The sequence below is a fragment of the Streptomyces sp. NPDC001902 genome (genome assembly GCF_042891295.1).
Classification (GTDB): domain Bacteria; phylum Actinomycetota; class Actinomycetes; order Streptomycetales; family Streptomycetaceae; genus Actinacidiphila.
The window spans coordinates 1-56058 of sequence record NZ_JBIATA010000015.1 but is presented as its reverse complement, the minus strand read 5'-3'; the positions used below and the strand labels follow the sequence as shown (position 1 = coordinate 56058).

General features: G+C 74.0%; 50 protein-coding genes and 2 pseudogenes (1 of these 52 only partly in view). 20 read left to right on the top strand and 32 right to left on the bottom strand.

The genetic code is table 11. The features are described from left to right. From resB to hemL, 7 genes are all read right to left on the bottom strand, one after another. On the bottom strand, nt 1-675 hold the beginning of the coding sequence (resB, locus tag ACFYYN_RS23870; protein WP_500547456.1) for a cytochrome c biogenesis protein ResB. The gene continues 1098 nt to the left of window position 1, outside the view; only the first 675 of its 1773 coding nucleotides appear in the window; its start codon is at nt 673-675; its stop codon lies off the left edge, out of view. Between the two features lie 3 nt (nt 676-678). Beyond that, nucleotides 679-1437, bottom strand: a complete 759-nt coding sequence (locus ACFYYN_RS23865) for a cytochrome c biogenesis CcdA family protein (protein WP_500547455.1) — start codon at nt 1435-1437, stop codon at nt 679-681. A 1-nt stretch (nt 1438) separates the two neighbouring features. Next, a complete protein-coding gene (locus ACFYYN_RS23860) occupies nt 1439-2056 on the bottom strand; it encodes a TlpA family protein disulfide reductase (protein WP_500547454.1) in 618 nt (205 codons plus the stop codon). An 87-nt stretch (nt 2057-2143) separates the two neighbouring features. Further along, nucleotides 2144-2716: a type 1 glutamine amidotransferase domain-containing protein gene (locus ACFYYN_RS23855; RefSeq protein WP_500547453.1), complete on the bottom strand. Its 573-nt coding sequence runs from the start codon at nt 2714-2716 to the stop codon at nt 2144-2146. A 91-nt stretch (nt 2717-2807) separates the two neighbouring features. Next, a complete protein-coding gene (locus ACFYYN_RS23850; RefSeq protein WP_500547452.1) occupies nt 2808-4121 on the bottom strand; it encodes a polysaccharide deacetylase family protein in 1314 nt (437 codons plus the stop codon). Between the two features lie 197 nt (nt 4122-4318). After that, complete coding sequence (locus ACFYYN_RS23845) at nt 4319-4993, bottom strand: histidine phosphatase family protein (protein ID WP_500329463.1); 675 nt, start codon at nt 4991-4993, stop codon at nt 4319-4321. Next, complete coding sequence (gene hemL / locus ACFYYN_RS23840; protein ID WP_500547451.1) at nt 4990-6303, bottom strand: glutamate-1-semialdehyde 2,1-aminomutase; 1314 nt, start codon at nt 6301-6303, stop codon at nt 4990-4992. The genes ACFYYN_RS23845 and hemL overlap by 4 nt, the downstream gene beginning before the upstream one ends. A 106-nt stretch (nt 6304-6409) precedes the next feature. Between hemL and ACFYYN_RS23835 the strand changes: the two genes are divergently transcribed. Then, complete coding sequence (locus tag ACFYYN_RS23835; RefSeq protein ID WP_499513305.1) at nt 6410-6988, top strand: hypothetical protein; 579 nt, start codon at nt 6410-6412, stop codon at nt 6986-6988. A 32-nt stretch (nt 6989-7020) separates the two neighbouring features. Here the strand turns inward: ACFYYN_RS23835 and ACFYYN_RS23830 are convergent, their stop codons facing one another. Next, nucleotides 7021-7329 (bottom strand): hypothetical protein, encoded by a 309-nt coding sequence (locus ACFYYN_RS23830; RefSeq protein ID WP_500439853.1) that lies wholly within the window; start codon nt 7327-7329, stop codon nt 7021-7023. A 425-nt stretch (nt 7330-7754) separates the two neighbouring features. Between ACFYYN_RS23830 and ACFYYN_RS23825 the strand changes: the two genes are divergently transcribed. After that, nucleotides 7755-8063, top strand: a complete 309-nt coding sequence (locus ACFYYN_RS23825) for a hypothetical protein (RefSeq protein ID WP_500547450.1) — start codon at nt 7755-7757, stop codon at nt 8061-8063. 12 nt (nt 8064-8075) lie between these two features. On the opposite strand, the gene ACFYYN_RS23820 is transcribed toward ACFYYN_RS23825, so the two are convergent. The 4 genes and pseudogenes from ACFYYN_RS23820 to ACFYYN_RS23805 all read right to left on the bottom strand — a co-directional run bounded on the left by ACFYYN_RS23820 (nt 8076) and on the right by ACFYYN_RS23805 (nt 10508). Beyond that, complete coding sequence (locus tag ACFYYN_RS23820; protein WP_500547524.1) at nt 8076-8363, bottom strand: hypothetical protein; 288 nt, start codon at nt 8361-8363, stop codon at nt 8076-8078. Between the two features lie 386 nt (nt 8364-8749). Continuing rightward, nucleotides 8750-8932 (bottom strand): annotated as a pseudogene (locus ACFYYN_RS23815) (DUF4332 domain-containing protein); the annotation flags it as partial. After that, complete coding sequence (locus ACFYYN_RS23810) at nt 8929-9357, bottom strand: hypothetical protein (protein ID WP_500547449.1); 429 nt, start codon at nt 9355-9357, stop codon at nt 8929-8931. The gene ACFYYN_RS23810 and the pseudogene ACFYYN_RS23815, both read right to left, overlap by 4 nt. Before the next feature lie 101 nt (nt 9358-9458). Further along, nucleotides 9459-10508, bottom strand: coding sequence for an AfsR/SARP family transcriptional regulator (locus ACFYYN_RS23805; RefSeq protein WP_500547448.1), 1050 nt, complete (start codon nt 10506-10508; stop codon nt 9459-9461). A gap of 466 nt (nt 10509-10974) precedes the next feature. Between ACFYYN_RS23805 and ACFYYN_RS23800 the strand changes: the two genes are divergently transcribed. The 3 genes from ACFYYN_RS23800 to ACFYYN_RS23790 all read left to right on the top strand — a co-directional run bounded on the left by ACFYYN_RS23800 (nt 10975) and on the right by ACFYYN_RS23790 (nt 12476). Further along, on the top strand, nt 10975-11202 hold the full coding sequence (locus ACFYYN_RS23800) for a hypothetical protein (protein ID WP_499513299.1): 228 nt from the start codon (nt 10975-10977) through the stop codon (nt 11200-11202). Nucleotides 11203-11281: 79 nt separating this feature from the next. After that, complete coding sequence (locus tag ACFYYN_RS23795; protein WP_500547447.1) at nt 11282-12046, top strand: hypothetical protein; 765 nt, start codon at nt 11282-11284, stop codon at nt 12044-12046. After that, nucleotides 12036-12476, top strand: coding sequence for a protein-tyrosine phosphatase family protein (locus ACFYYN_RS23790; protein ID WP_500547446.1), 441 nt, complete (start codon nt 12036-12038; stop codon nt 12474-12476). The genes ACFYYN_RS23795 and ACFYYN_RS23790 overlap by 11 nt, the downstream gene beginning before the upstream one ends. Here ACFYYN_RS23790 and ACFYYN_RS23785 read toward each other — a convergent pair. From ACFYYN_RS23785 to ACFYYN_RS23775, 3 genes are read right to left on the bottom strand one after another with little or no spacing between them, the layout of a single operon-like run. Then, nucleotides 12455-12745 carry a glutaredoxin domain-containing protein gene (locus ACFYYN_RS23785; protein ID WP_500547445.1) on the bottom strand — a complete coding sequence of 97 codons (291 nt, stop codon included), beginning with the start codon at nt 12743-12745 and terminating at the stop codon, nt 12455-12457. The genes ACFYYN_RS23790 and ACFYYN_RS23785 overlap by 22 nt on opposite strands. After that, entirely contained in the window at nt 12742-14106 is a 1365-nt protein-coding gene (locus tag ACFYYN_RS23780; protein ID WP_500547444.1) for a M1 family metallopeptidase, read from the bottom strand. Before ACFYYN_RS23780 ends, ACFYYN_RS23785 begins: the two co-directional genes overlap by 4 nt. Next, nucleotides 14103-18020 (bottom strand): Pls/PosA family non-ribosomal peptide synthetase, encoded by a 3918-nt coding sequence (locus ACFYYN_RS23775; protein WP_500547443.1) that lies wholly within the window; start codon nt 18018-18020, stop codon nt 14103-14105. Before ACFYYN_RS23775 ends, ACFYYN_RS23780 begins: the two co-directional genes overlap by 4 nt. A gap of 861 nt (nt 18021-18881) precedes the next feature. Here ACFYYN_RS23775 and ACFYYN_RS23770 point away from each other — a divergent pair. Then, nucleotides 18882-19787, top strand: coding sequence for an MEDS domain-containing protein (locus tag ACFYYN_RS23770; protein ID WP_500547442.1), 906 nt, complete (start codon nt 18882-18884; stop codon nt 19785-19787). Then, a complete protein-coding gene (locus tag ACFYYN_RS23765; RefSeq protein WP_500547441.1) occupies nt 19787-20215 on the top strand; it encodes an ATP-binding protein in 429 nt (142 codons plus the stop codon). The genes ACFYYN_RS23770 and ACFYYN_RS23765 overlap by 1 nt, the downstream gene beginning before the upstream one ends. Nucleotides 20216-20448: 233 nt before the next feature. Here ACFYYN_RS23765 and ACFYYN_RS23760 read toward each other — a convergent pair whose 3' ends face one another. Next, nucleotides 20449-21180, bottom strand: coding sequence for a DUF429 domain-containing protein (locus ACFYYN_RS23760; RefSeq protein ID WP_500547440.1), 732 nt, complete (start codon nt 21178-21180; stop codon nt 20449-20451). Nucleotides 21181-21283: 103 nt separating this feature from the next. Between ACFYYN_RS23760 and ACFYYN_RS23755 the strand changes: the two genes are divergently transcribed. Next, complete coding sequence (locus tag ACFYYN_RS23755; RefSeq protein WP_500547439.1) at nt 21284-21814, top strand: hypothetical protein; 531 nt, start codon at nt 21284-21286, stop codon at nt 21812-21814. A 53-nt stretch (nt 21815-21867) separates the two neighbouring features. On the opposite strand, the pseudogene ACFYYN_RS23750 reads toward ACFYYN_RS23755, so the two are convergent. Continuing rightward, nucleotides 21868-22859: pseudogene (locus ACFYYN_RS23750) on the bottom strand (helix-turn-helix transcriptional regulator). A gap of 62 nt (nt 22860-22921) precedes the next feature. Between ACFYYN_RS23750 and ACFYYN_RS23745 the strand changes: the two are divergent. Beyond that, complete coding sequence (locus ACFYYN_RS23745; protein WP_500547438.1) at nt 22922-24235, top strand: FAD-binding oxidoreductase; 1314 nt, start codon at nt 22922-22924, stop codon at nt 24233-24235. On the opposite strand, the gene ACFYYN_RS23740 is transcribed toward ACFYYN_RS23745, so the two are convergent. Then, complete coding sequence (locus tag ACFYYN_RS23740) at nt 24232-25689, bottom strand: FG-GAP-like repeat-containing protein (RefSeq protein WP_500547437.1); 1458 nt, start codon at nt 25687-25689, stop codon at nt 24232-24234. The two genes, ACFYYN_RS23745 and ACFYYN_RS23740, sit on opposite strands and share 4 nt — an antisense overlap. 321 nt (nt 25690-26010) lie before the next feature. Next, on the bottom strand, nt 26011-26991 hold the full coding sequence (locus ACFYYN_RS23735) for a phosphotransferase family protein (RefSeq protein ID WP_500547436.1): 981 nt from the start codon (nt 26989-26991) through the stop codon (nt 26011-26013). A 285-nt stretch (nt 26992-27276) separates the two neighbouring features. Here ACFYYN_RS23735 and ACFYYN_RS23730 point away from each other — a divergent pair, with 285 nt between their 5' ends. After that, nucleotides 27277-28011, top strand: a complete 735-nt coding sequence (locus ACFYYN_RS23730) for a hypothetical protein (protein ID WP_500547435.1) — start codon at nt 27277-27279, stop codon at nt 28009-28011. An 11-nt stretch (nt 28012-28022) separates the two neighbouring features. Here the strand turns inward: ACFYYN_RS23730 and ACFYYN_RS23725 are convergent, their stop codons facing one another. Both ACFYYN_RS23725 and ACFYYN_RS23720 read right to left on the bottom strand, forming a co-directional pair. After that, on the bottom strand, nt 28023-29006 hold the full coding sequence (locus ACFYYN_RS23725; RefSeq protein WP_500547434.1) for a 2-hydroxyacid dehydrogenase: 984 nt from the start codon (nt 29004-29006) through the stop codon (nt 28023-28025). Between the two features lie 51 nt (nt 29007-29057). Further along, nucleotides 29058-29636, bottom strand: a complete 579-nt coding sequence (locus ACFYYN_RS23720; protein ID WP_500329438.1) for a TetR/AcrR family transcriptional regulator — start codon at nt 29634-29636, stop codon at nt 29058-29060. A 102-nt stretch (nt 29637-29738) separates the two neighbouring features. Here ACFYYN_RS23720 and ACFYYN_RS23715 point away from each other — a divergent pair, with 102 nt between their 5' ends. Together ACFYYN_RS23715 and ACFYYN_RS23710 are read left to right on the top strand one after the other, a co-directional pair. Next, nucleotides 29739-31280: an FAD-dependent monooxygenase gene (locus ACFYYN_RS23715; RefSeq protein WP_500547433.1), complete on the top strand. Its 1542-nt coding sequence runs from the start codon at nt 29739-29741 to the stop codon at nt 31278-31280. A 189-nt stretch (nt 31281-31469) separates the two neighbouring features. Beyond that, nucleotides 31470-32225 (top strand): SDR family NAD(P)-dependent oxidoreductase, encoded by a 756-nt coding sequence (locus ACFYYN_RS23710; protein WP_500329436.1) that lies wholly within the window; start codon nt 31470-31472, stop codon nt 32223-32225. A 93-nt stretch (nt 32226-32318) separates the two neighbouring features. Here ACFYYN_RS23710 and ACFYYN_RS23705 read toward each other — a convergent pair whose 3' ends face one another. Next, nucleotides 32319-33512, bottom strand: coding sequence for an RtcB family protein (locus ACFYYN_RS23705; RefSeq protein WP_500547432.1), 1194 nt, complete (start codon nt 33510-33512; stop codon nt 32319-32321). Nucleotides 33513-33728: 216 nt separating this feature from the next. Between ACFYYN_RS23705 and ACFYYN_RS23700 the strand changes: the two genes are divergently transcribed. From ACFYYN_RS23700 to ACFYYN_RS23690, 3 genes are all read left to right on the top strand, one after another. Then, nucleotides 33729-34535, top strand: a complete 807-nt coding sequence (locus tag ACFYYN_RS23700; protein WP_500547431.1) for a hypothetical protein — start codon at nt 33729-33731, stop codon at nt 34533-34535. Nucleotides 34536-34600: 65 nt separating this feature from the next. Beyond that, entirely contained in the window at nt 34601-35302 is a 702-nt protein-coding gene (locus ACFYYN_RS23695) for a DUF3558 family protein (protein WP_500547430.1), read from the top strand. Between the two features lie 119 nt (nt 35303-35421). Next, nucleotides 35422-36684 carry a DUF2637 domain-containing protein gene (locus ACFYYN_RS23690; protein ID WP_500547429.1) on the top strand — a complete coding sequence of 421 codons (1263 nt, stop codon included), beginning with the start codon at nt 35422-35424 and terminating at the stop codon, nt 36682-36684. A 4-nt stretch (nt 36685-36688) separates the two neighbouring features. Here ACFYYN_RS23690 and ACFYYN_RS23685 read toward each other — a convergent pair whose 3' ends face one another. Beyond that, the gene (locus ACFYYN_RS23685; RefSeq protein WP_500547428.1) at nt 36689-39316 is read right to left on the bottom strand and encodes an MXAN_6230/SCO0854 family RING domain-containing protein; all 2628 of its coding nucleotides are present in this window, start codon (nt 39314-39316) and stop codon (nt 36689-36691) included. A 346-nt stretch (nt 39317-39662) separates the two neighbouring features. Then, nucleotides 39663-41327, bottom strand: coding sequence for a lysine--tRNA ligase (gene lysS, locus ACFYYN_RS23680; RefSeq protein ID WP_499513276.1), 1665 nt, complete (start codon nt 41325-41327; stop codon nt 39663-39665). 128 nt (nt 41328-41455) lie between these two features. On the opposite strand from lysS, the gene argS reads away from it, so the two are divergent. Continuing rightward, a complete protein-coding gene (gene argS / locus ACFYYN_RS23675) occupies nt 41456-43204 on the top strand; it encodes an arginine--tRNA ligase (protein WP_500547427.1) in 1749 nt (582 codons plus the stop codon). A 92-nt stretch (nt 43205-43296) separates the two neighbouring features. Next, nucleotides 43297-44121: a DUF4253 domain-containing protein gene (locus ACFYYN_RS23670; RefSeq protein WP_500547426.1), complete on the top strand. Its 825-nt coding sequence runs from the start codon at nt 43297-43299 to the stop codon at nt 44119-44121. Nucleotides 44122-44203: 82 nt separating this feature from the next. Here the strand turns inward: ACFYYN_RS23670 and ACFYYN_RS23665 are convergent, their stop codons facing one another. The 8 genes from ACFYYN_RS23665 to ACFYYN_RS23630 form a co-directional block, all read right to left on the bottom strand. After that, the gene (locus ACFYYN_RS23665; protein WP_500329429.1) at nt 44204-44530 is read right to left on the bottom strand and encodes a hypothetical protein; all 327 of its coding nucleotides are present in this window, start codon (nt 44528-44530) and stop codon (nt 44204-44206) included. Nucleotides 44531-45089: 559 nt separating this feature from the next. Continuing rightward, nucleotides 45090-46091: a porphobilinogen synthase gene (gene hemB, locus ACFYYN_RS23660; RefSeq protein WP_500358711.1), complete on the bottom strand. Its 1002-nt coding sequence runs from the start codon at nt 46089-46091 to the stop codon at nt 45090-45092. A 156-nt stretch (nt 46092-46247) separates the two neighbouring features. Next, nucleotides 46248-47984, bottom strand: a complete 1737-nt coding sequence (locus ACFYYN_RS23655) for a bifunctional uroporphyrinogen-III C-methyltransferase/uroporphyrinogen-III synthase (protein WP_500547425.1) — start codon at nt 47982-47984, stop codon at nt 46248-46250. After that, the gene (gene hemC / locus ACFYYN_RS23650; RefSeq protein ID WP_500336370.1) at nt 47981-48949 is read right to left on the bottom strand and encodes a hydroxymethylbilane synthase; all 969 of its coding nucleotides are present in this window, start codon (nt 48947-48949) and stop codon (nt 47981-47983) included. Before hemC ends, ACFYYN_RS23655 begins: the two co-directional genes overlap by 4 nt. Continuing rightward, nucleotides 48946-50364, bottom strand: coding sequence for a glutamyl-tRNA reductase (locus tag ACFYYN_RS23645; protein ID WP_500547424.1), 1419 nt, complete (start codon nt 50362-50364; stop codon nt 48946-48948). Before ACFYYN_RS23645 ends, hemC begins: the two co-directional genes overlap by 4 nt. Continuing rightward, complete coding sequence (locus ACFYYN_RS23640) at nt 50361-51131, bottom strand: redox-sensing transcriptional repressor Rex (protein ID WP_499513268.1); 771 nt, start codon at nt 51129-51131, stop codon at nt 50361-50363. Before ACFYYN_RS23640 ends, ACFYYN_RS23645 begins: the two co-directional genes overlap by 4 nt. Before the next feature lie 131 nt (nt 51132-51262). Then, nucleotides 51263-51964, bottom strand: coding sequence for a 3'-5' exonuclease (locus ACFYYN_RS23635; RefSeq protein WP_500329423.1), 702 nt, complete (start codon nt 51962-51964; stop codon nt 51263-51265). A gap of 114 nt (nt 51965-52078) precedes the next feature. After that, nucleotides 52079-52375 (bottom strand): glutaredoxin family protein, encoded by a 297-nt coding sequence (locus ACFYYN_RS23630; protein WP_500547423.1) that lies wholly within the window; start codon nt 52373-52375, stop codon nt 52079-52081. Nucleotides 52376-52484: 109 nt separating this feature from the next. On the opposite strand from ACFYYN_RS23630, the gene ACFYYN_RS23625 reads away from it, so the two are divergent. The 3 genes from ACFYYN_RS23625 (at nt 52485) to ACFYYN_RS23615 (ending at nt 55913) form a co-directional block, all read left to right on the top strand. Then, nucleotides 52485-53405, top strand: coding sequence for an HAD family hydrolase (locus tag ACFYYN_RS23625; RefSeq protein ID WP_500439920.1), 921 nt, complete (start codon nt 52485-52487; stop codon nt 53403-53405). Between the two features lie 307 nt (nt 53406-53712). Then, a complete protein-coding gene (locus tag ACFYYN_RS23620; RefSeq protein ID WP_499513264.1) occupies nt 53713-54507 on the top strand; it encodes a sigma-70 family RNA polymerase sigma factor in 795 nt (264 codons plus the stop codon). Nucleotides 54508-54722: 215 nt separating this feature from the next. After that, nucleotides 54723-55913: a DUF5667 domain-containing protein gene (locus ACFYYN_RS23615; RefSeq protein ID WP_500547422.1), complete on the top strand. Its 1191-nt coding sequence runs from the start codon at nt 54723-54725 to the stop codon at nt 55911-55913. Nucleotides 55914-56058: the final 145 nt, after the last annotated feature.

Below are 56058 nucleotides of genomic sequence, written 5' to 3'. Positions count from 1 at the left end.
CAGGTTGCCGGCCTCGCGCAGGAAGCCCTTCTCCGACGCGACCGCCGTACCGGTGACCTGGGTGCGGAAGCGGCGGCCGCGGAGCGCGCGCCGGGCGGCGGCGAGCACCGCGTCCGGCTCGGCCTCGGTGCGCCAGGTCGCGTACGCCGGGAGCCGGGTGAGGTGGCGCGGGGCGGCCGGCGGCTTGGCGCGCAGCTGGCCGACGAACTGCCAGCTGCGCGGGACGATGCAGCCGGCGAGCGAGACGAACAGCAGGATGTAGATCGCCGAGAACCACACCGAGCTGTAGACGTTGAACAGCCCGAGCTTCTCGTACAGCGGCGCCAGCGTGGTGTGCGCGTCCTTGAAGGCTTGCGCCTTGATCTCGTCGACGCTGGTCTGCGGCACCAGCGAACCGGGGACGGCGGCGAGCGACAGCAGGAAGAGCAGGATCAGCGCCACCCGCATCGAGGTGAGCTGGCGCCAGATCCAGCGCGTCCAGCCCCACACCTCGCGTCCGGTCCAGGCGAGTCCGCCGGCCGTACCCGGCCCGCGGACGCCGCCGAAGGAGCCGGGCACGACCTGGCCGAGGTCCTCGACGGGCGCGGTCGACAGTTGTGCGCCGGCCGCGCCGAGGTCGGCACCGGCGTCCGCCGCCGCGTCGGGGGGTGCCCCCGCGGTGTCTTTGGAGCTCATGGATCAGATCCCTGGAGTGAAGCCGGACGACCAGATCTGCATCTGGTAGACGATGTGGTCCCACACGCCGGTGACGAGCAGCAGGCCGACAGCGACGAGCATGCCACCGCCGAGGCGCATCACCCACACATAGTGGCGCTTGACCCAGCCGAAGGCGCCGAGCGCACGGCGGAAGGCGACGGCGGCCAGTATGAACGGCAGGCCGAGGCCGAGGCAGTAGACGGCGGTGAGCAGCGCCCCGCGGCCGGCACTGGCCTCGTTGAAGGCGAGGAAGTTGACGGCGCTCAGCGTCGGTCCCAGGCACGGCGTCCAGCCGATGCCGAAGAGCACGCCGAGCAGCGGCGCCCCCGCCAGGCCCATCGCGGGCTTGCGGTGGAAGCGGAGCTCGCGCTGGGTGATGCCGCCGACCACCCCCATGAAGGCGAGCCCAAGGACGATGGTGAGCGCGCCGAGCACCCTGGTGATGACCGTCTTGTGCACCAGCAGCGTCGTGCCGAAGTTGCCGAACAGCGCGCCGCCGGAGACGAAGACCGCGGTGAAGCCGAGGACGAACAGCGACGCGCCCACGAACATCCGGCCGCGCCGGGCCTCGGCCAGGTCGGTGCCGGTGACGCCGGTCACGTACGACAGGTAACCGGGAACGAGGGGAAGCACGCACGGCGAGAAGAACGAGACCAGGCCGCCGAGGAGCGCGACCGGCACGGCGGCGAGCAGGGCGCCGTTCACCACGGTCTGGTTGGCACCGGCGGCGAGTACGCTCACGTCACTTCTCCGCGATCACCGGGTCGAGGACCTCGTGCAGTTCGTCGGCGCTGAGCTCCTTCAGCGCGCGCACCGCGATCTTCCCCTGACGGTCGATGATCAGCGTGGAGGGAATGGCCTGCGGGTTGACGCTGCCCTTGGGGAAGCGCAGCACCAGGTCCCCGGACGGGTCGTAGAAGCTCGGGAAGGGGATGGCGAATTCCTTCTCGAAGGCCTTGGCCTGTGCGGTCTGCAGGTCCCGGGTGTTGATGCCGATGAACTGCACGCCCTGCGACTCGGTCTCCTTGGCCACCTTGGCCAGGTGCGGCGCCTCGGCCCGGCAGGGCGGGCACCACGAGCCCCAGATGTTGAGGACGACGACCTTGCCCTTGTGGTCGGCGAGGCTGAGCGGGGCTCCTTCGACGGACTTCCCGCTCAGCTCCGGCGCTGCCACCCGGTGGCCCGGCTTGACCGTGGAGATCTCACCGGTGCCGCCGACGTAGTTCGTTCCGGGGCCGGTGCCGTCGGAGGACGCGGTGGAGGTCGAGCAGGCCGTGACGGCCAGCGCGAACGCGGCTGCTCCGGCCAGTGCCGCGGCACCGCGGAGCGGACGGCGTCGGAGGGCGCGCGTAGGACTCATGTGAAAAGTTTCGCATGAGGCCGGGAGCGATCTCGCGCACCCCCGACAGCTTTGCCGAAAGCGGCAAATGCCCCAAGTAAGCGACGGTTAATCGCGGCTCCGGGTCTGGTGCGCGAACTCGTCCACCAGGGCGTCCTGGAAGGCCTTGAGGTCGCCGGGCCTGCGGCTGGTGACCAGGACGTTGGGGCCGTCGCAGTCGACCACGACCTCCTGGTCGATCCAGGTGCCGCCGGCGTTGGTGACGTCGGTGCACACGCTGGGCCAGGACGTGAGGGTACGTCCGTGCACGACACCGGCCTCCACCAGCAGCCACGGCGCGTGGCAGATCGCCGCGACGGGGCGGCCCTCGGTGAAGAAGTCCCTGGTGAAGCCGACGGCGTCCGGGTCGAGTCGCAGGAGGTCGGGGCCCGCGACGCCGCCGGGGAGCACCAGCGCGTCGAAGTCCGCGGCGACCACCTCCCCGAGCGTGTCGTCGACGGGGAAGGTGCCGGCCCGGTCGAGGTGCTCGAAGGCCTGCACGCGGCCGTGGCGGGTGGAGACCAGCCGGGGCGTCCCGCCCGCCTCGCGGACGGCCTCCCAGGGGCCGGTGAGTTCGGTCTGCTCGACGCCCTCCGGCGCCACCAGGAACGCGATCTTCCTCCCCTGCAGGGACGCGCGCATGGCCTCCGACCTCCTCGGCTCGGTCCTCCAGGACGTTCCCGTTCACCGGCTCGCCTGCCCGCCGCCCCCAGGACGAAACGGACGGAACCGTCTAGGAGGGGGAGGAAGAGGAGGAGGGCGTGGTGGACGGCGTGGTGGAGGGGGGCACGGAGGAACGTTCCTGCGCGAGGAACCGGCGCCAGCCGCCCGCGGGGCGCTGCCCCGGGCCGAGGGTGCGCAGCTTCGCCAGCACCGCCGGGTCCTGCGCGTCCAGCCAGTCCACGAACTGGCGGAACGACACCAGGCGCACGTCCCGGTGGTCGGCCATCCGCCGCAGCGCGTCCTCGACGGCGTCCATGTATATCCCGCCGTTCCACTGTTCGAAGTGGTTGCCGATGAACAGCGGGGCGCGGTTGGTCTCGTACGCCCGGCGGAAGCCCCCGAGGTAGGCGTCGCGGGCCTGCCGCCGCCAGGCCGGGTAGTGGGCGGGGTTGCCGCGCGTGGAGTTCACCGACTGGTTGGCCAGCATGTTGTAGTCCATCGACAGCACCTCGAAGGAGCGGCCGGGGAAGGGCACCGCCTGCAGCGGCAGGTCCCACAGCCCGTGGCTCTTGCCCGGCCACACCTGCAGGCCGCCCGGCCCGCTGGCGTCGTACCGCCAGCCCAGGCGGGCGGCGGTGGGCAGCAGGGAGCGCTGGCCCAGCAGGCAGGGCGTACGGCCGCCGATCAGCTCCTTGCGGTAGTCGAAGGGCAGCGGGGGCAGGTCGGTGAAACCGGTGTGGGTGCGCCAGTTCTCCACGAAGCCGACGGCCTGTTCGATCTCGCTGCGCCAGTCGGCCGGGCTCCAGCGGCCCACCGAGCCCGCTCCCGCGCAGAAGTGGCCGTTGAAGTGCGTGCCGATCTCATGGCCCTCCAGCCAGGCCAGCCGCAACTGCTCGAGGGTGGCGCGGACGTGGGCGTCGGTGAGGTAGCCGATGTCGGAGGCGCCGACGGGATTGCGCGGCGGCTTGTAGAGCCTCTTCTTCGACTCGGGGAGCAGGTAGACGCCGGAGAGGAAGAAGGTCATCGCCGCCCCGTGCTCGCCCGCGAGCTTGCGGAACCGTTCGAAGAGCCCGTTGTCCAGCTCGCCCGCCCCGTCCCAGGAGAAGATCACGAACTGCGGTGGCGTCTGCCCGGGCTCCAGGCGCTCCACGGCGGGCTGATGGGGCTGCGGCCCGGTGTCGGCCGTCGAGCCGTCGCCGATCGTCCGCACCGACGGGGACGGGGAGGGCCGCCCCTGCGGGCCGCCGGCGGACGGGGTGGGCGACGCCGACGGCCCCTCGCCGACGCGCCGGCCGCCGGGGCCCTCCCCGGCGCAGCCCGCCAGCCCGGCGGCCGCCGCTCCGGCCGCCAGGCCCAGTACCCCTCGTCGGCTGATCTCCCGCATTCCGCGCCCCAATCCCCGTGCGTCGCCCCTGCTCACCGCCCTAGATGCCGTACGCGTACGGCAGGTTCCTTCGCGGGGTGCACGAATTCACCGGGCGGGGCACCGTATCGGGCCACGCGGCGGCGGCCGTCACGGGGTGTACCGGAGGGCGCCGGTCCGCGTGACCGGTGCCCTCCGGAACCGGCGGGAGGCGGTCGTCAGGCGCCGAAGCCCTTGCTGCCGCCCTTGACCGGCTTCGCCCCGGCCAGCAGATGCGCCGGGACCAGGTCGCGGGCGGGCTCGGTGTAGCCGACGGAGACGATCCGGTCGTCCTCGAACGTGAAGGACGTCAGGCTCGCCAGGGTGCACTGCCGCTTGCGCGGGTCGTGCCACAGGCGCCGCTGCTCCACGGCGCTGCGCACGATCCAGATCGGCAGCTGGTGGCTGACGCACACCGCCTCGTGGCCGCGGGCCGCGTCCCGGGCCGCCTCCAGCGCGGCCGTCATGCGGACGACCTGGTCCGCGTACGGCTCGCCCCAGCTCGGCCGGAACGGGTTGACCAGGTGCTTCCAGTTGGCGGGGCGCTTGAGCGCGCCGTCGCCGACGCCGAAGGTCTTGCCCTGAAAGACGTTGTCCGCCTCGATCAGCCGCCCGTCGCTCGCGACGTCCAGACCGAGGACGGCGCCGATCGGCGCCGCGGTCTCCTGGGCGCGCTCCAGGGGGGACGCGACGACGTGGGTGATGTCACGGCCCGCGAGGTGCTCGGCGACCCGGTCGGCCATCTTCCGGCCCAGGTCGGACAGGTGGTAGCCGGGCAGGCGCCCGTAGAGCACGCCGGTGGGGTTCTCCACCTCGCCGTGCCGCATCAGGTGGACGACTGTGATCTCGCTCATGCGGTGGCCTCCGCTGCGGCGCGGGCGGCGGCCGGCAGGGCGGCCGCGATCCGCTCGATGGCGGCGCCGTCGTGCGCCGACGACACGAACCAGGACTCGAAGGCCGAGGGCGGCAGGTACACGCCCTGGGCGAGCATCGCGTGGAAGAAGGCCGTGAAGCGGAACGCCTCCTGCTGCCTGGCCTCGTCGTAGTTCGTCACCCGGTCACCGGTGAAGAACACCGAGAACATGTTGCCCGCGGTCTGCAGGGTGTGCGTCACACCCTCCTTGGAGAGCGCGGCGGTCACCAGGCCCGACACCTCGGCGGCGACGGAGTCCACCACCTCGTACACCGCGTCGTCCAGCAACCGCAGCTGGGCCAGGCCCGCGGCGGTGGCCACCGGGTTACCGGAGAGCGTGCCCGCCTGGTAGACCGGGCCCGCGGGGGCGAGGTGCGCCATCACGTCGGCACGGCCGCCGAAGGCCGCGGCGGGGAAGCCGCCGCCCATCACCTTGCCGAAGGTCATCAGGTCGGGACGGACGCCGTCGATGCCGTACCAGCCGGCCCTCGACACACGGAAGCCGGTCATGACCTCGTCGGAGACGTACAGCGCGCCGTTCTCACGGCAGAGGTCCGCCAGGCCCTGGTTGAAGCCCTCGGCCGGCGGCACGACGCCCATGTTGCCGGGCGACGCCTCGGTGATCACGCAGGCGATCTCACCGGGGTGGGCGGCGAACGCGGCCCGTACGGCCCCCAGGTCGTTGTAGGGGAGCACGATCGTGTCCCCGGCCTGCGCGCCCGTCACCCCGGGGGTGTCGGGCAACCCGAAAGTGGCAACCCCGGAACCCGCGGCGGCCAGCAGGGCGTCCACATGACCGTGGTAACACCCCGCGAACTTGATCACCTTGGCCCGGCCCGTGAACCCGCGTGCCAGCCGGATCGCCGACATCGTGGCCTCGGTGCCGGAGGAGACCAGCCGCACCTGCTCCACCGGCGCGACGCGCGCCACGATCTCCTCGGCCAGTTCCACCTCGCCCTCACCGGGCGTGCCGAAGGACGTACCCCGCGCAACCGCCGCCTGCACGGCGGCGATCACCTCGGGGTGGGCGTGGCCGAGGATCATCGGCCCCCACGAGCAGACGAGGTCGACGTATTCGCGACCATCCGCGTCCTTCAGGTTAGGACCCGTTCCGGACACCATGAACCGGGGCGTACCGCCCACGGCACGAAAGGCACGTACCGGACTGTTCACCCCACCAGGGGTCACGGCGGCTGCTCGATCGAACAAGGTCTGAGAAACTGGCGCTTCGTAGGCGTACGGATAGCTCACAAGCACATGCTCTCAAATGCCGGGCGTTGCGCGACGAGGTATCGACCGTGCATCTGAGACGATGATCGGGTTGCGCGGTTGGGTCTGCGGATGGTCGGGTAGTGGAATGCAGCGCGGTGGCGAACGCGGTGACGTGGGCGGCGGGGCGGACGACCCCGACGCGGAGCACGCCCGCCCCACCGGTCGGCGCCGCCGGCCGCCGAAAGAGCGCGACAGGGCCGTTGAGAAAAGCGGGAGCAGGGGTGGCCGAGTGGGGGTGACCTACAAGTACTTCGGCGCACCCGATGGTGCAACCGCCGCGCGGGTCCCCATCTCGATGCGACCCGAGGAACTCGGCGGCGACGAGCTGGGCCAGGGGATGTACACCAAGGTCAAGCCGGAGACCATGGCCGCCATGGTGCTGACCGGCATCGAGGGCATACCCCCGGCCAAGGTCCCGCCGCTGGAACTCGTCGTGCTCCACCCCGACTACGCCGTCGTCAAGCTGCCCCACTCCGTCGTCGAGCCGTTGCGCAAGGCCGACGAGGAGGCCCTCGGCGCCGCCGCCTTCATCTGGTCCACCGTCCCCGACCGCCGCGGGCCGCGGGACGCGTTCGTGATCTACACGATGCTGCACGAGTGGCAGGACTTCGCCCAGCGCTGTCACGAGAGCGGGCACCAGCTCTACTGCCTGGTGTGGCCGTGACGGGCGCCGGGCGGGTGCGGATTCACTGACGGTTACAGCACCACCACGACGACGCCGTTGTCGTAGCCGTAACCTCCGTAGCCGTAGCCTCCGTAGCCTCCATAACCGCCGTAGCCGTAGCCGTAGCCACAGTCGTCGTCGAAGTGATGGCCGTAACGCCATCCGTAACCCCAGTCGCCGTAGCCCCGGCAGCCGTCCCCGTGGGTGACGACGGACTGGTGCGAGGCGGGGGCGGCCTGTTGCGGCGCGGCGCCGGCCGCGCCGGCTCCGACGAGGGCGAGGATCGGGGCCGCGAGTGCCGCTGCGGCGACCCGGCGGATGGTCGTGCTCGTGACGCGCATGGTCGTTCCCTTCGAGATGCGGAACGTAGGCGCCGGCCGTGGGGGACCTGGCGCGGGTCGCACCGGGGGTGCGCGTGGCACGGGTGCGACGGGGGGTGCGTCCGGGTCTCAGGTGCGGACGCACCATCACAGACGTGAAATGTCGGATGAGATGCGGCTCATAGGGGCATCCCCTGACATGAACCTTAAGTTCCATTACTCCCCGCAGTCAATACATAGGGTGAAATCCCCTAATTTCGGACTCGATTCATGCGGTGGGAACTTCTACGGTCACGAAGGGTGACGAAATCGGTGACGGCCCGTCGTCCGCCGGTCACACGAGGCGCCCGTACAACCGGGGTTGATCGGGGCGGATCGGGCATCAACCCGGTACGCGGGGCGGTTCGCCGCCCTCCCCTGTGCCCTTCGCGCGGACGGAGACGAGCATGAGCGAGACCCACGAGATGCGGCTGGCGGAGACGAGGAGCTCCGGCGCCGAGGAGTGGTACTGCCCGGTCTGCCGGCGGCGGATCCTGCTGCGGTGGCCGCCCCACTACGAACTCCTGGTCCTCGAACGCGGTGACGAGAGCGTCGCGCACGCGGGCGGCAAGGGCGGAGTGTCGCTCACCGGCACCGAACTCACCGGCCCCCCGCAGCCGTTGGCCGGGCCGCCCGGTCCTCCGGGCCCGGAGGACCGGCGCTGGCTGCGGGAGATCGGTGTCGAGTGGGACGAGGACACGGACTCGGCCGCGTGACGCGGTGGCACGTCACACGGTGAGCACGAGCCCGTCCACCGTGGCCGCCAGCGCGCTGGGACGGTGCCCGCCGGGTTCGCGCAGGCTCACCGCGATCCCCAGACGGTGGGTGCCCGGCGTCAGGCCGGGCAGCGACAGCCGTACGACCGGATCGCCGGCCCGCAGCACGCCCCGGTCGTCCGCCAGCACGCGACGGTCCGCGCCGGCCGGGCTCGCGGTGACGGCCGCGTAGTACGCGAAGCACGCCCCGGGACCGGTGGCCGGGGGCAGGGCCAGCGTGACGTCCAGCGTGAACGGCACCCCCGGCCGTACGGCGCCGCCCGCAGCGGCTCGGCCAGCAGCGTGACCGGCGGGGCGGCTCCGGCACGGGGATCGCCGTCGTCCCCGCCCCCGGTCGCGGTTCCGGCCCCGGTCCCGGTCGCCCGTCCGGGTCCGGGGACGGGATCGGGAAGGGGACCAGTACCGGGACCTGGACCGGCCGGGCGGCCCAGGACGCAGGCGAGCAGCGCTCCGGCGTCCCACTCCGGCCAGTGCCGGGTCTCCCCGGTGCGCACCCTGCGGATCTCCGTCGCCCGGATCCGCCCCCGGTCCAGCCGCACCCGCAGCACGAAGCTCTCGTACCCGGCGTCCGCCGGCTCCGCCTCCGGCGCCGGCCCCGGCGGCGGGACCGCCGAGGCCAGCTCCGCGGCGTCCTTGCGCCACTGCTCGACCCGGACCGCGGAGACCACGCGCAGGTCGCGCACCGCGGCGATCACCTCGTCCGTGGACGCGGCCGACAGCTCGGCGTACGTACGGATCCCGGCGGCGGCCAGCAGGCGCGCGGTGGTCGCACCGACGCCGTCGATCCGGGTCAGCTCGTCCTCGTTCACGGCCCCTCGACGACCTCGATCACCGGCAGCGTGGTGAAGGCGCCCATGCCCCGGGCACCGGGGAACTGGACCATCGCCGAGACCTGGTAGAGCCCGGGCCGCAGCGTTCCGGCCGGGAGGACGACGTCGGTGTCGGCGCCGCTGTACACCGTCTTCGCGGGCGCCGGACGTGTGACCAGGCGCCCGTCCACCGAGCGCGTGACGTCGCTGGTGCCGGAGAGCGAGGCGAAGGCGTAGGTCACCCTGAAGGGCGTGTCGTGCAGCATCGGCAGCGCCAGGCCGCGGGCCTCGAAGGTCACGCTGACCGTGATCGGCAGGGACGCGGTGAGGACCAGGCCGGAGGGGATGGCGTCGTTGTCCGTCACCAGGATGTCGCGGGTGTCGATGCCGAGGACGGGGTTGTTCAGGTCGGGCTGTGCGGGCATGTTCTCTCCCCTGCGAGGTGGGCGCCGGCGCGGCGGCGGGTCGCTGCCGCGCTCGGCGTCCGTTCTTCCGCACCGCGCTTAACCGGCCGCCGTGCCGTCGCTTAACCCGGCGGCCGCGACGCGATAAGCGCGGGCGCGCCGCTCACACCGGCAGCGCGCAGCCGTTGGTGGAGCTCGACGGTCTCGCGCTGCGGCGGCACGCCGAGTTCCTCGCGCAGCGTCCGCACGCAGGCCCGGAACTGGAGGATGGCCAGGTGCGGTTGGCCGATCCGGCTCAGGCAGCGCATCAGCCGCCGGTGCGCTGTCTCCCGGCACGGGTCCAACGCGACCAGGCGGCGGCAGAGTTCGGCGCACGGGGCGTAGCGGCCCGCGGTGAAGTGCAGTTCGCTCAGCCGGGCGAGGGCGTCGAGGTGGGCCAGCCGCAGCCGCTCCCGGTGCAGGACGGTCCACTCCTCGTACGGCGATTCGGCGAGGAACTCGCCCCGGTAGAGGGCGAGCGCCCGCTCGTACTCCTCGGCCGCGCCGGTGCGGTCGCCCCGGTCCTCCGCCTCCCGGGCGGTGCGCAGCAGCAGGTCGAACTCGTCGCAGTCCAGCCAGAGGCCGAGCCCGGGACCCAGCCGGTAGGCACCGCAGCGGAAGACGACCACGGGTTCGCCGGTCGCGGTACCCAGCGTCTGGCGCAGTTGGTGCATCGCGACACCGAGGCTGTTGCGCGCCGCCCCGGGGGCCGAGTCCGGCCAGAAGGCGTCCATCAGCGTCTCCCGGTGCGGCCAGGGGTCGCGGTGGGTGAGCAGGAAGGCGAGCAGGGAACGGGTGCGGTGGCCGTGCCAGCCCTCGGCCGGAACACCGTCGACGCTGACGCTGAGCGAGCCGAGCAGGCCCACCGCCAGCAGCGGCGCGGCGGGACGGTCCGGTGGCGGCGCGGGCTGTTCCGGTGCGCGCGGGCCGCGGCGGAAGCGGGCCCACAGCCGGGCGCCGCCGGCGTCGCCACCGGACGGGACCGGGCCGGCGGGAGCGGCGGCGCCGGAAGGGCCGGCCTGCCGGAACCAGCCGTCCGCGGCCTCCCGGTCGCCGGCGAGCAGCGCCAGCCGGCCCTGCTGCCACTGCGCGGCGCGCAACAGCGCCGGCAGCCCCGCCGAGGCCGCCACCATCGCGGCGGTACGTGCGTGGACCGCCGCGGTCGCGAGGTCCCCGCGTCCGCGGCGGCGTCGCTCGCGCCGAGCAGCTCCCCGCACAGCCGCTCGGGCGGCACTCCGGGCAGTGGCGGCTGCGGTGCGGGCGGCTGACTGTGGCTCGGCATGACGCTTCCCCCTGAGGCTCCTGCCTGGCGCCCCTCACTCAAGGACGCCGGTCCCGGCCTGTCAATCGGCGCCCGGGGCACCGGCGGGCCCGGCGGGGCCCACAGTGACGCCGGCGACGGCCGGTGGCCGCCGGGACGCCGCCGCACCGGTCCGCGCACGCCCTCCCGCCCGGGCCGCTCGTACGACGGGCCGAGCCCCGGGCCCGCCGTCTGCGGTACGTCCCGCCCGCGCGGGGCTGCGATCGCCGCGCGGGCGGAGCCCGGACATACTGGACTACCGGCACCAAGAAGGGCATGACCGACCCGGAGGCACCACGATGCCCGTGTACGAGATGCGCGCCGAGTACGACACCGAGGACGGCGGCCCGGCCGACGGAAGCCCACTGAGGGCGTGGCACATGGTGGAGGACGGCGCCGCGACGGGGCTGTGCGGGCGGGAGCTCTCCCCCGCCGCGGCCGTGCAGGCGGAGGACGTGTGGGGGACGCCGGCGGCGCAGCCCTTCTGCCACAGTTGCGGCGCACTGTATCTGCGTCATACCGCTTGAGGCGGCGGAGCATAGCCGCTCGAACGCTTGTCCCGCATGCGGAACCCCGAAATTCCGGAGCGGGTGGAATCATGTGCGGATGCTGCTCACCGAGATCGACGCCGTCAATTGGAATGCCATTCCCACGCCGCGGCCGCGCCCTCGGACCGCCGACGCCCGGGACGGGGCCCGGGCCGAACGGCCCGACCCCGCGGCCGGGCTGAGGGCACTGGCCGCGGCCCGCGACCTCGATGGGGTCGCCTCTGCCGTGGCGGCCCTGACCAGCAGTTCCCTGCTGCGCGGACGCACCGGCGAGGTGCTACCCGGCGCCGTGGTCGCGGCCCCCTTCCTACTGGACATCGCCGAACAGGGCCATCCGCACGCACGGGAGTCGGCGGTCGTCCTCCTCGACGCCGCGATGCGGTCCGCGCCGCTCGCCGATTTCAGCCGCTTCCGCACGCCGGCCGGACATGACGCCCCGTTGTGCTGCGCGATAGCCGAACTCGTCCGCGCCCGCCGGGATTCCCTGGCGGAATGCGGGAGGTCCGGGAAATACCTCCTCAAAGCGAGCGACGCCCATTGGCGCTTCGACATCCGTGAGGCCTCGGGCGCGTCGGGCGCGTCGGGCGAGATCGTCGCCCTCGGCATCCTGCAGGGCGGGCTGCCCGCGCCGTCCTCCGGCGGCGAACTCCACCACGACGGCTCGGTGACCGCGGTCGGCGCCGTGGGCGTCGAGTGCCCTCCCGTGGACGCCACCGCCGAGGCGTGCCTGCGCCTGTCCGGCCTGGCGGCGGACGCCGCGGACGGCGGCGAGCTGGCCGGCGCCGTGCTCTACCCGGCGGCGTGCGGCGGCCATGGGCGCTGAGCCCGCCGCCGGCTGGGAGCCGGGCGCCCCAGGGGTACTGCGGCTGCCGTCGGGGCGGCTGGTGCGTGGACGGGGGCTGCGGCACCCGCTGCCGGCCGGTCCCGTCCCCGTGTTCGGGCTGTACCTGCTGGGCCACGAACCCCCGGCGGTGGCCTGGGAGAGCCGCTGGGTGCGCTGGCCGGACTTCCGACTGCCCGCGGACCGTGCGGACGCCGCCCAGGCGCTGCGCGCGGCGTGGCGGCGTGCTGCGGACGAGCGGGTGGAGGTCGCCTGCCACGGCGGGATCGGCCGCACGGGGACGGCCCTGGCGTGCCTGGCGGTGCTGGACGGGGTGCCGTCCGGTGAGGCCGTCGCCTACGTCCGGGAGCACTACACCCGGCGCGCGGTGGAGACGCCCTGGCAGCGCCGCTACGTGTCGCGCTTCGCCTGAAGGTGCGGGGCGTACGCCCTGACCGCCTCCTTGAGCTGCCGCAGCGAGGGGTTGACCAGGGGCCGCCCCGCCACGGTGACGGTCGGCACGGTCTCGTTCCCGTCCGCCACGGAGCGCACGAAGGCGGCGGCGTCCGGATCGCGCCGGATGTCGACCGTGGTGTGGCGCAGCCGCGTGAACAGCAGTTGCGCCCGCAGCTTCATGCAGAACGGGCAGCCCGGCCGCCGGTGGACGACGATCCCGCCCCGGTCCGTGTGCGCGTCGCTCATGCTCCCCCGATCGGCAGGCGTGGCAGCCGCGTCCCGTGCAGCCACGGGTGGAAGACCAGCGCCTCCAGCGGCCGGTCGGTGTGCTCCTGGGCCAGGGCGGTGAACTGCCCGGTGGTCACGGTGCCATGGCGGTGGGCGGCGGTCCAGGCCCGCAGCAGCCGGAAGAACGCCGGGTCGCCCATGACCGTGCGCAGCGCGTGCAGGGTGAGGGCGCCGCGCTTGTACACCCGGTCGTCGAACATGTTCCGGGCACCGGGGTCGGCCAGCCGCAGGTCCTGGGGCTGGGCGGCGAGCCTGGCGTGGGCGCGGGCCGCGTTGCGGGCGGCGGGCGCCTCGCCGCAGGACTCGGCCCACAGCCATTCGGCGTACGCGGCGAAGCCCTCGTTGAGCCAGATGTGCCGCCAGTCGGCGAGGGCGAGGCTGTTGCCGAACCACTGGTGGGCGAGCTCGTGGGCGACGAGGCGTTCGGAGCCGCGGCGGCCGTCCAGGTGGTTGCTGCCGAAGACGGACAGCCCGTGCGCCTCGACCGGGACCTCCAGCTCCTCGTCGGTCACGACGACCGCGTACTCGCCGAAGGGGTAGGGCCCGAAGAGCTCGCTGAACACCTCCATCATCCGCGGCTGGCGCCCGAAGTCGTGGTCGAAGTCGGCGGTCAGGCGCGGCGGGACGGCGGCCGGCTGGGGTACGGCACCGCCGAGGTGGTCGATGAGCTCGTACTGGCCGATCTGCACGGTCGCCAGGTACGGCGGCATCGGCCGCGGCTGGTCGTACACCCAGGTCGTCGTGGAGGCGCCGACCCGGTACGACTCCAGGCTGCCGTTGGCGACGACCGTGTACGGCGAGGGCGCGGTCACCGTGATCCGGTAACCCGCCCGGTCGCCGAGGTGGTCGTTGCAGGGGAACCAGGAGGGCGCGCCGATCGGCTGGCTGGCGACGAGCGCGCCGTCCTCCAGCTGCTCCCAGCCCAGCTCCCCCCAGTCGCGGGACCGGACGGGCCTCGGGTTGCCGACGTAGCGGACCTCGACCGCGAACGGGCCCTCGGGCAGCGCCTTCGCGGGCTTGATGCGGAGCTTCCCCGCGCGGTGCGTGTAGCGGGCGGGGCGCCCGTCGACGAGGACCCGGTCCAGACGGAAGGCTCCGAGGTCGAGGCTGAACGCGGAAAGGGCCCGGTCCGCCAGCGCGGAGATCCGGGCCCGGCCCGAGAGGCGGTTGGCCGCCGGGCGGTACTCCAGTTCCAGGTCGTAGTGGGTGACCCGGTAGCCGCCGTTGCCGTGCTCGGGGAAGTAGGTGTCCGCTGACACCTCCGCCCCGGGCGTGGCGGGGACGGCGGCCCCGCCACGCACGCGCTTGCCGTTGCTCACCCTGTGCGGGCCCCCTCTGTGTGCCAGGCGGAGATCGGGTTGCCGAGCCAGCGGGTGCCCTCGGGCACGCTCTCGCCCCGCATGACGAGCGAGGCGGGACCGATCGCGCTCCGGGCCCCGACCGTGGCCCCGGGCAGCACGATGCCGTGCGGGCCGAGGCTCGCGCCCTCCCCGAGTACGACCTCGTCCATCCGCAGGATCCGATCGTGGAACAAGTGTGTCTGTACCACGCAGCCGCGGCCGACGGTCGCGCCGTCCCCGACCCGGACCAGGTCCGCCTCCGGCAGCCAGTACGTCTCGCACCATACGCCGCGTCCGATCCGCGCCCCCAGGCACCTCAGCCACAGGTTCATCAGCGGGGTGCCGCCGACCGCGCCGACGAGCCACGGCACGGCCAGCACCTCGACGAAGGTGTCGGCCAGTTCGTTGCGCCACACGAACGAGCTCCACAGCGGCCGTTCGCCCGTCCGCACCCGTCCGACCAGCAGCCACTTCATCACCACGGCCAGCGCGCAGGCGACCGCACCGGCGCCCGCGAGCAGCGCACCGCCGGCGGCGAGCGCCACGGGCGCCCCGTACCGGTCGGCCACCGCCGCATACCCGGCGAGCACCAGCACCACCAGCGCGACCGCGCACATCACGGGGACGACCCGGCACAGCTCGACGGCCGCGCGGGCCAGCACGAGCCGCCGGGGCGGCGCGAAGGTGCGGCTGCGGTCGCCCGTCTCGGGGACGCGCGGCAGCCGCATCGGCGGCATGCCCAGGTAGGAACTGCCCGCCTTGGCCCCCTTGGGCGTCGCCGAGAGCACGCCGACCAGGCCGTTCTTCGGCACCGAGCGGCCGGGGGCGGTCATGCCGGAGTTCCCGAGGAAGGCCTTCTTGCCGATCCGGGCCTCCGCGATGCGCATCAGGCCGCCGCCGAGCTCGTAACTGCCCACCATGGTGTCGTCGGCGAGGAAGGCCCCGTCGCCGACGGTGGTCATCGTCGGCAGCGCCAGCACGGTGGACGCCTCGACGTGGCGGCCGACCTTCATGCCGAGCGCCCGCAGCCACACCGGCGTCAGCAGGCTGGCGTAGAGCGGGAACAGGTGCGCGCGGGCCCGGTCCATGAGCCGGGCCGTCGTCCACGCCTGCCAGGCGACACGGCCGTGCACGGGGTGGTGGCCCTCGCGCAGCCCGACGCCCAGCAGCCGCACCCCGGCCAGCACCAGCAGCGCGTACGTCAGCAGCCAGGCGAGCGTGGCCAGGGGCACGGCCGCGAGCGCGGCGGGCAGCGGCGCGGCGCCGGCGCCGCGCAGGAACCGGGCCAGCACCAGCAGGGCGGGCAGCGCCGACGCCGCGGGCAGCAGGTCCAGGGCGAAGGCGGTCGCCTCGTACGCCGCCGACCAGCGCAGCCGTCGCGGCGGGCGGGAGTCGGAGCTGCGGTGCGGGGCCTTGCCGGTGCGGACGGCGGGCACACCGCCCCAGCGCTGTCCGGCCCGGACGGCGCCCACGACCGCGGAACCAGGGGCGATCTCGGCGCGCTTGCCGATCCGGGCGCCGGGCAGCAGGGTGCTGCGGGAGCCGACCGTGGCGCCCGCGCCGACGCGGATCTTGCCGATGTGCAGCAGGTCGCGGTCGAGCCAGTGCCCGGACAGGTCGACCTCGGGCTCCACGGCGCTGCCCTTGCCGAGCTTGAGCATGCCGGTGACCGGCGGCGGGGAGTGCAGGTCGGCGCCGTCGCCGACCTTGGCGCCCAGCGCGCGGGCGTAGTGGCTCAGCCAGGCACCGGTGAGGTTGCCGGCGCCGCTGACCTGCGCGAGGCGTTCGGCGGCCCACAGACGCAGGTGCACCGCCCCGCCGCGCGGGTAGGTGCCCGGGCGCACCCCGCGCAGCAGCAGCCGGGCGCCGCCCGCGGAGACGGCGACCCGTCCGGCGGGGCTGATGAACAGCGCCCACCCGGCCAGCACCCACCACCAGGAGACGGCCGGGACCCACGGGAACGGGCCGAGGAGGCGCAGCGCGCTGCCGATCGCGGCCGCCACGACGCCCCAGCGCAGTCCGGCCAGGACGAACAGCGGGAGCATCAGCGCCAGCTGGACCGCGGCGGCGCGCCGGGGCACCGGCCGTACGGGGCGCGCGGCGGCCCGGCGGGCGTCGGCCTCGTCCAGGCGCGCGGCGAGCGCCCCGAGCGTGGGGTGCTGGTAGACGTCGCCGACCGCGGCCGCGGGGTAGCGGGTGCGCAGCTGCGAGACGAGGCGGGCGGCGGTCAGGCTGCCGCCGCCGAGCGCGAAGAAGTCGGCGTCCGGCCCGGTCACCGGCGCGCCGAGGAGCTCGCCCCACAGGCCGGCGAGCAGGCCCTCGGTGCCGCCCAGTTCCGCGGCGGGCGCGTCGAGCCCGGGCAGCGGCCAGGGCAGCGCGTCCCGGTCGACCTTGCCCGAGGTCCGGGTGGGCAGGGTCTCCACGACGGCGAGCAGCGGGACGAGGGCGGCCGGCAGCGCCTCGCGGAGCCGGGCGAGCGCGTCGGCCTGGTCGAAATCACCGGTCACCGCGACGTAGCCGACCAGGATCTGGTTGCCGCCCTTGGTGGTGCGGACGGCGGCGGCCGCGCCGGCGACGGCGGGCAGTGCCCGCAGCGCGGCGTCGATCTCGCCCAGTTCGATGCGGCGCCCGCCGAGCTTGACCTGCTCGTCGGCGCGGCCGACGAAGACCAGGCCCTCCGCGTCCGCGCGGACCAGGTCGCCGCTGCGGTAGGCGCGGTCCCAGCCGAGGGCGGGCAGCGGCGCGTACTTCTCGGTGTCCTTGGCGGGGTCCAGGTAGCGGGCGAGGCCGATCCCGCCGATGACCAGCTCGCCGGTCGCGCCCATGGGCAGCGGTTCGCCGTGGGCGTCCACGACGGCCAGCTCCCAGCCGTCCAGGGGCAGTCCGATGCGGACCGGGCCCTCGCCGGTGAGCTGGGCGGCGCAGGCGACGACGGTGGCCTCGGTGGGGCCGTAGGTGTTCCACACCTCACGCCCCTCGACGGCCATCCGTTCGGCCAGTTCCGGCGGGCAGGCCTCGCCCCCGAAGATCAGCAGGCGGACGTCGTCCAGCGCCTCGACGGGCCACAGCGCGGCCAGGGTGGGCACGGTGGAGACGACCGTGATCCCCTGCTCGACGAGCCAGGGGCCGAGGTCCAGCCCGGTGCGGACGAGGGAGCGCGGCGCGGGCACCAGGCAGGCGCCGTGCCGCCACGCCAGCCACATCTCCTCGCAGGAGGCGTCGAAGGCCACCGAGAGCCCGGCCAGCACCCGGTCGCCGGGTCCCAGCGGCTCCTCGGCGAGGAAGAGCCGGGCCTCGGCGTCCACGAACGCGGCGGCCGAACGGTGGGTGACGGCAACGCCCTTGGGCTTGCCGGTGGAACCGGAGGTGAAGATGATCCACGCGTCGTCGTCCGGCCCGGGACGGCGGCCGACGGTGCCGCGGGGCTCGGCGCACGGGGTGACCGTGAGGTGCTCGCCGATGACGGCGCAGACCTCCGCCTCGGAGAAGACCAGCCGGGCGCGTTCCTCGGGGTCCTCGGCGTCGACCGGCACATAGGCGGCGCCCGCGGAGAGCACGGCGAGGACCGCCACGTACAGGTCGGCGGTGCCCGAGGGCACCCGTACGCCCACCCGGTCGCCGGCGCCGATGCCGGCCTCCGCCAGGCGGCGGCGCAGGCGCTCGGTCGCGGCGGCCAGGGCCCGGTAGCTCAGCGTCGTGGTGCCGTCGTCGACGGCGGGTGCGGTGGGGTGCGCCCGGGCGGTGGCGGCCAGGACCCCGAGCAGGGTGCGCCCGGGGGCTGCCTCGCCGGCCCGGAAGACCGCCCGTGCGGGGCACAGGACGCCGGAGGTGCCGGCGACACCGGCGGGCGCGGGGTCCTCGAGGAGCGGGATGGGCGATTCGACGAGGGTCATACGGTGCTCCCCGGCTCGGCCGAGCCGGGGGTCGGTGGCGCCGCCGCGGACGCGCCGGGCACCTTGTTCCGGTCGCTCACGGCCAGAGACAGACGCATGTGAAACCCTCCAAGAACTCAGGACCACTGCGGCGCCGGTGCCCCTCGACCGGCCGGCCGGGGACCACGGTGTCCCGGCGCGCGGGACCGTCCCCGCGACTGGCGCACGCCCGGCGTCCCCGTACCGCGGCCGTCCGGACCGGACGGCCTGTGGCCTGGGTCCTTCACCCGGCGTCACAAATGGCGAACAGGGAGTTTACCGGCGCTTAATCCCCACAGCCCGCCGAAAGGGGCGCACGTGGCCGCTCTCACAGTCGTGCCGGGCCCGGCGGGGCGTCGCCGCCACCTCCTTCCCACGGCCGATCCGACGGTCCCCATGCCGTTCACCGGCCCTCGCCCGGCGGTCGGGCCGGGGCACGTACGCCGCCCGTGGCGTCCCCGGCCGGCGCTGTCCGGCAGGCGGGAAGCGGGACCACCATGTGTGACGCACGCCACAGACCCGACGGACCCCAGCTTGGCACGGGCCGCCGCTCCCTGCTGCGGGGGCGGGACCTCCGCTCCCTACTGGACCACGGCAGGGACGAGAACACCGGCTTCACGGCGCATCCGGGTGACGTCACGCAGAACGGCCGGGCCGGCGTCCGGGCGGCCGGTGCGTTGATCGCCCGTCCGTCACATCGCGTTGACGGACGGGCGCTTCCGGGCAGCTCCGGCGTGCCCGCGATCGCTCCCCGCGCGATCCCGGGCAGAGTCGGTCCCGCCTGGCGGTCCCGCGGTGCGCGCTCCTACCCTCGGCAGCTCGGAAACCAGGGGGTGAGAACCGATGCCTGCCGCGGATGTGCGGGTCGTGCCGGTGCAGCGGATGCGGCCCGGCGACCACGCGTTCGTCAGTTACGACGGCGACGACGACACATGCTGGGACGTCCTGGCCGCGTTCGCACGGCTCGGGCTGGCGGCCGGCGAGCGGGTCATGGTCTTCGCCGCCCCCGGCGTGCCGGACCGGGAGGTGCTCGCCCACCTGGGTCCGGCCGACGACGCCGGGCGGCCCGGGGACGCCGACGCACGGGTGGAGTCGGCGCACCGGCGCGGGCAGCTCGTGCTGAGCAGCATGCGCGAGCTGATCCGTCCGGACCTCGCGTTCACGGCGGTACGGCAGCAGGGCCGGCTCGCCGAGGAGACGGACCGCGCGGTCCGCGACGGGTACGCGGGCCTGCGCGCGTACATCGACATGCACTGGGTGCGCGACATGGGCGCGCCCATCGACGCGATGGTGCACCGCGAGACCCACGCCGACCACCTCTTCACCGGACGGCCGTACGCGGAGATCTGCGCCTACGACCGCCGGTGGTTCACCGGGGACGTGCTCGACGCGATGGCGCAGGCCCACCCGCGCAACCTGCTGACCCGGCTCGGCGCGCTGTACGCGACGCGCACCGAGGGCCTGCTGCGGCTGCTCGGCGAGGCCGACCTGAGCACGCGGGATCGGTTCCACGGCGTGGTCGAGGACGCGCTGCGGCGGACCGTGGAGGGCGGGCGGCTCGTCCTGGCCCTGCGCGACCTGCACTTCCTCGGCGTCGGTTGCGCGACGGAACTCCTGACGCTGGTGGCCGCCGCCGGGGAGCGGGGGGTACGGGTGGAGGTCCGCTGCTCGGCCTTCCACCTGACGCTGCTGCGCACGCTGGGCGCGACGTCCCTGCCGGGGCTGACACTGATCGAGGTGAGCGGCTGATGCTGGAGGAGCTGCACGAACCCTCCGCCGGCGATCCGGCCGCCGGGGGCTGCTGGCTGGAACGCGACTTCACGGAGGGCGAACTGCCCCGACTGCGGGTACTGGCCGAGGAGTTCGCGATGTGGGCGGGACTTCCTGCGGCACGCCGCGGCGAGTTCGTCCTCGCGGTGAACGAGGTGGCCTCCAACGCGATCACCCATGGCGGCGGCCGCGGCCGCCTGATGCTGCGCCGGACCGACGGCGAGGTGCAGTGCCGGATCACCGACGCCGGCCCCGGCTTCAGCGCCGCCGTCATCCCCGAGCTGCTGCCCGGCCTCGACTCCCGCTGCGGGCGCGGCCTGTGGCTCGCCCGCCTGGTCACCGACCACCTCACGATCGCCACGGGCCCGGTCGGCGCGGTCGTCACCCTCGCGATCCGCCTCCACTGAGCGGGCGGCGCCCGAGCGGGGGCCAGGCGGCTCGGGGCGCCGCGCGGCGCCCGAGCACGCCTCCGGCGGCCCGCGGCGCAGAGCCGTTGCCCACGTACGACTCGTGGCGGCGCCGTCGACTGCGTACCCAAGGGGCCTTCAGGGGGCCCGGTCCCGGCGCGGGATGCCCACGCACCCCGGCCACCACGGTCACGTCGCCGCGCCCACCGTGCCGCCCGCACCCGCATCCGCGCTCACGGCAGGGCCGGGAGCGTGCCCTCACTGGGGAGGTGGATCCAGCCCTCGACGGCGGCCGCGTGGATCTCCTCCGTGCCGGCGGGACCGCGGGTGAGTCCGCGCTGGACGGCCCGTGCGGCGAGGGCGGCGACCAGCGCGTCGAAGGCGTGCTCGCTGCCGTCGTACGCGGCGCGTTCGGCCGGGCCGCACCGCAGCCAGGGGGCCGCCGCGCGGAGTTCGGCCGTCGAGCGCTCGGGGCCCAGGCCCCATCGTCTGCGGGACGCCGCCGGGTACACCTCGGCGATCCGACCGGAGCCGTCACGGGCCACCGGGCGGTCGCGAGCGGCGAGTTCGTCGGCGAGGTGGGCCCAGCGGGCGGCGGTGGCGCCCAGCCGGTCGAAGGCGACGGACAGCGGCCACCGGCCGCCGAGTTCCTCGTGCGTCAGGACGTCGGTGCGGCGGTGGCGCAGGGTCGCCCGGTACGCGGAGGCGTCGGTGCCCCGCCCGGGCCACGGCGTGCCCGCCGCGTGCGCGGCGACGGCCTCGACGAACGGGATCGGCCAGCCGAAGGGGCAGTCCACCCCGGCGTGTTCCCCCGGCTCCAGTCCGCACAGCAGGTCGGCCAGCACGTCGTCGGCGCACCCCAGCAGCGGCGGGGAGACGACGGCCGTGCCGTCACCGGGCCAGGTGACGACCGCGACCGCGGTCGTCCGGGGGCTCGCGGCCAGGTCGATCCCGAGGGTGCGCACGGTCCCATCATCCCCGCCGCGCGGCGGGCGCGGCTGAACGTTCCGGTACCGGGGTGCGTATCCCCTGCCGTACCGCACTGCAGCCAATGGTGAGGACCGGCCGATGAACGCTCAGAGCAACGTCCCCTTCCAGGGCCTTCAAGCGCTCCCCGACGGCGAGGCGGAACTGCCGCTCGTCGTGCACCTGCGGTGGGAGGACCTCGCGGCGCTGGGCCGTGAGGCGAGCCGGCTGGCGGTGCGGCTGCAGCGACCGGTGAGCCTCGACGAGGCGGCCGGGCACCATCTGCGGACCCGTTTCGGGGTGAGCCACGCGCCCGACAAGGACGAGCACCCGAAGACCGAGGCGAGCCGTGCGGTCACCGCGGCGGTGCCCTCCTCCGCCGCCCCGATGGCGATCGCGCCGGGTGCCGCGCAGCAGTCCGGGGGCGCCCACGCGGCTCCCACCCACGCGGCCCCCGCGCACGCCTCGGCCCACACCTCCGCGCACGCCTCGGCCGCCCACACGTCCGCGCACACCTCCGCCCCGGCGTCCGGCACCGGGCTCATGCCGGGCCAGCAGCCCGAGCACCCGGGCAGGATGGCGCCGCTCGGTGGCCGCAACGTCGTGGAGCAGCCCACGACCGCCGCCGGGTAGCTCCCCGCTCCCCCGGCAACCGCTAGCCCGGCAACCGCTCGCCTGGCAACCGCTCACATCGCCGCGAGCGCGCGCCCGACGTCCCGCAGATGGGCGCGGAGCGCGGCCGGGGTGTCCTCGTCGAGGACGACGGGGAGCCCGGCCAGCGCCACGAGGTCGTGCGTGATCAGGTCCGGCGAGTCCGCGCCGAAGGTCACGCGGCAGCGGCCCTCGTCCAGCGGCGTCACCCGCCCGGGCAGCGGCGCCGGGAGGCGGGCCAGCACCTCGGCGGCCGGCGCGCCGACCGTGGCCGCGGCCGTGAAGCGGTACGGGGCGGCGGTCAGCGTCGCGGCGAGGTACGCGGCGGGGTCGGTACCCGGGCCGCCGGCAGGTCGCGCGGGGTGAAGCGGCGGTGGACGGGGGCGGGGCCGGTGAGCCGGTCCAGCCGGAACACCCGCCAGCCCGCGCGGTCGGTGTCGTAGGCGATGACGTACCAGCGCCCGTACGCGGTGGCGAGGCTGTGCGGCTCGGCACGGCGCCGCTCCGGGGCGGCGGCGGCGCGGCCGCGGTAGTCGAAGGTCACCACCTCGTGGTCGCGGCACGCGGCGGCGAGGACGGCCAGTGCGTCCGGATCCGCCTTCGGGAGCGGCTGCCCGACCGGGACGCGGACGGTGGCCGCGCCGACGGCGGCGACCCGGGCCCGCAGCCGCGCGGGCAGCACCTGCTCCAGCTTGGCCAGGGCACGCACCGACGTCTCCTCGATGCCCGCCACACCACCGCCCGCGGCGGCCGTGCGCAGTGCGACGGCGATCGCCACCGCCTCGTCGTCGTCCAGCAGCAGGGGCGGCAGGTCGCGGCCGGAGGCCAGCCGGTAGCCACCGGCCGTGCCCGTGGTGCCGTGCACGGGGTAGCCCAGTTCGCGCAGCCGGTCGACGTCCCGGCGCACGGTGCGGCCGGTCACGCCGAGACGGCCGGCGAGCTCGGCGCCGGACCATGTGCGGCGGCTCTGCAGCAGCGAGAGCAGCCGCAGCATCCGGGCGGGCATCGTCGGGCGGTCCGTCGTCATGCGCCGAGATTTCCACAGCCTGGGGACAGAATGTGTCCTCAAGCGCTCCTAGCGTCGTCCCCATGTGGACGAACACGCACGAGGACACCCTGATCACCCCGGACGACGCGGGGTACGACGCCGAGCGCTCCGGTTTCCAGACCGCCTATCTCCACCGCCCCGACCTGATCGTCGCCGCCCGGACCGCCGAGGACGTCCGCGCGGCGGTGGTCCACGCGGCGGCCCGCGCGCTGCCGGTCGCCGTCCAGGCCACCGGGCACGGCCTGTCCGTGGCCGCCGACCGGGGTGTGCTGATCAGCACCCGCGGCATGCGCGCGGTCCGGGTGGATCCGGTTGCGGGCACCGCGTACGTCGGGGCGGGTGCCCGCTGGTCGGACGTCGTCGCGGCGGCCGCGCCCTTCGGGCTGGCGCCGCCGAGCGGTTCCTCGCCGGACGTGGGCGCGGTCGGCTACACCCTCGGCGGCGGACTGGGCCTGACGGCGCGCCAGTACGGCTGGGCCTGCGACCACGTACGGGCCTTCGACGTCGTCACGGCGGACGGCCGGGCCCGGCACGTCACCACCCGGAGCGAGCCGGAACTCTCGTGGGCGCTGCGCGGCGCCGGCCACGGCCTCGCCGTGGTCACGGGGATGGAGATCGGGCTGCTGCCCGTGCCGGCGCTGTACGGCGGGCAGTTGGTCTTCCCGGCCGGGGCGACGGAGGAGGTGCTGGGGGCGTACCTGCGCTGGACCCGGGAGGTGCCCGAGGAACTGACGTCCTCGGTGGCCCTGGTCCCGGCCGGGCCCGGGGGACGGCACCTCGCCTCGGTGCGGATCGCCTTCAACGGCCCGGCGGCGGAGGGCGAACGCCTGGTGGCGCCGCTGCGCGCGACCGGGCCGCGTACGACCGACGACCTGCGGCCCGTGCCGTACACCGAGTCGGGCGCCATCCACCGCGACCCACCGCGGCCGCACGCCTACGCCGCCGACAACGCCGTGCTGCGCGACGTCGACGCGGCCGCCCTGCGCCGGGTCCTGGCGGCGGCCGCCGGCACCGTCGTCGACCTGCGCCACCTCGGGGGCGCCCTGTCCCGGCCGCCCGCCGTACCGGGCGCGACCGGCCACCGCGACGGGCGGTTCCTGCTGCGGGTGATCTCGGCGGCAGCGCCGGAGATGGAGCCGGTCCGGGCGGTGCAGCGCCGCGTCCTGGCCGAGGTGGCCGACCGGACGGCCGGGCGCTGCCTGACCTTCGTCTACGGGGACGGGGCGGGGGCCACCCCCGCCCAGTTCGGTTCCGGCCACCCGGCGCCGGACGCCGAACGCCTCGCCCGCCTGAAGGCGGCCCTCGACCCCGGCGACCTCTTCCGCTTCAACCGGGGGGTGCGGCCGGGAGGCTAGCCCGCCAGTCCGTATCCGAACGCCGTGTAGGTGCGCGCCGGGAGCCCCACCTTGGCCGGGCCGAAGCTGGTCGAGGCCGTCGTCGAGTAGAGCGTGGACGCGGCACCCGGCAGGAACCAGGCGGCGCCCTCGGGGTCGTTCTCCCCGTCGGCGACGACGGTGAGGTCGGCACGGCCGTCGCGGTTCACGTCGGAGGCCAGGAGCCGGTGGCCGAAGGCGTCGTTCATCTCCGTCGCGCCGGGCACACCGGGGCTGTCCTGCGTGAGGAACACCGACCGGGCCGTGGTGACGCCGGAGGCCGAACCCCGGAGCAGGGTGACCGCCCCGGCCCACGTACGGACGTCGACGGCGTCGCCGAAGGACTCGCCCGGCGCGCCGACCGCGAGGTCCCCGTAACCGTCCTTGTCGTAGTCGCCGATCGCGAGGGCCTGGCCGAAGCGGTCCCCGGTCTCGGAGGAGTCCGGGACCCCCGCGGAGTTCTGCGTGAGCGCGACGCGCCGGGTGGTGCTCGGACCGGACGACGTGCCGTAGACGACGTCGATCCTGCCGCCGGTGGAGGCCGAGGGCTCGGCGGCCCGGTCCTCGGGGTTGCCGAGCGCGATGTCGCCGTAGCCGTCCTTGTTCAGGTCGCCGATCGCCGCCGTCCCGGCGGGCCGCAGGGTCGCCGCCTTGGTGATGCCGGAGGCGGTGCCCCGGTAGTAGACGGCGGAGCCGAGCTGGTCGCGATTGGCCTTGCTGCCGGTGGCCACGAGGTCGGCCCTGTTGTCGCCGTCGACCCGGCCCGCGGTGAGGGCGGGCCGGTCGATGCCCGGGGCGTACTCGGACGCCTTGCCGGTGCTCCCCGACTTGGCGAACGGGCCGCGGATCAGCCGGATCCGCCAGGAGGCTTCGCCCGTGCGGCCCTGCGTCGAGACCGCCAGGTCCGGCTTGCCGTCACCGGTGAAGTCGGCGGCCGCGAGGCCCATGCCGAAGTAGCTTCCGGCGTACGACAGCGGGTTCTTCACCGTCGTGCCGCCGGACAGGCCGCTCTTGGAGCCCCAGACGATGACCACCGTGCCCGCGTCCGGGTAACTGCCGACCTTCTCGCGTGGGGCGCCGACCACGAGGTCGCTGTAGCCGTCGCGGTTGAGGTCGGCGGCGGCGACCTGGTCGCCGAACTCGTCGTCCGCCTCCGCCGCGCCGGGGACGCCCGCGGTGTTCTGGCTGAGCACCTGGTGCTTGGCGGGGTTCAGCCCGCTCGCTGTCCCGTAGACCACGGCGACCTGACCGGCCCAGAGCTTCCCGCTCACCTTGGCGGCGGGGGCGGCGATGGCGACGTCCCGGTAGCCGTCGCCGTTGAAGTCGCCCGCGAGGCCGGAGGGGGCGGCGGAGGCGGGGGAGGAGAGGGCGAACGGGGCGAGGCCCGCGGCGAGCAGGGTGGCCAGCGCCGCGGCGCCGCGCAGGGGGTGCTTCACTTACGTGTCTCCAAGCAGGGGGACGGGGTCGGGCGGGAGCCCGGGACCCGGGTGCCGCGGTGAGGAGACCCACGAGGGGCCGCCGGGGTTGTACTAGGCCGTGTCGTCAAATGAGCGCCGGCCGCCCGGAGGGCGGGCTCGGCGGCTCCCCCAGCTCCGCTGGGAGGTGCCCCCAGGTGCGGTGCATCGCAAGGCGGAGAGTCGTCCTCGTAGTGGGTTACTCGGACGATTCGACAACGCAGCGTGGGGGCACCCCCAGCCGAAGGCTGGGGGAGTGCCGTACCAGGCGTCGCCGAGCAGGCGGGCATTTGACGACACGGCCTAGGCCCGCCGTACGGCCCGGAGCTCCGCGACCCAGCGGCCGAGGACGTCGCGGACGCGGTCGGCGTGGTCGGCGGGATAGCCCCGCGGGCCGCACTCGACGACCAGGATGAGGCCGAGGTAGACGCGGTAGAGGGCCAGCCGGTGCAGCGTCGAGGGCCCGAAGTCCAGGGTGCCGCCCGCCTCGTGGTAGCCGGCGACGAGGTCGCTGCCGGGGCCGGTGTCGCCGCCGAAGGCCAGGGAGACCAGTTCGGCCACCGGGTCGCCCCAGAAGGCCCGCTCGTGGTCGATGAGCCCGGTGACGACGGAGCCGTCGTCGGCGACGAAGACGTTGCCGGGCCACAGGTCGAAGTGGACCAGCCGCGGCTCGGTCACCTCCGCCAGGACGTCCGCGCCCTCCGCGACGAGCGCGCGGACCTCGTCGGGGGCGACGCCGAGCGGGGTGCTCCAGCGCACGGCCTCCTCCAGCATCGCCTCCACCATGGCGCCGAAGGCCGTCGGCCAGTCCGCCGCCGACAGCCCGGCCTCGGGGGCCGGGTAGCCGTACCGGCCGTCCTCCGGGGCGAGCGTGTGCAGCCGCGCCACGATCCGGCCCAGTTCACGGCGCAGCGCGGCCTGCCGGTCCGCGGGGAGGCGGTCCGCCGCCTTGTCCCAGGGGGTGCCGGGCAGGACCGACAGCGCCATGAAGTCCGGTGCCGCGTGCAGCAGTTCCGGCAGCGGCACATCGCCGAGGGCGGCCATCCGGCGGTGCGCCATGACCTCGCTGGCCATGATGCCGCGCTCGTAGCGCAGCACCAGGGCGTCCGGCGGTGGGGCGATCTTCACCACCGCCGGACGCCCGTCGTCGAGCCGCACCCGGTAGGCCGCGTTGAACCAGCCGTCCGTGAGCTCGGCCTCCACGCTGCAGCCGAGGCCCGCCGACTCCCGCAGCAGGGCGGCCAGTTGTCCCGCGGTGAGGGCGCGCTTGGTCAGGCTCTTCATGTCCCCGCATGCTATGAGAGCGCTCCCACGCTGTCACTTGTCGTGCGCGGGGCCGGTCCGTCACGGCACCCGTTCCGGCGTCGGCGCGTCCACGGCGCGCCCGGATTTTCGGGGGCGCGCGGGTACACCCGTCACGCCCGGTACCGCAACCCCTACGCGCCTGGTCTGTTCCCGGGCCACTTTCATATGGCAATCTCATCTTCACGTCGTACGCTCAGGCCCCACGTCCCCCACGCTCACCTCCTCAGCCCCAGGTTCCTCAGGATCGACGAAGAGAAGACCGCCGTGGCGTCCCTGCCCCTCACCCTGGCGGCTCGTCTGCTGCCCACCGCCATACTCGCCATCGTCGGCTGGACGATGGCCTCCTCGTCCCACGAGGACCCCGGCCGCACGTCGGCGAACGGATCCCGGACCGGCTCCACCGCGCCGTCCGGTTCGGACTCCGGCGCGGGTTCGGACTCCGGTTCCGGATCGGGCTCCGGTTCGGACGGCTCCAAAGACGCGCCCGCCACGTACTCCAAGCCGCCCGCGCCGTGCACCGCGATCAAGACCGCGACCATCAAGAAGCTGGTCCCCGAGGCCAAGACGACGGGCAAGCAACTGTCCCTCACGGACCCCTCGCACCGCACGGGCTGCTCGTGGAACGCCCTCAAGGGCTTCGACTACCGCTGGCTCGACGTGACCTTCGAGGTGTCCACGACAGGTGGCGGCCAGGACGGCGAGGCGGCGGCGAAGGCCTCCTACAAGCGCCTGAAGAAGGCGACCACGGCGTCCGGGATCGGTGACGAGGCCTCCGTGTCCGTGGAGTTGACGACCGAGGACAAGCAGCAGACGCGCGAGGCGGTCGTGGTGTTCCGCAAGGGGAACGCGGTCGTGACCGTCACCTACAACGGCAGCGACTTCGAGAACAAGAAGGCGCCGGACGAGTCCGAAGTCCGCGACGGCGCCCTGGCGGTGGCCAAGGACGCGCTCGCCGGGCTCGGCCCGGGCACCAACGTCGAGGGCGACCAGAGCGCCTGAGCCGGGCCGGTTCAGTCCTCCGTGGCGGGGACCACGTCGCGTGGCGGGCGGCCGTCGAGGAAGTCCACGACGTTGCGGACGGCGGCGAGCGCGATCCGCGCCACCGTGTCCCCGGTGGCGCCCCCCGCGTGCGGGGACAGGACGACGTTGGGCGCGTGGAGCAGCCGCATCCCGGCCTGCGGCGGTTCGGGGTCAAAGACGTCGAGCCCGGCACCGGCCAGGCGCCCGGCCTCCAGCGCGTCGGCGAGCGCGTCCTGGTCGACGACCGCGCCCCGCGCGGTGTTGACCAGGAAGGCGGTGGGCTTGAGCAGCGCCAGCCGTCGCGCGTCGAGCAGATGCCGGGTCGCGTCGGTCAGCGGGACGTGGACGGACACGTAGTCGGCGGTCGCCAGCAGCTCCTCCAGCGGGAGGCGGCGGGCCCCGAGCAGCTGCTCGGTCGCGGCCGGTACGGGCCGGCGCGAGGTGTAGCGGACGGTCATCCCGAAGGCGGTGGCCCGCCGGGCCACGGCCTGCCCGATCGCCCCGAGGCCGATCACGCCGAGGACCCTGCCGTCCAGCTCGGTCAGTGACCGCTGCAGGCGGGGCAGCGGCCATTCGCCGCGGGACAGCGCCTCGTGCGCGGGGACGATCCGCTTGGCGAGCGCGAGCATGAGCGCGAAGGCCTGCTCGGCGACGCTCTGCGTCTCGGCCCCGCTGGAGCCGATGGTGCACACGGGCACCCCGCGGGCGCGGGCGGCGGCGACGTCCACGTGCTCGTGGCCGTGGCCGGTGCACTGGACCAGTTCCAGGGCGGACGCGCGGGCGAGGTGCCCCGCCGCCACGGGGCCCAGCGCGGTCATGATCACGTGGGCCGCGGCCAGGGCGGCCGGGTCCTCGTCGGCGGACTCGACGACGGTCACGACGGCCCGGCCCTCGAAGAGCCGGGCCAGGGTGGCACCGACGCGGCGGCCCCCGACGTGCGGCGCCACGACCGCGAGGACGTTCTTCGGCTCCATGCGTCGTCACTCCTTCGTTCGCGGATATGTCCGCGGGCCCCTCCGCGGAGGTCAGGGCGCCGCGGCCGTCAGGTACCGCTGGACGGTGGGCGCCAGCCAGGCCACCACCTCCTCGCGCGGCATCGCCACGGCCGGCGGGAAGCGGAGCACGTACCGGCTGACGGCCATGCCGAGGATCTGCGAGGCCACGAGCACGGCGCGTTCCGTGGCGCGGCCGGGCTCCGGGTCCGGGCACACCGCGGCGGCGACCGGTGCGAGCTGCCGCTGCAGGATCGACCGCATCCGCTCGGCGCCGGCCGGGTTGGTGACGCCGACGCGCAGCAGCGCGGTCAGCGTCTCGTCCTCCTCCCAGCGCTCCAGGAAGTGCGCGACCAGGACGGCCCCGACGTCCTCGGTCGCGACCGCGGTCACGTCCGGCATGCGCAGGTCGAACTCGGAGGCGGCGGCGAAGAGCCCCTCCTTGTTGCCGTAGTAGCGCATGACCATCGAGGGGTCGATGGCCGCGTCCTTGGCGATGGCGCGGATGGTCGCCCGCTCGTAGCCGTCGGCGGCGAAGCGGTCGCGGGCCGCGGCGAGGATCGCCGCGCGGGTGGCGTCGGAACGGCGGGGGGCGGGGGACGTCGTGGTCATGCCCACAACTGTAGGCCAACGGCTGTTGGCATCGCCAGAGCGGCGGGGCTACGTTTGCCAACAAGCGTTGGCCTACAAGCGTTGGCATCCGAGGAGACCGCCGTGACCACCGAGAACCGCACCGACGCCACCCGCACCGCCACCGGCAGCGCCACCGGCACCGGCACCGGGGAGCACCCGGCCGGGGTCCTGGACGTGGGCGCGGGCCCCACCGGCCTGCTGCTCGCCGGGGACCTGGCCGCCGCCGGCGTTCCCGTCACCGTCCTGGAGCGCCGCGGCCCGGGGCACGGCAACCTGAGCCGGGCCTTCGGCGTCCACGCCCGCACCCTCGAGCTCCTCGACGCCCGCGGCCTCGCCGACGAGCTGGTCGCCACCGGCCACCGGCTGCGCGGCCTGCGGCTCTTCCGCCGGTTGTCGCTGGACCTGGCGGAGCTGCCCTCCCGCTTCCCGTACCTGCTGATCACCCCCCAGTACGAGGTCGAGCGGCTGCTGGAGCGCCGGGCCCGCGCCGCGGGCGTGCGCTTCGAGCACGGCGCCGAGGTCCTCGCGGTACGCCAGGGCGACGAGGGCGTCGCACTCGACGTCCGCACCGCGGACGGCGCCGTCACCACCCGGCGCGCCGCGTACGCCGTCGGCACCGACGGCCACCGCAGCGCCGTCCGGACCGCCCTGGGCCTGCCCTTCCCCGGCCGGTCCGTCATCCGGTCGATCGTGCTCGCCGACGTCCGGCTCGCCGAACCGCCCGCGGAACTGCTGACCGTGGGCGGCACGGGCGACGCCTTCGCCTTCCTCGCGCCCTTCGGCGACGGCTGGTACCGCGTGATGTGCTGGGACCGCACCGGCGAGCGGCCCGACGGCGACCCGGTCGGCCTCGACGAGGTCCGCGCCATCACGTGCCGCGCCCTGGGCACCGACCACGGCATGGGCGAGGCCCGCTGGCTCTCCCGCTTCCACAGCGACGAACGCCAGGTGCCCGGCTACCGCGTCGGTCGCGTGCTGCTCGCCGGCGACGCGGCGCACGTCCACTCCCCCGCCGGCGGCCAGGGGATGAACACCGGCCTGCAGGACGCCGCCAACCTCGGCTGGAAGCTCGCCGCCGTGGTCCGCGGCCACGCGACCGACGCCCTGCTCGACACCTACCAGGCCGAACGGCACCCGGTGGGCGCGACGGTGCTGCGCAGCAGCGGTGGCATCATCCGGCTCGCCATGGCCCACAACGCCCTCCAGCGGACCGTCCGCGACCTGGTCTCCCTGGCCGTGGGCCACCTCCCGCCGCTGCGCCGCAGGGCCCTGGGCGCGATCACCGGCATCGGCATCGCCTACCCCGCCCCGCGCGGCGCCCACCCCCTGACCGGCGGGCGCGCCCCCGACCTGCCGCTGCGGGAGGGCCGGCTGTACGAGGCCCTGCGCGCCGGCCGCTTCGTGCTCGTCGCCCCCGAGGGCGCGGCGGCCGGACCCGCCGACGCGCGCGCCGTCCACGTCACCCGTACGGACGGCGGCCGCACCACGCTGCTCGTACGCCCCGACGGCTACGTCGCCTGGGCCGCCGACGGCGCGGCCGGCGGCGACCACGACGCCGCCCTCACCGCGTGGGCCGGGGAGGCAGGGCACATGACCCGGCCGACCGCGGGCATCCGCAACTGACGGCCGCCGGGCACGGTTCGGGCGGCCGAGTTCAGCGGCGGGGAGCCGGTGTTCCTTCCGTGGTTCACCCGGCGGACCGCCCTGAGAGCGCTCGGCACCACCGCGCCTATGCTGCAAGCGTAGGCGGGCACTTGCCCCTCCCGACCTCCCGACCTCCCGACCTCCCGACCGGCGAAAGGCAGCACGACCATGAGCCCCCGTACCGCAGTCGTGACCGGCGCGAGCAGCGGCATCGGTGCCGCCACCGCCCGCAGGCTGGCCGAAGCCGGCTACCACGTCGTGCTCACCGCCCGCCGCGCAGACCGCCTGGAAGCGCTCGCCAAGGAGATCACCGCCGCGGGCCACTCGGCCGCCGCCGTGGCCCTCGACGTCACCGACCGCGGCGCCGTCGACGCGCTCGCCGCCTCGCTGGACCGGGTGGACGTCCTGTTCGCCAACGCCGGCGGTGCCCTCGGCGCGGACCCGGTAGCCACCGCCGACCCCGAGGAGTGGCGCACGATGTACGAGGTCAACGTCCTCGGCGTGCTCCACACCGTCCAGGCGTTCCTGCCCGGGCTGATCGCCTCCGGCGACGGGACCGTGGTCGTGCTCTCCTCCACCGCCGCCTTCACCCCGTACGAGGGCGGCGGCGGCTACGTCGCGGCCAAGCACGGCACCCACGCGCTCGCCGGCACGCTCCGCCTGGAGCTGCTCGGTGAGCCGGTCCGCGTGATCGAGATCGCCCCCGGCATGGTCAAGAGCGAGGGCTTCGCCCTCACCCGCTTCCACGGCGACGAGGAGAAGGCCGCCGCCGTCTACGCGGGGGTGGCCGAGCCCCTCACCTCCGAGGACATCGCCGACACGGTCACCTGGGCGGTCACCCGCCCGTCCCACGTCAACGTCGACCTGCTGGTCGTCCGCCCCCGCGCCCAGGCCGCCCAGCACCGGGTGCACCGGGAGCCGTAGCCGCCCGGCGGGGGCGTCACCGCTGCGCCCACCGTCGCCGTGGGACCGGCGGGTCCGGCGGCCGCGCACGGCCCCGGACCCGCCCGCCCGGGCTCAACCCTTGACGCAGACGACCTGCTTGAGCTTCGCGACGACCTCCACGAGGTCCCGCTGCTGCTCGATCACCTTCTCGATCGGCTTGTACGCGCCCGGGATCTCATCCACCACGCCCGAGTCCTTGCGGCACTCGACGCCCTTGGTCTGCTCCTCCAGGTCCCGCGTGGAGAACCGCTTCTTCGCCGCGTTGCGGCTCATCTTGCGGCCCGCGCCGTGCGAGGCGGAGTTGAAGGCGTCGGTGTTGCCGAGCCCGCGGACGATGTACGAACCCGTGCCCATGGAGCCCGGGATGATGCCGTGGTCGCCGCTGCCCGCCCTGATCGCACCCTTGCGGGTGACGAGCAGGTCCATGCCGTCGTAGCGCTCCTCCGCCACGTAGTTGTGGTGGCAGGAGATGACCTCGTCGAAGGTGACCCTGGCCTTGCGGAACTCGCGCCGCAGCACCTCCTGGAACAGGGCCATCATGATCGCGCGGTTGCGCTTCGCGTAGTCCTGGGCCCAGAACAGGTCGCGCCGGTAGGCCGCCATCTGCGGGGTGTCCGCGACGAAGACGGCCAGGTCGCGGTCGACCAGGCCCTGGTTGTGCGGCAGCTTCTGCGCCTCGCCGATGTGGTGCTCGGCGAGTTCCTTGCCGATGTTCCGCGAACCGGAGTGCAGCATCAGCCAGACCGCGCCCTCCTCGTCGAGGCAGACCTCGATGAAGTGGTTGCCGGAGCCGAGCGTGCCCATCTGCTTCGTCGCGCGCTCGTACCGGAACCTGACGGGCTCGGCCAGGTCGTCGAAGCCGTCCCAGAAGCGGTCCCAGCCGGCCGAGGGCAGGCCGTACAGCCGGGCGGGGTCGACGGCCTCCTCGTGCATGCCGCGGCCGACCGGGATGGCCTGCTCGATCTTGGAGCGGAGCCGCGAGAGGTCACCGGGCAGGTCGTTCGCCGTCAGGGAGGTCCGCACCGCGCTCATGCCGCAGCCGATGTCCACGCCGACCGCGGCCGGGCAGACCGCGCCGTGCATCGCGATCACCGAGCCCACCGTGGCGCCCTTGCCGTAGTGGACGTCGGGCATGACGGCGAGTCCCTTGATCCACGGCAGCGAGGAGACGTTGCGCAACTGCTGCATGGCGCCGCCCTCGACCGCGGCCGGGTCCGTCCACATGCGGATCGGTACCTGCACTCCGGGCACTTCGGTGTACGACATCTCGTTCCCCCCTGGGTCGGACGGTGGAATCCATCAAGGCAACACAAACAACACGTCTTAATGGAAAGCGAAATAAAGGGCGAAGTCAGCCATACAGCCCCATGATCCGGCGACGGCCGCAGCGCGTGCGGTAGACATTGTGTCTACCCGTCGCCCACCCCCGCCAAGGGATTTACGCGGGCGCCGGACCGACCGCCGGAGGAAGGGGCCACCTCAGTGCAGCCAACGGGAGACCGCGTCCACCGGATCCGGGGCCTGCTGGCCGCGGCGTGCACGACGGCGCTCGCCGTCGCCGCACTGGCCGGGTGCAGCGGGTCGGGCGGCTCCGGGGACGGCGCACGCAACGGCGACACCGGGGACGGCAGGCAGTCCACCCCGGCGGCCCCGCCCGGCCGCTACCGGGTGCTGCCCGAGCCGTGCGGTTCGGTCGCCGCGGACACCCTCGGGAAGTTCGTCCCGGACGCGGACGACGACGCGGGCGAGGCGACCGTGACGTTCGACACGGACCGCAAGGTGGGCTGCAAATGGACCGGCCGCACCGACCTCGGCAACCGCTACCTCCGGATCGACCTCGAGCGCGTCGTGTCGTACGACACATCCGTCAGCGACGAGAGCCAGGCCACGGCGGACTACGACAGCCGGGCCGCGGAGGCCCACATCCCGGCCGCCACGGCGCCGGCCGACGCCGTCGCGTCCGCGTCGGCCACCGCGGGTCAGCCCAGCTCGCAGGCCGGGAGCCCGGCGGTTCCGGACTCCCCTTCGCCGTCCGTGACGGCCACCGGCGAGACCGCCCCGCGCACCCTGGACGACCTCGGCGACGGGGCCTTCCTCGACGACGTCCTCAAGGACCAGGGCCCCGGACTCCACCGCGACGTCACCGTCGTCTTCCGCATGGCGAACGTCCTGGTCACCGTCGAACTCTCGCAGTGGTCAACGGACAAATCGGTCGAACCGCCCAGCGAGGAGCTGCAGCTGGGGGCCCGCCAGGTCGCGGCGGAGCTCGCAGATCAACTCGACGAATGAGGCGAAGCGCGTAGTCTGGCCGTTTGTGCCATGACATGACACGCACCGAAATGAGCGAAGGACCCATGCACCGATCAGCCCCGCACCTCGCCCGCCTGCTCGTCGGCGCGGCCGTGCCGGTGATGCTCGTCGCCGGCTGCTCCTCCGGCTCGGACCCGTCGAAGGACGACGCGCAGAAGGCGGCCGCATCCGCCCCCGCGTCGAAGTCCGCGTCACCGTCGCCCAGCGCCGTCGCCGCCAGGTACGCCGAACTCCCCGACCCGTGCCGGGTCATCGGCACCAAGACCGTCAAGTCCCTGGTTCCGAAGGCCAAGAAGCCCGGGGGCACCCCCGCGCACTCGGCGGAGCGCGACGAGCGCGGCGGCTGCTCCTGGAACGGCCTGGACGGCTACCAGTACCGCTGGCTGGACGTCTCGCTCCAGCGCTACGACGCGGTCGCGGGCCTCGGCTCGGCCGAGGAGCAGGCGAAGGAGCGCTACGCCGAGCAGGTCGCCGAGGCCGGCAAGGCGAAGGGCGCCAAGAGCACGCCGGTCACGGTGGACGGCGTGTGGGACGCGGGCACCGCGGTCACCTCGTCGGTCAAGAAGGACAAGGAGGAGTACCGGGACGTCACGGTCGTCGCCCGCACCGGGAACGCCGTGCTGGTGCTCACCTACAACGGCGCGGGCCTCGAGGACGCGAAGACCCCGGCCGAGTCCGGTCTGAGGACCGGAGCGCTCAAGGCGGCCAAGGAGGCGGCCGCCGCGGTCGCGGCGGCGAACGCGTAACAACTGCGGGATCCGCTGTACCGATTCACCACGTTTGGGCAACCTGCCCGTTGCCCCGTGTGGCAGGCTGGGCAGGCCAGTTTCCGAGCCTGGGAGGGTCGCGGGTGTCCGCGATACGCATGAACCGGACGCACCGGATCCTGATCGGTGTGGTCGTCACGGGCGCCGTGGTCATCGCCGCGATCGGCTTCGCGGGCTCGTACGCGGCCGTGCGCGAGCTGGCGCTGCGCAAGGGCTTCGGCTGGTTCGCCAACGTCTTCCCGGTCGGCATCGACGCCGGGATCGTGGTCCTGCTCGCGCTCGACCTGCTGCTGACCTGGCTGCGCATCCCGTTCCCCCTGCTGCGCCAGACGGCGTGGCTGCTGACGGCGGCGACGATCGCCTTCAACGGCGCGGCGGCCTGGCCCGACCCGCTCGGCGTCGGGATGCACGGCATCATCCCGATCCTCTTCGTCGTCTCGGTGGAGGCGGCCCGGCACGCGATCGGCCGGGTCGCCGACATCACCGCCGACAAGCACATGGAGTCGGTCCGGCTCGCGCGCTGGCTGCTGGCGCCGTTCGCGACCTTCCGCCTCTGGCGGCGCATGAAGCTGTGGGAGCTGCGCAGCTACGACGAGGTCATCCGGGTCGAGCAGGAACGTCTCGTCTACCGGGCCCGGCTGCGCGCCCGCTACGGCCGCGCCTGGCGCCGCAAGGCCCCGGTCGAGGCCCTGATGCCGCTGAAGCTCGCCCGGTACGGGGTGCCGATGGAGCAGACCGCCGCCATCGGCCTCGCCGCGGCGGGCATCGAGCTGCCGGCCCCGGCCGTCGCCGCGCTGCCCGCCCCGGAGGCCGCACCGGCACCCGAACCGGCACCCGCGCCCGCACCCGAGGAGCCCGTCCCGGCACCGGCCCCCGAACCGGTCCTGGCCGAACCGCAGGTCCCGTACCGGGCCCCCGCTCCCGCGCCGGAACCGGCACCCGAGCCGTACCCGGCACCCGAGCCGTACCAGGCGCCCGCCCCCGCGGTCGACCCGGTCACGGCCCCGATCACCGCCCCGGTCGGCGCAGGGAACCGACGCCGCGCCCTCGCCGACGGCAACGGCGTGATCCCCACGCCCCGCAGCGAGTTCGCCCCGGAGCCCGACCCGGACTACTACCCCGAGCCGGAGCCGGAGCCCGTCACGGAGGACACCTCCCGCGAGGAGATATACGACCGCGCCTTCCGGGCCTACCACCAGCAGTTCGGCAACTTCCCCAACGCCCGCCAGTTCGGCCTGATCCTGCAGGACCGGTACGGCATCTCCAGCCCCAACGGCGGCCCCCTCAGCGAGAGCACGCTGCGCCCCTACGTCCGCGACCTGCGCCGCCGCCTCGAACTCGACGGCCAGTACGCGTCGTAGCGCCTCAGCCGGCGGCCGGGGCCGGGGCCGGGGCCGGGGCCGGGGCCGGGGCCAGCGAGGCGACCACGTCGGACGCCGACAGCAGCCGCGCCTTCGCCGCGTCGAGGGCCGCCGGGTGCAGCGCGAACACCTCGCCGCCCTCGGCCACGGCGACGTCGCCGCGCAGCAGGTACGCCAGCCGGGCCGCCTCCGGCACGGCGCCGTCCGCCGGGTCGCCGGACGGGGTCCCGATCCGCGCGGCGAACTCCGCCGCGGACTCGGCCTCCCGGCGCCGGTAGGCGGTCGTGGAACCGTCCGCGTGCCGGATCAGGACCGTCGCGGCGCGCGCCGCGGCCTGCCAGACGGCCAGTTCGCCGAGCCCCACGCGGGCCCCGGAGGCGAACACAGTGGTGAGGGCCTTGCCCAGCGCGGCGAGGTCGTCGCCGTGCCGCGCCACGCAGTGGCCGGTGCCGGTGACGCCCTTGACCACGTCGAGCCACCGCATCGTGCGGGCTGCCACGTCGATCACCAGCGGCACGCTCGCGCGGGCCCGTCCGGTCAGGTCGTAGCGCTGCTCCACGGCGCGTGCGTCGAAGACCGGCCCGGCGCCCCCGGGCTCGTCGCGCGCCATGAGCCCGGCGAAGCCCTCCGCCAGGTCCTCGAAGGGGACGTTGTTGTACGAGAAGACCACCGCGACCAGGTGGCGGACCCCGGCGTCCGCCAGCTTGTCCAGGTCGAGGTCGACGAACTCGCTGGCGCCCTGCGGCGCGGGGGCGCTGGTGAGGTCGCCGGAGTGCACGGCGGCGTCCTCCGCGAACCGCAGGCGCGTGTAGTCGCAGTGGCCGACCGGGTTCCACTCCGCGTCGAACAGGGCGGTGGACAGGTCGAGATCGGTCCGCCCGGACCGCTCGCTCTCCATCCAGTGCAGGAACAGCCGGACCGTCCTCCCGTCCGGCACGGGCAGCTCGCTGCCGCGCGGCAGGGTCACCAGGGCGCGTGAGGCGGTGCGCTCGGTGAACGGCGCGATCAGGCCGTCCAGGCCCGCGTCCACGACGGCGACGTCGACCGCCTCCCGCTCCGCCGCCCGCCGCAGCACCTCGGCGTGGAGGACGGCCACGGCCTTCCCGACCACGTCGGCCGCGATCGGCAGCCGGTCGTCGTCCGCCAGGTGCGCCTTGGCGCTGCCGCCCTTCGGGAAGAACACCCGGGTGCCGTCCGCGTGCGGACGGCTGCGGAGGGCGCCGAGCGCGGACAGCAGCACGGCGGGCGACACCCGGGGTACCGCCGTCTCCAGCGCCGACAGCACGACGTCCGCCTCCGCGGCCTCGGACAGCCGCAGCAGGTGGTCGAGCCGGCGTACGAACTCGCCCGGCCGCCGGCCCAGCAGCGCGACGGCCGCCGGTACGTCCATGGCGTCCAGCGCGGCCTCGACCCGGCCCGCCCAGCCGTGCACCCGTACCGTCGTCCCCGTCGCGTCGATCCGCGGCGCGCCGTCGGCCGCCGTCCGCAGGGTCGCGGTCAGCGCGTCGCCGTCCGCGAGCCGGGTGTCGCGCAGCGCCGCGACGGCCAGTGCCGCCCGCGGGAAACGGCCCGCGTGCTCGAAGGGGTGCAGGAGCTCGGCCGCCCGCAGCCAGGCGTGCCGGTGCCGGCGCATGTCCTGTGCGACCAGGTCCGGAGCGAGTCCGTCGAGCACCCCGAGCAGGGCGCGCCGCAGCGGCCTCGGCACCGCGCCGAAGCGCGGCAGGTCGACCAGGCCGGGGTCGCCGCCCGAGCGCACGGCGAGCAGCCGCAGCACGTCCGTCGCGGTGTCGACGCGGGCCGCGACGGCCGGGAGGCTCGTCTCGTACGCGGCGGGATCGGCCAGCAGCCAGGCCAGCACCCGGGCCTTGGTCTCCCGGCCCGGGATCTGCTCGGGCAGCCACGCCGGGGCGGCCCGGTCGCGGGTCTCCAGCAGGGCCGTGAGGTCGTCGGCGTCCTGCGGGCCCAGGGCGCCGGTACGGGCGAGGAGCCCGCGGATCTCCTCCGTGGCGTCCGCGTCCCGGGCGGCGAGGTCGCCGCCGTACTGCAGCACGCGCAGCCGCTCGGGCAACGCGCGTCGCAGCCCGCCGAAGCGCCGCGGCCGGCGCGGTCGCAGGAAGGGGTCGTCCGCGTCGATCCGGCGGTGGCAGACGGGGCACGCGGAGAAGTCCGCGCCGTCGAAGCAGGACCGGCACACCAGGTGCGCGCAGGGCGAGACCGCGTGGACGGCGCCCTCCGTGCCGCACAGCACGCAGGGCTGCTCCGGGTGCTGGAAGAGCAGGGTGAGGACACGGTCGACGTAGAACGCGAAGGTGTCCCGCGGCGTGCTGGTGGGGAAGTCGCGGAACAGCGGCTCGTGGGGCCGGTCGGCGCCGAGCGCCTGGTCGACGTCGGCCAGCAGGGCCCGCCCGGCCGCGGTCAGCGCGGCCTCGCTCCGCTCGGTGAGCGCGGCCCGCAGCGCGGGCGCCATCAGGTGACCGCGGTCGAGGAGGTCCGCTTCCAGCAGCGCCACGCCCGCGACGGCGTCGAACGAAGACTCCGCCTGGGCGGCCGGCAGGTAGACGGCTCCGCGGCGGGAGAGCAGTACGGCCGCGAGCGTGCGCGGCGCGGTGGAGGTGGCTGCGGTCGTGGCCATGGACATCCTTGTCTCCCCCTGGTCGATGTGCCGGGCGGGAATTGGGCGCGCTGAAATCCATCGCGGAAAGCGACTTCGCAGAAGAAGGAAGCACGCCCGGGAGCCGCCCGGGACCCGGTCCCGTGCCCGGTCCCCATGTCCGGGCCGGTGAGCCGGTTTGCGTGGGCGGGGCGGGAAGCCGGTGCCCTGGTTCAGGGAGAGTGAGAGAAGGAAGCACACCGTGAGCCGCCCCGCGCCCGATGACCATAGCGCGCGCCGCTCACCGCCGCGTTCGAATATTCGCCGGCCCGCACGACGACGGCGGCGGGTGGCATCGCCACCCGCCGCCGTCACATCTGAGTCCGGCTCAGCTCGCCGCGAGCAGCTCCCGCACGCGGTCCTGACCCACCGCCAGCAGCAGCGTGGGCAGCCGCGGCCCGGTGTCCCGGCCGACCAGCAGCTGGTAGAGCAGGGCGAAGAAGGACCGCTGGGCGACCTTCATCTCCGGCGTCGGCTTGGCGTCGGGCGCGAAGCCGGCCTGGACCTTCGGCACGCCGTAGACCAAGGTGGTCAGCCCGTCCAGCGACCAGTGCTCGGGCAGCCCGTCCACCAGCAGCTTCAGCGCCTCCCGCTCCTCGCCGGACAGCGCCGCCAGGGCCTCCGCGTCGGGCTCGGTGCGCACCCGGGTGCGGGCCTCGGGCTCGACGTGGGTGTTCACCCAGCGCTCGGCGCAGTCCAGTCGCGGCCGGGCCTCGTCCAGGGAGGCCAGCGGCTGCTCCTGGTCGAAGTCGCGCAGGATGCGCAGCGTCTGCTCCTCGTCCCCGGTCGTGATGTCCACGACCGAGGCGAGCGTGCGGTAGGGCAGCTTGTGCGGGGTGGTGGGCAGCTCACCGCTCGCGGTGCGCGCGGCCCGCGAGTGCACCGCGAGGTCCACCGGGGCGGCCGTGCCCTCGGCGACCTTGCGCTCCAGCGCGTCCCACTCGTCGTAGGTGCGGGAGATCTCGTCGCCGAAGGAGATGTTGAACGCCTGGTTCGGCCGGCGGCGGGCGTACAGCCAGCGCAGCAGTTGCGGCTCCATGATCTGCAGGGCGTCGGCCGCGATCGGCACGCCGCCCTTGGAGCTGGACATCTTGGCCATGCCGCTGATGCCGACGAAGGCGTACATCGGGCCGATGGGCGGCTCGGCGCCGAAGATCTCGCGGACGAGCTGCTGGCCGACCATCCACGAGGAGCCGGGCGACTGGTGGTCCACGCCGGAGGGCTCGAAGTCCACGCCCTTGAAGGCCCAGCGCATCGGCCAGTCGACCTTCCAGACCAGCTTGCCGCGGTCGAACTCGCTCAGCCGCACCGTCTCGCGGTTGCCGCAGGCCTGGCACTCGTAGGTGAGGTCGGTGGTGTCGTCGTCGTAGGCGACGACCGTGGTCAGGTCCTTGTCGCAGGCCGAGCAGTAGGGCTTGTACGGGAAGTACTCGGGGGCCTGCGCGAGCGAGGCCTCCTCGTCGTCCTGCTCCTCGCCGCCCTTCTTCTTCGTCCGGTAGCGGCCGAGCACCTCGTCGATCCGCCGGCGCTCGCGCATCGCGTGCAGGATCTGCTCGCGGTAGGTGCCGGAGGTGTACTCGACGGTCTGGCTGATCTCGGTGACCTCGACGCCCAGCGCCGCCAGCGCCTCGCGGAACGGGGCCTTGAAGTGGTCCGACCACGTCTCGTACGGGCTGCCCTCGGGCGCGGGCACGGAGGTCAGCGGCTTGCCGATGTGCTCCGCGTAGGACGGGTCGTAGCCGGCCGGCACCTTGCGGTAACGGTCGAAGTCGTCCCAGGACAGGATGTGCTCGCACGGTACGCCGCGCCGCTTGATCTCGTCGGCGACCAGGTGCGGGACCATGATCTCGCGCAGGTTGCCGAGGTGGATCGGCCCGGAGGGGCTGATCCCGGAGGCGACGACGATTTTCTTGCCCGGAGCCCGCCGCTCGGCTTCCGCGATGACGTCGTCCGCGAAGCGGGCGACCCAGTCGGCCTCGGTGCTCTGAGCCACTGTCTCGACTTCCTTCCACCTGTGCAGCGGGTAGCGCGGTACCCGGCAATTGTCCCAGAGAAAAATGAGTGGTAGCGCGTGGGATACTGAGGGTTGATCTCCGATCCCTCTCAGGAAGCACCCATCCCATGGCCTCGGTCAACTCGCTTTCCGCCTCGATCCAGCAGCGCGTCGCTGACGCCCTCGGTGCCGACCCGCTGCTGCGACGTAGCGACCGGGCCGACTTCCAGGCCAACGGTGTGCTGGGCCTCGCCAAGCGGAACAAGGCGAACCCGCGCGAGCTGGCCGCCGAGGTCGTGGCCGCCCTCCCGGCGGACGACGGGCTGATCTCCTCCGTCGAGGTCTCCGGCCCCGGCTTCCTCAACATCACCGTCGCCGACTCCGCGATCACCCGGACGCTCGCCGCCCGGGCCGCCGACGACCGGCTCGGCGTGCCCGCCAAGGCCACGCCCGGCGTCACGGTGATCGACTACGCGCAGCCGAACGTGGCCAAGGAGATGCACGTCGGCCACCTGCGGTCCTCCGTTATCGGCGACGCGCTCGTCAAGATCCTGGAGTTCGAGGGCGAGACGGTGATCCGGCGCCACCACATCGGCGACTGGGGCACCCAGTTCGGCATGCTCATCCAGTACCTGGTGGAGCACCCGCACGAGCTGGACCACGACGCGTCCGACGCGGGCGAGGAGGCCGGCGAGGCCTCCATGTCGCGCCTCAACCGGCTCTACAAGGACTCGCGGGCCGTGTTCGACGCCGACGACGACTTCAAGACCCGGTCACGCAAGCGGGTCGTGGACCTGCAGGCGGGCGAGCCGGAGACGCTGGCGATGTGGCAGCGGTTCGTGGACGAGTCGAAGATCTACTTCAACTCGGTCTACGACAAGCTCGACATCGAGATCCGCGACGAGGACGTCGTCGGCGAGTCCGGTTACAACGACATGCTCGTCGAGACCTGCGAGCTGCTGGAGAAGTCCGGCGTCGCCGTGCGCTCCAACGGCGCGCTGTGCGTGTTCTTCGACGACGTCAAGGGCAAGGACGGCGAGCCGGTCCCGCTCATCGTGCAGAAGGCCGACGGCGGCTTCGGCTACGCCGCGACCGACCTGTCCGCGATCCGCAACCGCACCGCGGACCTGCACGCGGACACCCTCCTGTACGTCGTGGACTTCCGGCAGGCGCTGCACTTCAAGATGGTCTTCGAGACGGCCAGGCGGGCCGGCTGGCTGACCGACGAGGTCAAGGCGCTCCACATCCCGTTCGGCGCGCTGCTCGGCAAGGACGGCAAGCCGTACAAGACCCGGTCCGGCGAGTCGTTCCGCCTGGTGGACCTGCTGGACGAGGCCGTGGAGCGGGCCGCGACCGTCATCCGGGAGAAGTCCTCGGAGCTGACGGACGCGGAGGTCGCCGACCGGGCCAAGGAGGTCGGCATCGGCGCGATCAAGTACGCCGACCTGTCGACCTCGCTCGGCCGGGACTACGTCTTCGACCTGGACCGGATGGTCTCGCTCAACGGCGACACCAGCGTGTACCTGCAGTACGCGTACGCCCGTATCCAGTCGATCCTGCGGAAGGCGGGCGACGCGAAGCCGGCCGCCCACCCCGAGCTGCCGCTGGCCCCGGCCGAGCGGGCGCTCGGCCTGCTGCTGGACGAGTTCGCGGAGACCCTGGCGGCCGTCTCGGAGACGTACGAGCCGCACAAGCTGGCCTCGTACCTCTACGCGCTGGCCTCGGCGTTCACGACCTTCTACGACCAGTGCCCGGTCGTGAAGCCCGAGCCGGCTCCCGACGTCAAGGAGAACCGCCTCTTCCTCTGCGACCTGACCGCCCGCACCCTGAGCCAGGGGATGGCGCTGCTCGGCATCCGCACGCCCGAGCGCCTCTGACGCGCCCCGCGTCCGTACGACGGCGGCCCCGGCGGGAGTCAGCACTCCCCCCGGGGCCGCCGTTGTCAGTGGGCACCCCTACATTCACGCCCATGGCGATGCTCCCCAACCAGCTCCCGAAGCTCGCACAGGACCCGGCCGGCCGGTCCCTGGGCCTCGACCTCCCGCCCGGCACGCTCGTCGACGCCACGAGCGACGGCCGGTGGCCCGAACCGCTGCTCTGGCACGCGGAGGAGACCGCCGGGCCCGGCTCCTGGGAACGGCTGCTCCCCGCGCGCATGACGGCGGGACTGCACCCGGTGCTGCTCTCCATGGACGAGGCGCTGCCGGCCACGGCGGAACTGGACCCGGGGATGATGTCCTACCCGGGCGACCACGACGCCGACGAGGTGCTGGGCGACTTCTGGGGCCTCGAGCACGAGGACGACGAGGACGAGGCCCCCGACGAGGACGCGGCGGACCTGGTCGCCCCGTTCGGCCGGGCGTGGCCCGGCCTCGCCCCGGCGCGGGAGTTCGAGGCCGACCCGGACGTCAGGGCGGCCGAGGTCGCCGCGACCGTGGTCGAGGCGGGGTGGTTCAAGGACCCCCGAGCGGCCCTCGTCCCCGCCCGGCGCAGCGCCGACGTCCCCGCGGCCATCGGCTGGACGGGGCCGTGCAACCACGAGAACGACGTGGCCCGGCTCTGTTCGGTGCTGCGCTCCTGGGAGGAGCGCTTCGGCGTGCGCGTCGTGGCCCTCGCCTTCGACGTGCTCGTGCTGTCCGTGGCCGCGCCGCCGGCCACCGTGCGGGAGGCCGAGGCCGTGGCCGCCGAGCACTTCGCCTTCTGCCCGGACAACATCACCCAGGGCAGCGGTTCGCTCCGTGCGTACGCCGAGTCCCTGGTGGGCGTGCCCACCTGGTCCTTCTGGTGGGACTAGAGGGATTCCCTGCCGGGCCCGGGGTACGGGTGTCCTTCCCCGCGGTGGAAGGACACCCCCGAGACGACCCGGTCAGTACCGCTCAGCGGTGGAAGTGCCAGCGGTGATCGTGACGGTGGTGGCGGTGGTGCCAACGGGGGTGGTGCCGGTGGTGGCGGTGGTACCAGCGGCCGTAACGCCCCCGGTCACGGCGGTACTCGCCGCCCCGGCCGCGGTCACCGTAGTGCCGGTACTCGCCGCCCCGGCCGCGGTCACCGTCGTGCCGGTACTCGCCGCCCCGGTCGTTTGTCGCCTGGGTCGTGTGCGACACCGCCGCCGGTGGCGGCGCTGCGGCGCCGGCGGCACCGGCCCCGCCCAGAAGGACGGCGGCCGCGACGCCCAGCGCGGCGGCGAATCGGGGAATCCGCATCGCGGTTCTCCTTTCACGGCGGAGGCCCTTGCGCCTCCGCCTGCTGTGGACTTGCTGTGAATTTGCCACCCACATCAGCCGTTAAGTCCGAATCGCGACCAAAGACACTTGATGTAATGAAATGCCGCACAGCCTGGAACCACGCCGTCCGCTTCCGCGTCCTGCGCGCGATCATCTGAAGGCACCACGCCCGAGCAGGCGGGAAGAGCGCCGCCACCCCTCCTTCGGCAGGTGACCGCCCCGGCTGCAGACCCGGCCGAGCATGATCACTCCTCTGCCGCCGATCACGCCCCGACCGGACCCGAACGGCGCGGGCACCGCGGCACGTTGCCTCACCTGCCGAACGGCAGTACCGACGATGCACGCGGGGAAGCGACCCGCTTGGCGAGGGGTGACAGCGGGTCAGGTGGGGCGTCCCGGCGCTCTGCCGCCGATCGCGGCCATGACCGGACTCGCCTGCCGGGCGCGGCTGTTCACCGGGAGCGGCGCCCGGTGCGCGAAGACGGCCCTGACGGCGGCCGATGGGCCGCCGTCAGAGCCGTCAGAGCCGTCGGGGCCGTCAGAGCTGCGCGGCCACCTCGGTCGCCCAGTAGGTGAGGATCAGCTGGGCGCCCGCGCGGCGGATGCCGGTCAGGGCCTCCATGATCGCCCGGTCGCGGTCGATCCAGCCGCGCTCGGCGGCCGCCTCGACCATCGCGTACTCGCCGCTGACCTGGTACGCCGCCACCGGCACGTCCACGGACTCGGCGACCTTCGCCACCACGTCCAGGTACGGCAGCCCGGGCTTCACCATCACCATGTCGGCGCCCTCGGCGACGTCCAGCGCCAGTTCGCGCAGCGACTCCCGCAGGTTCGCCGGGTCCTGCTGGTAGGTCTTGCGGTCGCCCTTGAGCGAGGATCCGACGGCCTCCCGGAACGGCCCGTAGAACGCCGACGCGTACTTCGCCGTGTACGCCAGCACCGACACGTCCTGGTGCCCGGCAGCGTCCAGGGCACCCCGGATCACGCCGACCTGACCGTCCATCATGCCGCTGGGGCCGACGACGTGGACGCCGGCGTCCGCCTGGACCCGGGCCATCTCCGCGTACCGCTCCAGCGTCGCGTCGTTGTCCACCCGGCCCTCGGCGTCCAGCACGCCGCAGTGGCCGTGGTCGACGTGCTCGTCCAGGCAGAGGTCGGACATGACCACCAGGGCGTCGCCGACCTCGCCGACCACGTCGCGGATCGCCACCTGCAGGATCCCGTCCGGGTCCGTGCCGGGCGTTCCCACGGCGTCCTTCTTCTCGTCCAGCGGCACGCCGTAGAGCATGATCCCGCCCACGCCCGCCTCGGCCGCCTCTACGGCGGCCTTGCGGAGGGTGTCACGGGTGTGCTGGACGACGCCCGGCATGGCGGAGATCGGTACCGGCGCGTCGATGCCCTCGCGGACGAAGGCCGGGAGGATCAACTCGGCGGGGTGCAGCCGGGTCTCCGCGACGAGGCGGCGCATCGCGGGCGTCGTGCGCAGCCGGCGGGGCCTCGTACCGGGGAACTGACCGTATCCGCTTCCGTTTCCGCTCATCACCGCGCCGCGCCTTTCTCCGTCCCGGGCCGTTACCGCGTTCCACGGTACGCCCGTGTGCGCCGTGCTCATGCCGACCCGGTGTCGGCCCCGGAACGCGACGGCCCCCGGCTCCGCGGAGGGAGCCGGGGGCACGGAGAACACGGCCGGGTCCGGTCAGACGCGGGCCCTGCGCCGGGACCCGGGACGGCGCTCGCTGGGACGCGTCACGGGGTCGCCCGCGGCGATCGCCGCCTCGCGCCGCCGGACGCCGAAGTCCGCCAGCGCCTGCGCGAGCGCGTGGACGGACGGCTCCGGGGCCATCACGTCCACCCGCAGCCCGTGCTCCTCCGCGGTCTTCGCGGTGGCCGGGCCGATGCAGGCGATCACGGTCACGTTGTGCGGCTTGCCCGCGATGCCGACCAGGTTCCGCACCGTGCTGCTCGAGGTGAACAGCACCGCGTCGAACCCGCCGCCCTTGATCGCCTCACGGGTCTCCGCCGGCGGCGGCGACGCCCGCACGGTCCGGTAGGCGGTGACGTCGTCGACCTCCCAGCCGAGCTCCACGAGGCCCGCCACGAGGGTCTCCGTCGCGATGTCGGCGCGCGGCAGGAAGACCCGGTCGATCGGGTCGAAGACGGGGTCGTAGGGCGGCCAGTCCTCCAGCAGGCCCGCGGCGGACTGCTCGCCGCTGGGCACCAGGTCCGGCTTCACGCCGAAGTCCACCAGCGCCCGGGCGGTCTGCTCGCCCACCGCCGCGACCTTGATCCCGGCGAAGGCACGCGCGTCGAGCCCGTACTCCTCGAACTTCTCGCGGACGGCCTTGACCGCGTTCACCGAGGTGAAGGCGATCCACTCGTACCGTCCGGTGACCAGGCCCTTGACCGCGCGCTCCATCTGCTGCGGCGTACGGGGCGGCTCCACCGCGATGGTGGGCACCTCGTGCGGCACGGCACCGTAGGAGCGCAACTGGTCGGAGAGGGACGCGGACTGCTCCTTGGTGCGCGGGACGAGCACCTTCCAGCCGAACAGCGGCTTGGTCTCGAACCACGAGAGCAGGTCGCGCCGCGTGGTCGGCTCGCCGACCACGGCTATCGCCGCGATCGGGCCCTCCGGGGTGGGCAGCGCCTTCGTCGCCTTCAGCTCGGCCGCGATCGTCGACAGGGTCGCCGACCAGGTGCGCTGCCGGGTCGTCGTACCGGCGACGGTCACGGTCAGCGGGGTGTCCGGCTTGCGGCCCCCCGAGACCAGCTCCGCCGCGTTGGCGGCGACGGTCTGCAGGGTGGTGGAGACGACCAGGGTCGCGTCGCTCGTGCCCACCTCGCTCCAGCACCGTCCGGACGCGGTCGCGGCGTCCACGAACCGCACGTCGCCGCTGAGCGGCACGCCGGCGTACGCGGGCACGCCCACGGCCGCGGCCACGCCCGGGACGACCTCGAAGGGGATGCCCGCCTGCGCGCAGGCGAGCATCTCGGTGGCGGCCGCGGCGTCGAGTCCGGGGTCGCCGGCGATCGCACGGACGACCCGCTTGCCGGTGCGCGCGGAGGCCATGAAAAGCTTGGCCGCGGCGGCCGAAGGGCTCAACTCCCCCTCGGCGTCGCCCGGCTGCGCCGTGTCCACGCCCGGCCGGGCATGGGTCCGTACGACGTCCAGCACGTGCTGGTCGCCGACCAGGACGTCGGCGTGGGCGAGCGCCTCGACGGCGCGCAGGGTCAGCAGCCCGGGGTCACCGGGCCCGGCACCGAGGAAGGTGACGTGCCCGTGGGCGGAGCGCGGCGTACCCGTGCCCGCGGTCCCGGTGTGGCCCGCGGTTCCCGCGGTACCCGTCCTGCCTGCCGTTCCGGCCGGTCCTGCCGGCCCGGCCGCGGTGGCGTCTGCGGTCGTGTTGGTCGCTGCGGCGGCGGTGGGGCTCAAAGTTCGCGCTCCCCCATAAGACCGGCCGCACCCTTGGCGAGCATCTCGGTGGCGAGCTCGTGGCCGAGGGCCACGGCTTCGTCCCGGGAGGCGGGGGTCGGACCGGTGATGGACATCTGCACCAGCGAGGAGCCGTCGGTGGTCCCGACGACACCGCGCAGGCGCAGCTCGGTGATCTGCCCGTCCACGACGGGGTCGGCCAGCGCGCCCACGGGCGCGGAGCAGCCGGCCTCGAGGGCGGCGAGCAGTGCGCGCTCGGCGGTCACGGCGGCCCGGGTGAACGGGTCGTCGAGCTCGGCGAGCACGCCGGCGAGCCCTGCGTCGTCCGCAGAGCACTCGACGGCCAGCGCCCCCTGTCCGGGAGCGGGCAGCACGACGTCGCAGGAGATCAGCTCGGTGGCCTCCGCGAGGCGGCCCAGCCGGCTGAGTCCGGCAGCGGCGAGCACGACGGCGTCGAGGTCGCCTGAGGCAACATATCCGATGCGCGTGTCCACGTTGCCGCGGATCGGCACGGTCTCCACGCGCACCCCCATCGAGCGGGCCCAGGCGTTCAGCTGCGCCATGCGGCGCGGCGAGCCGGTGCCGATGCGGGCGCCCCGGGGGGAGGCGGCCAGCTGCTCGAAGGTGAGGCCGTCGCGCGCGATCAGCGCGTCGCGCGGGTCCTCACGCAGCGGGACCGCGGCGAGGGTGAGGCCCTCGGGGTCGGCGGTCGGGAGGTCCTTGAGGGAGTGGACGGCGAAGTCGATCTCGCCGCGCAGCAGCGCGTCGCGCAGGGCGGAGACGAAGACGCCGGTACCGCCGATCTGCGCCAGGTGCTCACGCGAGACGTCACCGTAGGTGGTGATCTCCACCAGCTCCACGTCACGGCCGGTGATCCGGCGGACCTGCTCGGCCACCATGCCGGACTGCGCCAGCGCCAGCGCGCTGCGCCGGGTTCCCAGTTTCAGTGCGGTTGGGCTCGTCATGCCCGCCCTCGATTCGAGTCACTCGTTGCTGAAGCAGCCGACACCGCCGGCGGGACGGCCGCGGAGGGGATCACCGGCGTGCCCGGTGAGTCGGCCCTGCTGACCGCGGCGACCGCCTGGGGGTCCAGGTCGAAGAGTTCACGCAGCGCGTCGGCGTACCCGGCCCCGCCGGGCTCGCCCGCGAGCTGCTTGACCCGCACAGTAGGCGCGTGCAGGAGTTTGTCGACGACGCGGCGCACGGTCTGGGTGACCTCCGCGCGCTGCCGTTCGTCCAGGTCGGGGAGGCGGCCGTTGAGGCGTGCCAGCTCGGTGGCGACCAGGTCGGCGGCCATGGCGCGCAGGGCGACGACGGTCGGCGTGATGTGCGCGGCACGCTGGGCGGCACCGAAGGCGGCCACCTCAGCGGAAACGATCTTTCGCACCTCGTCGACGTCGGCGGCCATCGGGGCGTCGGCGGCGGCCGCGGCGATGGTCTCCAGGTCGGTGACGTGGGCGCCGTCCAGGGAGTGCACCAGCGGGTCGATGTCGCGCGGCAGGGCGAGGTCGAGCATCCCGATGGGCGCGACGGGTTCGCCGCCGGAGCGCAGGGCCCGGGAGAGCGTGGCGCGGGCGACGGTGTCGGCGGTGAGCACCAGGCCGGTCGCCCCGGTGCAGGACACGACGATGTCGGCGTACGACAGCTCGCCGGCCAGGTCCTCCATGGACGCGGCGCGGCCGCCGACGCTCTCGGCGAGGCGCTCGGCGCGCTCCTGCGTGCGGTTGACGACCACGATCTCGCCCGCCCCCGCGCGGGCGAGGGTGGCCGCGGCGAGCGAGCTCATCGAGCCGGCGCCGACGACCAGGGCGCGCTTGCCCTTGCCCCACTCCTCGTAGGGGACGCCGCCGACGGCCTCGGCCATCTGTTCCAGGCCGAAGGTGACCAGCGACTGCCCGGCCCGGTCGATCCCGGTCTCGGAGTGCGCGCGCTTGCCGACCCGCAGCGCCTGCTGGAACAGGTCGTTCAGGGACCGGCCCGCGGTGTGCAGCTCCTGGCCGAGCCCCAGGGTCTCCTTGATCTGGCCGAGGATCTGGCCCTCGCCGACGACCATGGAGTCCAGGCCGCAGGCGACCGAGAACAGGTGGTGGACGGCCCGGTCCTCGTAGTGCACGTAGAGGTGCGGGGTCAGCTCGTCGAGACCGACCCCGCTGTGCCGCGCCAGCAGCGTGGACAGCTCGGCGACACCGGCGTGGAACTTGTCGACGTCCGCGTACAGCTCGATGCGGTTGCAGGTGGACAGCACCGCGGCCTCACCGGCGGGCTCGGCGGCCATGACGTCCAGCAGCAGCTTGCCCTTGGTGTCCTCACCGAGCGCCGCGCGCTCCAGGACGCTGACGGGGGCGGTGCGGTGGCTCAGTCCGACGACGAGGAGGCTCATGCCGGCATCACGGCGGGGACGTCCCCGTCAGGTCCCGGACGGCGGCCGCCGTCGCGGGCCGCCTTGGCCGCCACCGGGGGCGCCGCGAGGCTGCCCTCCAGCTCCTCGCCGGCCTTCCGCTGCTCGTGGAAGGCGAGGATCTGCAGCTCGATGGAGAGGTCGACCTTGCGGACGTCGACCCCGTCGGGGACGGTCAGCACGGTCGGGGCGAAGTTGAGGATCGAGGTGACCCCGGCGCCCACCAGGCGGTCGCAGACCTCCTGGGCGGCCCCGGCCGGCGTGGTGATCACGCCGATGGACACCTGGTTGTCGTGGACGATGCCCTCCAGCTCGTCCGCGTGCCGCACCGGCAGCCCGGCGATGAGCCGTCCGGTGAGCTGGACGTCCGCGTCGATGAGCGCGGCGATGCGGAAGCCCCGGGAGGCGAAGCCGCCGTAGCCGGCGAGCGCGGCCCCGAGGTTTCCCATGCCGACGATGACGACCGGCCAGTCCTGGGTGAGGCCCAGCTCGCGGGAGATCTGGTACACGAGGTACTCGACGTCGTAGCCGACCCCGCGGGTTCCGTACGAACCGAGGTAGGAGAAGTCCTTGCGCAGTTTGGCCGAGTTCACCCCGGCGGCGGCCGCGAGCTCCTCCGAGGACACGGTGGGCACCGATCGCTCGGACAACGCGGTCAGGGCCCGCAGGTACAGCGGGAGCCTGGCGACGGTGGCCTCGGGAATCCCTCGGCTGCGGGTCGCCGGTCGGTGAGTTCGGCCAGTTGCCACGATGCTCCTGCGGGTAGAGCTGGGCTGCGGGCGGCACCCGTCGTTGGGACCGCCCCGTGCACGCCAGGCTATGTCTTTGTGAACGCGTGCACAAAGATGGTGTCCGATTTGCCCGGGGGAAGTGACCGGCATCACGCACCCCCATTACGGGCATAAGAAACCTTCTGCTGCGACGGAACGTTCCACGCGGGCGCCCGGTCCGCACCCCGGCGCCCCACCCACAGCGCGTCCGCTCCGGCCAACTGCGGCCACTCGACCACCGCCGCGCGCGCCAGCGCCTTCTCGGTCTGCGCGGGTCCACCCGGGTGGTCCGGGACGTACGAGGCGAAGAGCCGGGCCGTCGTACGGGCGTCCCCCAGCGCCGTGTGCGCGGTCCAGCCGGTCAGTCCGGCCGCCTCGGCGCACGCCAGCAGGCTCAGCCCGCCCGGGGCGGTCTCCCGCAGCGCGGCCATCCGCATGGTGCACAGTTCGGGGACGACGGGGAACTCCACGCCGAGCCGGGCGTACTCCGCCGCCAGGAACGCGCGGTCGCAGCCGACGTTGTGCCCCACCAGCACCCGCCCGCGCAGCAGCCCCAGCAGCCTCGGGGCGATCTGCCCGAACAGGGGCGCGCCGACCGCCTCGACATGGCGGGGCTCGATGCCGTGGATGTGGGTGGGGCCGACGGGCCCCTCGGGGTCGACGAGGGTCGAGAACTCGCCCTCGTGCCCGAAGTCGCTGTCGAGGAGCACCACGGCCAGCTCGACCACCCGGTGGCGCCGCGAACTGGAACCGGTGGCCTCCAGATCGACCACGGCGAAGCCGCCGCGCGCCTGAAGTCTGCCCGGGAGCACGCAGTCACCATCCTTACTCACGCACCCCCGCACTACACAAAACGCCTTGATGGTAATCGAGCACCCGCGTCCAGAGGAACACGCGCAAATCGCCCACCTGTCGCACCAGGGCCCTCAGGCGCCCAGCCCGCGCCGCAGCCGGCCCTCGTCGACACGCCAGAAGGTGTGCTGTTCCCCGTCGATGAGGACGACCGGGATCTGCTCCCAGTACCGGTCGTGCAGCTCCTCGTCGCGCGTGATGTCCCTCTCCTCGAAGGCCGCGCCCAGGTCGTCGACGACCCTGCGGATCACCGTCCGGGCGTCGTCGCACAGGTGGCAGCCGGGCTTGGCGATCAGCGTGACCGTCCGATCCGCCGGGTTTCTCCGGGCATTGCGGGCATCGCGTCCGAACAGAGGGCTCATGCCGGCCATTCTGCCTCCGTCAACTCCCGACCCGCGGTAACACCCTCGTCGCGAGGAGTTCATTCACCTGCTCCATCGGTGCACCGGAGTTGCGCAACGGACTGGCTATGCTCGCCCCATGGCCGCTCTGCGATGGCTCACCCCCCGTAAGCGCTCCGCCACCGCGCGCAGCGTGCTGGCCGGCGAGGCCGCGGCGGAGGCCGCGCTCGCGGCACCCGTGGAGAAGAAGGACGACCTGGCGGGCGTCCCCGCGTTCCCCGTGGTCGGCGATCCGCACGCGGCCGCCTTCTTCGACCTGGACAACACCGTGATGCAAGGCGCCGCGATCTTCCACTTCGGGCGCGGCCTGTACAAGCGGAAGTTCTTCCAGAGCCGTGACCTCGCGCGCTTCGCGTGGCAGCAGGCGTACTTCCGGATCGCCGGGTCCGAGGACCCCGAGCACATGCAGGAGGTGCGGGAGAGCGCGCTCTCGATCATCAAGGGGCACCGCGTCGAGGAACTCATGTCCATCGGCGAGGAGATCTACGACGAGTACATGGCGGACAAGATCTGGCCCGGCACCCGCGCGCTCGCCCAGGCCCACCTCGACGCCGGGCAGCGGGTCTGGCTGGTGACGGCCGCCCCGGTGGAGACGGCCACGATCATCGCCCGCAGGCTCGGCCTCACCGGTGCCCTCGGCACCGTCGCCGAGCACGTCGACGGCCTCTACACCGGCCGGCTGGTCGGCGAGCCCCTGCACGGCCCCTCCAAGGCCGAGGCCGTCAAGGCCCTCGCCGCCGCGGAGGGACTCGAACTCTCGCGCTGCGCCGCGTACAGCGATTCGTCGAACGACATCCCGATGCTGTCGCTCGTCGGACATCCATATGCGATCAATCCCGATACGCGGCTGCGCAAACACGCGCGCGAAAAGGGCTGGCGGCTGCGCGATTACCGCACCGGCCGCAAGGCGGTGAAGATCGGCATCCCGGCGGCCGCAGGCGTGGGCGCCGTGGCCGGCGGCGCCGCCGCCGCGATGGCCCTGCAGCGCCGCCGCCGCTAGGGACGCGGGCGACACGCCCGGGTCACCCTCTGGCGCCCCGTCAGTTCACGGTGAGCCACACAGCCACAACACGCTCTCCACGCGAGCATTTCACGACGCTATGTGGTCAACACTGTTCCGGTGTTCGATAATTGATCGATCACCATTCCGCCAGAGAGTGGGCGGAACCGACGATTTCAGCAACTCGGTGTAGCGTCGCCTGTACGAAGCGTTATTCTCCTCAGACGCAAGCCGGTACCCACACGTCCCTACGACGGGTGAACGGTTCCGTACTGCACGTGATGGAAGTTCTGCCTCTGGGAGTCCCGTGTACCCACACACCGGGGTTGACGCCTCTGGCCTGGCTACGCTGCGCGCACTGGTGGCCGAGCACCTGCTGCGCGTTGTCCCCGCGCACGCCGTGCTCGTCCCCGCACTCGCCACGGCGGCAGCGCCCGCCGGCCGCGCCTACGCGCTGGCCGACGGCCGGGCCACGGTCGGCAGACGGTCCCGCAGCACCCAGCAGGCCGACCGGTCCACGGGCGCCACCCCGCGCCGGCCGGCGGCCGACAGTGACAGCGGACGCATGATGGACCTGGTCGAGCGCGCCCAAGCCGGCGAGACCGAGGCCTTCGGGCGCCTCTACGACCACTACTCGGACACCGTCTACCGCTACATCTACTACCGCGTCGGGGGCAAGGCCACCGCCGAGGACCTGACCAGCGAGACCTTCCTGCGCGCCCTGCGCCGCATCGGCACCTTCACCTGGCAGGGGCGTGACTTCGGCGCGTGGCTGGTCACCATCGCGCGCAACCTGGTGGCCGACCACTTCAAGTCCAGCCGCTTCCGGCTGGAGGTGACCACCGGGGAGATGCTCGACGCCAACGAGGTCGAGCCCAGCCCGGAGGACTGCGTCCTGGAGGCGCTGTCCAACGAGTCGCTGCTCAGGGCCGTCCGCAAGCTCAACCCCCAACAGCAGGAGTGCGTGACGCTGCGCTTCCTGCAGGGGCTCTCGGTCGCCGAGACGGCCCGCATCATGGGCAAGAACGAGGGCGCGATCAAGACCTTGCAGTACCGCGCCGTACGGACCCTCGCCCGGCTCCTCCCCGACGACGCGCGATAGCGCGATGGATGGATCTTCATCTTGCGACTGCCTCCACGGTCCGATCATCATGACTGCGTAACCCAACTCGGGCGGCACTCGTTGCATCACATGCGGACCCCCCAATGCCGTGCTCTGCCCGCTTCCGATCACTCGATCGGGTGGAAAGGCTCAAGGTGCACAACCTTGAAGGCACTACGGGGAGTCGAGGTGGATGACGAGAGGAGGTGCCGCCCGTGATCGCGAATCCAACGGCGCACCGGCGGGCTAACGCCTTCGCCGACGCCCTCGAGGGCGAAGGCCCCCAGACGGGTGCCGGCGTACAGCACGGCGCCCACGCCGCGGACCGGCATGCGGATCCGGGCCAGGGCGCGTTCCTGGCCCTGGCGGACGCCCTGCGGGACGTACCGCGACCGACGCTGGACCCGGAGACCAAGACCGTCCAGCGTGCCCAGTTGATCGCCGCCATGGAGGCCGCGCTCGCCGACGGCACCCTGACGGTTCCCGTACAACGCGACGGCGGCCGGGGCGCGCACCGCGCCGACGGCCGCGGTCTCGGCAAGCTGAAGCCGCGCTCCGCGTGGTCGCGCAGGCTCGCCGCCGGCGGCCTCTCCGTCGGTGTGGCGGCCGGCGCCCTCGGCGGCGTCGCCGCCGCGAGCACGGACGCGCTGCCCGGCGACACCCTCTACGGCCTCAAACGGGGCATGGAGGACATGCGCCTCAACCTCGCCGACGACGACGCCGACCGCGGCAAGGTCTACCTCGACCTCGCCTCCACCCGGCTCCAGGAGGCGCGCCGCCTCATGGAACGCGGCCGGGGCGGCGAGCTCGACGACGAGTCGGTGGGCGAGATCCGCAGGGCGCTGTCGGGGATGCAGCAGGAGGCCTCCGAGGGCCACCGGCTGCTCGCCGCCGCGTACCGCAAGGACGGTTCGCTGCAGCCGATCGAGACGCTCTCCGCGTTCTCCAGCAACCACCGCAGGGGCTGGACCGAGCTGCGCGGCAAGCTCCCCTCCCGGCTCGACGACGTGGGCAACAAGGTCACCTCCGTCTTCGACGCCATAGAGGACGAAGTGGCCCCGCTGCAGAGGCTGTTGCCGCCCTCCACCGGCTCCGGCCACGGTGACGGCCACGGCGTCCCGGGCAGCGGCGACCGCTCCGCGAGCGGCACCCGCGGGCCCTCGCCCTCGGTCAGCGGCTCCGCGAGCGGTTCCGCCGACGAGCGCGGCGGCGACAAGGCCAGCCCTTCGGCGTCGCGCAGTTCGGACAGCGGCCTCATCGGCGGCACCGGCAATCTGCTCGACCCCACGCCGACCGGCAGCACCTCGGGCGGCGACGGCACCCAGCCGTCGGTCACCCTCCCGCCGCTGCTGCCCGGGCTGCTCCCGGGTCTCGGGCTCAGCGCCGAGGACGACAGGGGCGACTGAGCGGGGACCTCACGGCGGTGGGGGGGGGGGGGCGGGCCCCCCCCCCCCCCCGGGGGGGGGGCCCCCCGCCCCCGCGGGGGGGCCCCCCCCCCCCGGGGGGGGGCCCCCCCGGGGGGGGGGGGGGGGGGCCGCCGTCACCCCGGGG

Coding starts and splice junctions, on each gene's coding strand:
- ACFYYN_RS23860 (WP_500547454.1), bottom strand. CDS start 2,056: ATGAGTCCTACGCGCGCCCTCCGACGCCGTCCGCTCCGCGGTGCCGCG.
- ACFYYN_RS23855 (WP_500547453.1), bottom strand. CDS start 2,716: ATGCGCGCGTCCCTGCAGGGGAGGAAGATCGCGTTCCTGGTGGCGCCG.
- ACFYYN_RS23850 (WP_500547452.1), bottom strand. CDS start 4,121: ATGCGGGAGATCAGCCGACGAGGGGTACTGGGCCTGGCGGCCGGAGCG.
- ACFYYN_RS23845 (WP_500329463.1), bottom strand. CDS start 4,993: ATGAGCGAGATCACAGTCGTCCACCTGATGCGGCACGGCGAGGTGGAG.
- ACFYYN_RS23835 (WP_499513305.1), top strand. CDS start 6,410: ATGCAGCGCGGTGGCGAACGCGGTGACGTGGGCGGCGGGGCGGACGAC.
- ACFYYN_RS23830 (WP_500439853.1), bottom strand. CDS start 7,329: ATGCGCGTCACGAGCACGACCATCCGCCGGGTCGCCGCAGCGGCACTC.
- ACFYYN_RS23825 (WP_500547450.1), top strand. CDS start 7,755: ATGAGCGAGACCCACGAGATGCGGCTGGCGGAGACGAGGAGCTCCGGC.
- ACFYYN_RS23810 (WP_500547449.1), bottom strand. CDS start 9,357: ATGCCCGCACAGCCCGACCTGAACAACCCCGTCCTCGGCATCGACACC.
- ACFYYN_RS23805 (WP_500547448.1), bottom strand. CDS start 10,508: ATGGTGGCGGCCTCGGCGGGGCTGCCGGCGCTGTTGCGCGCCGCGCAG.
- ACFYYN_RS23800 (WP_499513299.1), top strand. CDS start 10,975: ATGCCCGTGTACGAGATGCGCGCCGAGTACGACACCGAGGACGGCGGC.
- ACFYYN_RS23795 (WP_500547447.1), top strand. CDS start 11,282: ATGCTGCTCACCGAGATCGACGCCGTCAATTGGAATGCCATTCCCACG.
- ACFYYN_RS23790 (WP_500547446.1), top strand. CDS start 12,036: ATGGGCGCTGAGCCCGCCGCCGGCTGGGAGCCGGGCGCCCCAGGGGTA.
- ACFYYN_RS23785 (WP_500547445.1), bottom strand. CDS start 12,745: ATGAGCGACGCGCACACGGACCGGGGCGGGATCGTCGTCCACCGGCGG.
- ACFYYN_RS23775 (WP_500547443.1), bottom strand. CDS start 18,020: ATGACCCTCGTCGAATCGCCCATCCCGCTCCTCGAGGACCCCGCGCCC.
- ACFYYN_RS23770 (WP_500547442.1), top strand. CDS start 18,882: ATGCCTGCCGCGGATGTGCGGGTCGTGCCGGTGCAGCGGATGCGGCCC.
- ACFYYN_RS23765 (WP_500547441.1), top strand. CDS start 19,787: ATGCTGGAGGAGCTGCACGAACCCTCCGCCGGCGATCCGGCCGCCGGG.
- ACFYYN_RS23755 (WP_500547439.1), top strand. CDS start 21,284: ATGAACGCTCAGAGCAACGTCCCCTTCCAGGGCCTTCAAGCGCTCCCC.
- ACFYYN_RS23745 (WP_500547438.1), top strand. CDS start 22,922: ATGTGGACGAACACGCACGAGGACACCCTGATCACCCCGGACGACGCG.
- ACFYYN_RS23735 (WP_500547436.1), bottom strand. CDS start 26,991: ATGAAGAGCCTGACCAAGCGCGCCCTCACCGCGGGACAACTGGCCGCC.
- ACFYYN_RS23725 (WP_500547434.1), bottom strand. CDS start 29,006: ATGGAGCCGAAGAACGTCCTCGCGGTCGTGGCGCCGCACGTCGGGGGC.
- ACFYYN_RS23720 (WP_500329438.1), bottom strand. CDS start 29,636: ATGACCACGACGTCCCCCGCCCCCCGCCGTTCCGACGCCACCCGCGCG.
- ACFYYN_RS23710 (WP_500329436.1), top strand. CDS start 31,470: ATGAGCCCCCGTACCGCAGTCGTGACCGGCGCGAGCAGCGGCATCGGT.
- ACFYYN_RS23705 (WP_500547432.1), bottom strand. CDS start 33,512: ATGTCGTACACCGAAGTGCCCGGAGTGCAGGTACCGATCCGCATGTGG.
- ACFYYN_RS23695 (WP_500547430.1), top strand. CDS start 34,601: ATGCACCGATCAGCCCCGCACCTCGCCCGCCTGCTCGTCGGCGCGGCC.
- ACFYYN_RS23690 (WP_500547429.1), top strand. CDS start 35,422: ATGAACCGGACGCACCGGATCCTGATCGGTGTGGTCGTCACGGGCGCC.
- ACFYYN_RS23685 (WP_500547428.1), bottom strand. CDS start 39,316: ATGGCCACGACCGCAGCCACCTCCACCGCGCCGCGCACGCTCGCGGCC.
- argS (WP_500547427.1), top strand. CDS start 41,456: ATGGCCTCGGTCAACTCGCTTTCCGCCTCGATCCAGCAGCGCGTCGCT.
- ACFYYN_RS23670 (WP_500547426.1), top strand. CDS start 43,297: ATGGCGATGCTCCCCAACCAGCTCCCGAAGCTCGCACAGGACCCGGCC.
- ACFYYN_RS23665 (WP_500329429.1), bottom strand. CDS start 44,530: ATGCGGATTCCCCGATTCGCCGCCGCGCTGGGCGTCGCGGCCGCCGTC.
- hemB (WP_500358711.1), bottom strand. CDS start 46,091: ATGAGCGGAAACGGAAGCGGATACGGTCAGTTCCCCGGTACGAGGCCC.
- hemC (WP_500336370.1), bottom strand. CDS start 48,949: ATGACGAGCCCAACCGCACTGAAACTGGGAACCCGGCGCAGCGCGCTG.
- ACFYYN_RS23645 (WP_500547424.1), bottom strand. CDS start 50,364: ATGAGCCTCCTCGTCGTCGGACTGAGCCACCGCACCGCCCCCGTCAGC.
- ACFYYN_RS23630 (WP_500547423.1), bottom strand. CDS start 52,375: ATGGCCGGCATGAGCCCTCTGTTCGGACGCGATGCCCGCAATGCCCGG.
- ACFYYN_RS23625 (WP_500439920.1), top strand. CDS start 52,485: ATGGCCGCTCTGCGATGGCTCACCCCCCGTAAGCGCTCCGCCACCGCG.